The 45,252-nt window shown below is 41.5% G+C and carries 45 protein-coding genes and 1 pseudogene (1 of these 46 running past the window's edge); 27 read left to right on the top strand and 19 right to left on the bottom strand.

The window, feature by feature from the left end; translation table 11 throughout:
* The first annotated feature begins 192 nt into the window (after positions 1–192).
* The 3 genes from BK139_RS02935 to BK139_RS02925 all read left to right on the top strand — a co-directional run bounded on the left by BK139_RS02935 (position 193) and on the right by BK139_RS02925 (position 1,229).
* Positions 193–639: a VOC family protein gene (locus BK139_RS02935; RefSeq protein ID WP_076256612.1), complete on the top strand. Its 447-nt coding sequence runs from the start codon at positions 193–195 to the stop codon at positions 637–639.
* Between the two features lie 88 nt (positions 640–727).
* The gene (locus BK139_RS02930) at positions 728–970 is read left to right on the top strand and encodes a hypothetical protein (RefSeq protein ID WP_076256610.1); all 243 of its coding nucleotides are present in this window, start codon (positions 728–730) and stop codon (positions 968–970) included.
* 55 nt (positions 971–1,025) lie between these two features.
* Positions 1,026–1,229 (top strand): DUF6501 family protein, encoded by a 204-nt coding sequence (locus tag BK139_RS02925; protein ID WP_035330842.1) that lies wholly within the window; start codon positions 1,026–1,028, stop codon positions 1,227–1,229.
* Between the two features lie 40 nt (positions 1,230–1,269).
* Here the strand turns inward: BK139_RS02925 and BK139_RS02920 are convergent, their stop codons facing one another.
* Both BK139_RS02920 and yidC read right to left on the bottom strand, forming a co-directional pair.
* Positions 1,270–1,824 (bottom strand): YhcN/YlaJ family sporulation lipoprotein, encoded by a 555-nt coding sequence (locus BK139_RS02920; protein WP_076256607.1) that lies wholly within the window; start codon positions 1,822–1,824, stop codon positions 1,270–1,272.
* A 109-nt stretch (positions 1,825–1,933) separates the two neighbouring features.
* Complete coding sequence (gene yidC / locus BK139_RS02915) at positions 1,934–2,722, bottom strand: membrane protein insertase YidC (protein ID WP_076256605.1); 789 nt, start codon at positions 2,720–2,722, stop codon at positions 1,934–1,936.
* A 537-nt stretch (positions 2,723–3,259) separates the two neighbouring features.
* Between yidC and BK139_RS02910 the strand changes: the two genes are divergently transcribed.
* Positions 3,260–4,189 (top strand): putative bifunctional lysylphosphatidylglycerol flippase/synthetase, encoded by a 930-nt coding sequence (locus BK139_RS02910; RefSeq protein ID WP_286147786.1) that lies wholly within the window; start codon positions 3,260–3,262, stop codon positions 4,187–4,189.
* Positions 4,190–4,443: 254 nt separating this feature from the next.
* Here the strand turns inward: BK139_RS02910 and BK139_RS02905 are convergent, their stop codons facing one another.
* Complete coding sequence (locus BK139_RS02905) at positions 4,444–5,502, bottom strand: glycoside hydrolase domain-containing protein (RefSeq protein WP_076256600.1); 1,059 nt, start codon at positions 5,500–5,502, stop codon at positions 4,444–4,446.
* A 388-nt stretch (positions 5,503–5,890) separates the two neighbouring features.
* Here BK139_RS02905 and BK139_RS02900 point away from each other — a divergent pair, with 388 nt between their 5' ends.
* Positions 5,891–7,348 (top strand): nicotinate phosphoribosyltransferase, encoded by a 1,458-nt coding sequence (locus BK139_RS02900; RefSeq protein ID WP_076256597.1) that lies wholly within the window; start codon positions 5,891–5,893, stop codon positions 7,346–7,348.
* A 27-nt stretch (positions 7,349–7,375) separates the two neighbouring features.
* Positions 7,376–8,197 carry an ammonia-dependent NAD(+) synthetase gene (gene nadE, locus BK139_RS02895; protein WP_076256595.1) on the top strand — a complete coding sequence of 274 codons (822 nt, stop codon included), beginning with the start codon at positions 7,376–7,378 and terminating at the stop codon, positions 8,195–8,197.
* A 37-nt stretch (positions 8,198–8,234) separates the two neighbouring features.
* Here the strand turns inward: nadE and BK139_RS02890 are convergent, their stop codons facing one another.
* The 3 genes from BK139_RS02890 to pflB all read right to left on the bottom strand — a co-directional run bounded on the left by BK139_RS02890 (position 8,235) and on the right by pflB (position 12,770).
* Complete coding sequence (locus tag BK139_RS02890; protein ID WP_076256592.1) at positions 8,235–9,296, bottom strand: hypothetical protein; 1,062 nt, start codon at positions 9,294–9,296, stop codon at positions 8,235–8,237.
* 419 nt (positions 9,297–9,715) lie between these two features.
* Entirely contained in the window at positions 9,716–10,444 is a 729-nt protein-coding gene (pflA, locus tag BK139_RS02885; protein ID WP_076256590.1) for a pyruvate formate-lyase-activating protein, read from the bottom strand.
* Positions 10,445–10,544: 100 nt separating this feature from the next.
* Positions 10,545–12,770 (bottom strand): formate C-acetyltransferase, encoded by a 2,226-nt coding sequence (gene pflB, locus BK139_RS02880; RefSeq protein WP_076256588.1) that lies wholly within the window; start codon positions 12,768–12,770, stop codon positions 10,545–10,547.
* 294 nt (positions 12,771–13,064) lie between these two features.
* Here pflB and safA point away from each other — a divergent pair, with 294 nt between their 5' ends.
* Complete coding sequence (gene safA / locus BK139_RS02875) at positions 13,065–13,691, top strand: SafA/ExsA family spore coat assembly protein (RefSeq protein WP_076256586.1); 627 nt, start codon at positions 13,065–13,067, stop codon at positions 13,689–13,691.
* Between the two features lie 109 nt (positions 13,692–13,800).
* Here safA and BK139_RS02870 read toward each other — a convergent pair whose 3' ends face one another.
* The gene (locus BK139_RS02870) at positions 13,801–14,253 is read right to left on the bottom strand and encodes a cupredoxin domain-containing protein (RefSeq protein ID WP_076256583.1); all 453 of its coding nucleotides are present in this window, start codon (positions 14,251–14,253) and stop codon (positions 13,801–13,803) included.
* Between the two features lie 148 nt (positions 14,254–14,401).
* Between BK139_RS02870 and BK139_RS02865 the strand changes: the two genes are divergently transcribed.
* The 7 genes from BK139_RS02865 to BK139_RS02835 all read left to right on the top strand — a co-directional run bounded on the left by BK139_RS02865 (position 14,402) and on the right by BK139_RS02835 (position 23,902).
* A complete protein-coding gene (locus tag BK139_RS02865) occupies positions 14,402–15,886 on the top strand; it encodes a response regulator transcription factor (RefSeq protein WP_076256581.1) in 1,485 nt (494 codons plus the stop codon).
* Between the two features lie 173 nt (positions 15,887–16,059).
* The gene (gene hutU / locus BK139_RS02860) at positions 16,060–17,721 is read left to right on the top strand and encodes a urocanate hydratase (protein WP_076256578.1); all 1,662 of its coding nucleotides are present in this window, start codon (positions 16,060–16,062) and stop codon (positions 17,719–17,721) included.
* A 195-nt stretch (positions 17,722–17,916) separates the two neighbouring features.
* Positions 17,917–19,203 (top strand): imidazolonepropionase, encoded by a 1,287-nt coding sequence (hutI, locus tag BK139_RS02855; RefSeq protein ID WP_076256575.1) that lies wholly within the window; start codon positions 17,917–17,919, stop codon positions 19,201–19,203.
* Positions 19,188–20,168, top strand: coding sequence for an agmatinase family protein (locus BK139_RS02850; RefSeq protein ID WP_076256573.1), 981 nt, complete (start codon positions 19,188–19,190; stop codon positions 20,166–20,168). The genes hutI and BK139_RS02850 overlap by 16 nt, the downstream gene beginning before the upstream one ends.
* A gap of 46 nt (positions 20,169–20,214) precedes the next feature.
* Positions 20,215–21,555 (top strand): YjiH family protein, encoded by a 1,341-nt coding sequence (locus tag BK139_RS02845; protein WP_076256571.1) that lies wholly within the window; start codon positions 20,215–20,217, stop codon positions 21,553–21,555.
* A 101-nt stretch (positions 21,556–21,656) separates the two neighbouring features.
* Positions 21,657–22,847, top strand: a complete 1,191-nt coding sequence (locus BK139_RS02840; RefSeq protein WP_076256569.1) for a DHH family phosphoesterase — start codon at positions 21,657–21,659, stop codon at positions 22,845–22,847.
* Between the two features lie 101 nt (positions 22,848–22,948).
* Entirely contained in the window at positions 22,949–23,902 is a 954-nt protein-coding gene (locus BK139_RS02835; protein ID WP_076256567.1) for a glycine-rich domain-containing protein, read from the top strand.
* Between the two features lie 189 nt (positions 23,903–24,091).
* On the opposite strand, the gene BK139_RS02830 is transcribed toward BK139_RS02835, so the two are convergent.
* A complete protein-coding gene (locus BK139_RS02830) occupies positions 24,092–24,337 on the bottom strand; it encodes a YkuS family protein (protein ID WP_048011629.1) in 246 nt (81 codons plus the stop codon).
* Between the two features lie 104 nt (positions 24,338–24,441).
* Between BK139_RS02830 and BK139_RS02825 the strand changes: the two genes are divergently transcribed.
* A complete protein-coding gene (locus BK139_RS02825; protein ID WP_076256565.1) occupies positions 24,442–24,579 on the top strand; it encodes a YuzL family protein in 138 nt (45 codons plus the stop codon).
* A gap of 41 nt (positions 24,580–24,620) precedes the next feature.
* Here BK139_RS02825 and BK139_RS02820 read toward each other — a convergent pair whose 3' ends face one another.
* Positions 24,621–26,240, bottom strand: a complete 1,620-nt coding sequence (locus BK139_RS02820) for an ABC-F family ATP-binding cassette domain-containing protein (protein ID WP_076256563.1) — start codon at positions 26,238–26,240, stop codon at positions 24,621–24,623.
* Between the two features lie 178 nt (positions 26,241–26,418).
* Here BK139_RS02820 and BK139_RS02815 point away from each other — a divergent pair, with 178 nt between their 5' ends.
* The 4 genes from BK139_RS02815 (at position 26,419) to BK139_RS24265 (ending at position 29,865) form a co-directional block, all read left to right on the top strand.
* Positions 26,419–26,868: an FAS1-like dehydratase domain-containing protein gene (locus tag BK139_RS02815; RefSeq protein WP_076256641.1), complete on the top strand. Its 450-nt coding sequence runs from the start codon at positions 26,419–26,421 to the stop codon at positions 26,866–26,868.
* Positions 26,865–27,248, top strand: coding sequence for a MaoC/PaaZ C-terminal domain-containing protein (locus BK139_RS02810; RefSeq protein WP_076256560.1), 384 nt, complete (start codon positions 26,865–26,867; stop codon positions 27,246–27,248). Before BK139_RS02815 ends, BK139_RS02810 begins: the two co-directional genes overlap by 4 nt.
* A gap of 20 nt (positions 27,249–27,268) precedes the next feature.
* Positions 27,269–29,638 (top strand): penicillin acylase family protein, encoded by a 2,370-nt coding sequence (locus BK139_RS02805; RefSeq protein WP_076256558.1) that lies wholly within the window; start codon positions 27,269–27,271, stop codon positions 29,636–29,638.
* Between the two features lie 92 nt (positions 29,639–29,730).
* Positions 29,731–29,865, top strand: a complete 135-nt coding sequence (locus BK139_RS24265; RefSeq protein WP_258750305.1) for a hypothetical protein — start codon at positions 29,731–29,733, stop codon at positions 29,863–29,865.
* Between the two features lie 41 nt (positions 29,866–29,906).
* Here the strand turns inward: BK139_RS24265 and BK139_RS02800 are convergent, their stop codons facing one another.
* The 3 genes from BK139_RS02800 to BK139_RS02790 all read right to left on the bottom strand — a co-directional run bounded on the left by BK139_RS02800 (position 29,907) and on the right by BK139_RS02790 (position 33,550).
* Positions 29,907–30,506 carry an SCO family protein gene (locus BK139_RS02800; protein WP_076256555.1) on the bottom strand — a complete coding sequence of 200 codons (600 nt, stop codon included), beginning with the start codon at positions 30,504–30,506 and terminating at the stop codon, positions 29,907–29,909.
* A gap of 133 nt (positions 30,507–30,639) precedes the next feature.
* Positions 30,640–32,124, bottom strand: a complete 1,485-nt coding sequence (locus tag BK139_RS02795; RefSeq protein ID WP_076256553.1) for an aldehyde dehydrogenase family protein — start codon at positions 32,122–32,124, stop codon at positions 30,640–30,642.
* Positions 32,125–32,332: 208 nt separating this feature from the next.
* On the bottom strand, positions 32,333–33,550 hold the full coding sequence (locus BK139_RS02790; RefSeq protein ID WP_076256551.1) for a NupC/NupG family nucleoside CNT transporter: 1,218 nt from the start codon (positions 33,548–33,550) through the stop codon (positions 32,333–32,335).
* A 309-nt stretch (positions 33,551–33,859) separates the two neighbouring features.
* Here BK139_RS02790 and BK139_RS02785 point away from each other — a divergent pair, with 309 nt between their 5' ends.
* The 3 genes from BK139_RS02785 to BK139_RS02775 all read left to right on the top strand — a co-directional run bounded on the left by BK139_RS02785 (position 33,860) and on the right by BK139_RS02775 (position 35,234).
* On the top strand, positions 33,860–33,955 hold the full coding sequence (locus BK139_RS02785) for a YjcZ family sporulation protein (protein ID WP_076256549.1): 96 nt from the start codon (positions 33,860–33,862) through the stop codon (positions 33,953–33,955).
* 155 nt (positions 33,956–34,110) lie between these two features.
* Positions 34,111–34,326, top strand: coding sequence for a YozQ family protein (locus BK139_RS02780; protein ID WP_076256547.1), 216 nt, complete (start codon positions 34,111–34,113; stop codon positions 34,324–34,326).
* Positions 34,327–34,487: 161 nt separating this feature from the next.
* Positions 34,488–35,234 carry a YqjF family protein gene (locus BK139_RS02775; RefSeq protein ID WP_076256545.1) on the top strand — a complete coding sequence of 249 codons (747 nt, stop codon included), beginning with the start codon at positions 34,488–34,490 and terminating at the stop codon, positions 35,232–35,234.
* Positions 35,235–35,279: 45 nt separating this feature from the next.
* On the opposite strand, the gene BK139_RS23820 is transcribed toward BK139_RS02775, so the two are convergent.
* A complete protein-coding gene (locus BK139_RS23820) occupies positions 35,280–35,417 on the bottom strand; it encodes a hypothetical protein (protein WP_175609048.1) in 138 nt (45 codons plus the stop codon).
* A gap of 90 nt (positions 35,418–35,507) precedes the next feature.
* Between BK139_RS23820 and BK139_RS02770 the strand changes: the two genes are divergently transcribed.
* The gene (locus BK139_RS02770; protein ID WP_076256543.1) at positions 35,508–35,690 is read left to right on the top strand and encodes a cold-inducible protein YdjO-related protein; all 183 of its coding nucleotides are present in this window, start codon (positions 35,508–35,510) and stop codon (positions 35,688–35,690) included.
* Positions 35,691–35,746: 56 nt separating this feature from the next.
* On the opposite strand, the gene BK139_RS02765 is transcribed toward BK139_RS02770, so the two are convergent.
* Together BK139_RS02765 and BK139_RS02760 are read right to left on the bottom strand one after the other, a co-directional pair.
* Complete coding sequence (locus BK139_RS02765) at positions 35,747–35,989, bottom strand: transcriptional regulator SplA domain-containing protein (protein WP_076256541.1); 243 nt, start codon at positions 35,987–35,989, stop codon at positions 35,747–35,749.
* A 21-nt stretch (positions 35,990–36,010) separates the two neighbouring features.
* Complete coding sequence (locus tag BK139_RS02760) at positions 36,011–36,199, bottom strand: hypothetical protein (RefSeq protein ID WP_076256539.1); 189 nt, start codon at positions 36,197–36,199, stop codon at positions 36,011–36,013.
* Between the two features lie 135 nt (positions 36,200–36,334).
* Between BK139_RS02760 and BK139_RS02755 the strand changes: the two genes are divergently transcribed.
* A complete protein-coding gene (locus BK139_RS02755) occupies positions 36,335–37,603 on the top strand; it encodes an erythromycin esterase family protein (protein WP_076256537.1) in 1,269 nt (422 codons plus the stop codon).
* A gap of 52 nt (positions 37,604–37,655) precedes the next feature.
* Here BK139_RS02755 and pepF read toward each other — a convergent pair whose 3' ends face one another.
* Positions 37,656–39,470, bottom strand: coding sequence for an oligoendopeptidase F (pepF, locus tag BK139_RS02750; RefSeq protein ID WP_076256535.1), 1,815 nt, complete (start codon positions 39,468–39,470; stop codon positions 37,656–37,658).
* A 152-nt stretch (positions 39,471–39,622) separates the two neighbouring features.
* Positions 39,623–39,757 (bottom strand): protein YhfH, encoded by a 135-nt coding sequence (gene yhfH, locus BK139_RS02745; RefSeq protein ID WP_009334590.1) that lies wholly within the window; start codon positions 39,755–39,757, stop codon positions 39,623–39,625.
* A 303-nt stretch (positions 39,758–40,060) separates the two neighbouring features.
* Here yhfH and BK139_RS02740 point away from each other — a divergent pair.
* Both BK139_RS02740 and BK139_RS02735 read left to right on the top strand, forming a co-directional pair.
* Positions 40,061–41,569: pseudogene (locus BK139_RS02740) on the top strand (PAS domain S-box protein); the annotation flags it as partial.
* Between the two features lie 284 nt (positions 41,570–41,853).
* Complete coding sequence (locus BK139_RS02735) at positions 41,854–42,801, top strand: 3D domain-containing protein (RefSeq protein ID WP_076256530.1); 948 nt, start codon at positions 41,854–41,856, stop codon at positions 42,799–42,801.
* A 42-nt stretch (positions 42,802–42,843) separates the two neighbouring features.
* On the opposite strand, the gene BK139_RS02730 is transcribed toward BK139_RS02735, so the two are convergent.
* On the bottom strand, positions 42,844–43,743 hold the full coding sequence (locus BK139_RS02730) for a hypothetical protein (RefSeq protein ID WP_076256529.1): 900 nt from the start codon (positions 43,741–43,743) through the stop codon (positions 42,844–42,846).
* A gap of 277 nt (positions 43,744–44,020) precedes the next feature.
* On the opposite strand from BK139_RS02730, the gene BK139_RS02725 reads away from it, so the two are divergent.
* On the top strand, positions 44,021–44,509 hold the full coding sequence (locus BK139_RS02725) for a hypothetical protein (protein ID WP_076256527.1): 489 nt from the start codon (positions 44,021–44,023) through the stop codon (positions 44,507–44,509).
* Between the two features lie 46 nt (positions 44,510–44,555).
* Here the strand turns inward: BK139_RS02725 and BK139_RS02720 are convergent, their stop codons facing one another.
* Positions 44,556–45,252: the 3' portion of an aldo/keto reductase gene (locus tag BK139_RS02720; protein WP_076256525.1), read on the bottom strand. Its footprint extends 206 nt past the window's final position; 697 of the gene's 903 nt are visible here — the last part of the coding sequence; the start codon falls outside the window, past its right edge; the stop codon is at positions 44,556–44,558.

Raw genomic sequence — 45,252 nt, 5'->3', positions numbered from 1 at the left:
CTACGAACCCGATTGGTTCAACTAAGCCTCTGCCTGCGCGTCGGCAAGTTTCACTGTATCTCACCAATCGGGCCTTTACGGGCAGTGTGACCCCCGCTAATCCTCCTTTGATCCCTCTGAGTCTTGAAGTGGGGGTCTTACTGCCCGTTAGACTGCGATAAAAACAGAAAAAAATGAATTGGAGGACTTACCATGCAGGGAGCAAAATTATATGAAGCACATCTAAACTCAAGCAATTTGGAAAGAAGCATCAAATTTTATGAAAACCTCGGCTTTAAAGCAGCTTACACAACAGAAGACAGAAAAGCAGCATTTTTCTTTCTCGGTGAAAATAAAGAGAACATGCTGGGCATCTGGGAAACAAAAGACACCCCAATTAAGAGAAATCATATAGCCTTTTCTGTTTCACCTGAGAAGCTGAGGGGGATTATTCCATTTTTAACCGAAAAAGAGATCGAGGTGAGGGAAAGCTTTGGCCTATCACCGGCAGAACCGATTGTCCATACATGGATGCCGGCTGCTTCAGTCTATTTTTTTGATCCGGACGGCCACTCATTAGAATATATCGCTGTCTTAGAGGGGCAGGCAAAACCTCACCTAAATCCAATGCACCTAAGTGACTGGGAAAAACTAAGCTAAATCCTGCAAAATTTCATTTGGTGGTTTGAAACAGGCTAAGCGGGTGGTATATAACCTTTGCCATCATCTTAGAAAGAGGGTCATCAAAATGAAAATTTTAGCAGATAATGGCTTTTATGAAGTGGAATATGAGAATGAACATTATGATCATTTAGAATTTGTACGAATAGACCAGATCTGTGAAATTAACTATGTAACAATGAAAAACTCGTTAACTGGAGAAGTTTTTACATTTGAGGCAGATAAAATCAAGCGACTTCGAAAAATAATGAAGCTAATGCCAGCCGTTAAAGAGAATCTGGTTGCAGACAACCGTTCCTTTTCATTATAATATAAACTAAACAACTAAACATATAAGTAATGCAGACTTTGAAGGAGTGGCAATAGTGATTCATTTAAACTGGCATGAACGCGAAACATTGAAAAAAGTAAAATGTGTGCACACAGACGCAGCAAAATACATTGTAGACCGGGCTTTAACAGCAGGGAATATCTATGATGTGAAAAATGAAACAGAAGAATTTTATTTCATTGTAGACAATTCCGGAAAAGTAAGCGGATTTTATAAAGACTACTTCCAGGATGCTTAAACCTCAAAAAGAAAACGGCCTGTTATGGGCCGTTTTCTTTTTATCTTTGTGTCGGGAAAATTCTGCGCACAGTTTGTGTAAATTCATCAAAAAATCCTTCTACTGGATGACCAGCCCGAATGTCCTCTGAATATCCTGTCATTCGGCCATAAAAGTCGGGGTTAACAGAAACATACACATTATCGATGTCTTGATCGACAGCTTTCACCTGATCTGAAATCTTCCCCTCAACATCCTTAGTCAATTCTCCATTTCCATCATTTAAGCGTGCGGCCACATAGGCATTATTGTCTGTTACGATGACATTTGCAGATTCAACCTCTGGAATAGAGGTGATTTTATCGGCAGCTTTATCAGCAACCTTCATTCTAGGGGAATCATTTTGATTGTCATTGTCCGTTCCCGTGCGGGTAAGATCAATCCCCGGCTCAGTAGTGCGTCCATTTTCGCCATAGTTGCTGTCGTTCACTTTAGTCGGCTCTGTCAGGTCTCTGTTTCTCTGAGCTGTTTCATTCATATCAGTATCATTCATGGCACAGCCTGCAAGCAATGCAGCTGACAGTGCTCCTGTCATCATTAATTTACGCTTCATCATACACTTTCCTCCTTTTGAATTTCCCCCTTATCTTTCCAAGAATAGACACTGTTATTCAAATTTCTTTAAACAAAAAAGGAGCATGGCATTAAGCCTGCTCCCTGTTACATTACGATTCTGACATAAACTGCACATGATCAGTTTTATCTTTTGTATATAATCTTCTTCCAAGCCATGATTGAAAAACTAAAAACAATCCGCCCGCAGTCCAGTATAGCGGCAAAGCTGCAGGAGCATTTAAAGAAACCAGCATAATCATTACAGGAGACATTAAACCCATGAATTTCATTTGCTTTGGCGTTTGCGCAGTCATATTGCTAAGTGTGAACCGGTACTGAAGATAGTACACTATTCCTGCAATGATCGTGATCCAAATGTCAGAATGACCCAGATTAAACCAGAGAAATGAATGTGCCGCAATTTCCTGATTTCCTCTAATGGCATAATAGAACCCCATTAAAATGGGCATTTGAATTAAGATTGGAAGGCATCCCGCCGCATTCAAAGGATTCACTCCATGTGATTGATACAAACCGAACATTTCCTGCTGCAGCTTTTGCTGCTCCTCCGGTTTTTTCGCTGTTTTCAGCTTTTGCTGGATTTTATCAAGTTCAGGTTTTAACTTATCCATTTTTTCTTTCATTAAGCTTTGATTTTTATATTGTTTAAGCATTAAAGGCATTAATATCAGTCTAATCACGATCGTAATGAAGATTATGGCCAGTCCGAAATTCCCATGAAAGAAAACAGCCGTTCCATGTATGGCCAATGCAAACGGATTGACAAAATAATGATGGAAAAAGCTTGTTTCTTGTCCTCCTTGTGCCTGACAGGCAGATAAGAATATTGGCAATATGATGATCATTGTAATGGCCAGCAACCGTTTTATTTTTCTCATTCAGGTCAAACCTCCCGCTATATTTTTTTATAAAATAGGGGAGAGGCCTTCCGGCTCATCGCTTTGGTCGCCTTTTTTCAGGATCAGTTTTGCCATCCACGACTGAATCAAATCGCAAATAAAGGTCCGATCCATGCAAAATTCTGGAAGGTTTTCATATTCCTTTTGTTCATTCCCGAGATTTCCGGGACTATAAAAAGCAGGCTTGAATTTCCAAATGATTAACAGCTTAGCAGCTAAACCAATGATATATGTTAAATAAAGAGTATATTCTGATGAAATAAAAGACGATTCAATTATTAGTTCAAAGATGTCAGTTCACCTCTATTCACATATTTAAGTATAATTGAATGCAGTATTGATAACAATTGCAGATATTGAACCATTTGCAAAAACTTATTTCTTGTCCATTCTATTGTCACTAAATAGGAATATAATAGGAAAAAGTATATATATATTAAGCTTTTGTATGATACACTCTATCAGGGAGATTAAATTATCTCTAGTTCTCTAAATGAATGGTGGGGTATTTTGTCCTTGTTCAAACAAAAAACAATTATCACGCTTGCCAAACTCCTTGTACCCTTATTCATTTTGCTGTTTGTCATGCTTGAAGCAAAAGGGATATTCACTGATTTTAATTGGGCTCTCCTTGAGCTTTATGTTGACCGGCTAACCGTCCGCCGAATATTTTTTATCCTTTTATTGGGACTGGCTGCCCTTTTTCCAATGTACTTTTATGATGAAATTTTGCAAAGGCTTTTCAGAATTAGGGTTCCTAAAAAAAAGCTTTTATTTTATTCTTTATCTGCTAACGCTTTCTCTAACTTTATCGGACTGGGAGGTGTGGCAGGAGCTACACTCAGGTCCTATTTTTATAAAGATTACCTGACTGGCAGTACACCGTATATCAAAATAATTGCTAAGCTGTCACTTTTTTACCTTACAGGCTTGTCTATATTATCATGGGTTGTCCTATTTACCGATTTACATTTGTATGATGATGTAAAGCTTATAAAGCTCGCAGTCTGGGCTGTCGCTGCCTACACACCGCTGCTGCTGGGCGTTTACTTTTTTAAGTCGTCATTTTGGAATACAAAGCACATCAAGAAGGGGTTTGCAGGGGAACTGCTGACGGTTTCATTACTGGAGTGGCTGTTTATTATCATATGTATCTGGGGAATTGCCAGGGCACTGGAAGTTTCGATTCCATTTTTTGTTTTGTTTCCGATTGTCATTATCTCTGCTTGTGCCGGTATTGCGAGTATGATACCAGGCGGAATAGGATCCTTTGACTTTGTATTTTTAATTGGACTGGAATCACAGGGAGTCCCATCAGAACTGGGGCTATTGATTCTCATGTTCTACCGTCTCAGCTATTATATTGTTCCTGTGTTTATCGGCACTCCGTTTATCATGAATCAGTTTTGGAATAACGGATTGCCAAAAAACAGCTTTAAAATGTAAAAGAGCTTTTAGGGGCTCTTTATTTTTGGCTCTTTTCGTATAAAATGTTGTTTTAGCCAACAATGTTGTCCGTTGAATTCCGCTCCAGGCTGCTCAGCGAACAGCGGGGCAGGACTTTGAATATGCTTCCTTGAGTAAACACCGCACGAAGAAAATGCGAATGCATTTTTGAGGATCTCGCACCTTCCGCTCCAATCAACTCTGTAAATAATATATTAAAAGTAAACCTCGCCAATACAATTCTATATTTTTATTCACCAAAGAACATCCAAAATGTCTTTGTTAAATAAGTTTGTATCAATATTGCATGCCTCAGCATCAATTCCATACTGCCAGCCCGCAATCAGTGAGTTTTCCGGAGCTTCAGGTTTATATTCAGGTGCCTGTTTCTTGGCAGTGATCCCTATATTCGGCGCGGCAGTCCATATAAACGTGTTTTCAAGAAGGGGAGAGTTTTCGGCTGCAGCCTGTTCAAAAGCTTTCCTCAGGGCCTTATCCTCATCAAAAATTCCATAAATGCCAGATTCATAAGGTGATTCAGACATGGCCTGATACCAGCCTTCTATAAAAGAAGAGTCGACAGGATAACTAGGCTCGATATCCGCAAAAACCGCGACACCCTCGGGTATTCCCAGCTCTTTTGCCAATTGAACAGCTGCTCTTGCTTCACTCTGTCCATTTTCAAGGCCTGTTGCATCATTAAATCGATTCCATATCACGAGTAATTTAATATCATTGCCTTGCAGCAGTTGAGCCTCTTCGGGTGTAATGCCTGCTGATACACCTTCTTTTTCACCTAAATACCGTCCCCATACTTTAGGAGATCCAAAGTTTTCACGAACACAAGAAAGCAAGTCGCTTGTAGTGAGACTTGCCGAGTCTACACCCCAAACGACTTCATCATCCCCAGACTGGCCGTCCTGGTCATTTTCCTTACCCTTATTGCCGCTGCTGTTTTCATTATCTTTTTGACCGGAGTCCTGATTTTTATCAGCCTTATTTTTTATCGTATTTGTTACATTTACATCCACATTTACTTCTACATCGTTCGTAACATTATTATCGATTTGGCTGTCTTCACTATTATTTAAATCGTTGTCGATTGAGTTATTCACATTGGCTTTATTGCCTTTGATATTATTTTTTACCTCATTTGAGATATCACTATCATGGCTCTTGCTTTGGCCATCTGGAACGGTCACTGTTTTTGGCGGCTCGGCATCCTTTGTATCCATAAGCGAAAAAGTAAAGAGCGAAATCATTACGGCAAAAAATGCGGTCACAACGAAAGGCAAAAGGCCTCGTCTATCCATATCTCACAGCCCTCCTTGTCAGTTCATGACATCTTATGCGGAGGGCGGAAGGTTGGTGATTGCATCAAAAGGGGAGTGAAGAATAGTTTCTTATCTTAAAATAATATTACAGTAGCCGACGCTCGGGAAATATTTTCGAAGTGTTATAACGGGATAATATCATTTGTTCTTAATAATGAACACATGCTTGAGAATGTGTAAAAAAGTCTTAAATGGGTAAATATCCGTATATATTCAGGCTGAAAAATTTGCTTAAGGCTTTGAACTTCACTACTATTAAATTAATAGGCAAATTTTTCATCCATTTAAGTTGAGAAAGATGTGAATGGGGGATACTAGCCAATAAAAGAAATACATAAGTAAGATTTGTCACAGGAGGTTTGAGATTATGCACAGGGAATTTGCGGATGACAGTATAGCTTTGCATACTGATTTGTATCAGATCAATATGGCGCAGACTTATTGGGAAGACAAAATACATAATCGAAAAGCGGTCTTTGAAGTATATTTTAGGAAACTCCCTTTTGGGAATGGATATGGTGTTTTTGCCGGGCTCGAAAGGGTTATCGAGTATATTGAGAATTTCAGATTCACCGAAAGCGACCTGCAGTACTTAAAAAACGAATTGAATTATGCTGACGATTTCCTCGATTATCTGAAAAACATGACTTTTTCAGGAACCATTAAATCAATGGAAGAAGGAGAGCTTGTGTTTGGCAATGAGCCGATTATGCGTGTAGAAGCTCCACTGGCAGAAGCCCAGATCGTGGAAACAGCACTATTAAATATTATAAATTACCAAACTTTGATTGCGACAAAAGCTACACGAATCAAAGAAGTCATTGGCGATGGGACAGCTATGGAATTTGGTTCCAGAAGGGCACAGGAAATGGACGCTGCCATCTGGGGAACGAGAGCAGCATATATAGGAGGGTTTGATGCCACTTCAAACGTAAGAGCCGGCAAAAAATTTGGCATTCCAGCTGCAGGAACCCATGCCCATTCTTTTGTACAGGCATATCAGGATGAGTATACCGCTTTTAAGAAATATGCCCAGACCCATAAGGACTGTGTTTTTCTCGTAGATACGTATGACACGCTTAAATCCGGAGTCCCGAACGCCATTAAAGTAGCCAGGGAAATGGAAGGTCAAATCAACTTTAAAGGAATTAGACTGGATAGCGGGGACTTGGCGTATCTGTCCAAAGAAGCGAGAAAAATGCTGGATGATGCCGGTTTTCATGATACTAAGATTATTGCATCAAATGATCTGGATGAATACACCATCATTAACCTCAAAGCTCAAGGAGCGAAAATCGATATTTGGGGCATAGGCACAAAATTGATTACGGCTTATGAGCAGCCGGCATTAGGAGCTGTTTATAAACTCGTTTCAATAGAGAATGAAGATGGTAAGATGACTGACACAATAAAAATCAGCGGCAATCCTGAAAAAGTGACCACTCCCGGTCTAAAGAGAGTATATCGGATTATTAACAAAGACAACCATAAATCAGAGGGAGACTATATTGCACTGGATCATGAGAATCCTCAAGCAGAATCCAAGCTTAAGATGTTCCATCCAGTTCACACGTTCGTAAGCAAATTCGTTACCAATTTTGAAGCGAGAGAATTGCATAAAGTGATTTTTCAGGAAGGGAAGCTCACCTATAAAGTTCCATCCTTAAAAGAGATGCAGAGCTTTGCAAAGGAAAATCTCAACGTATTATGGGATGAATACCGCCGTTCTCTAAATCCGGAGGAATACCCGGTCGACCTAAGCCAGGAGTGCTGGGATAATAAAATGAACATGATCAGCCAGGTAAAACAAAATATAAAGAGCTGAAGCTTTATGAAGAGGGAGGAACCTGCAATGAATAAGCAAAAAGAAATTATGGAAAATTTAAACGTGAATCCAGCAATGGATCCAAAAGAAGAGTTAAAAAACAGAATCCAGTTTTTAAAGGATTACCTTGTTAAAACGAATGCCAAAGGGTATGTACTTGGCATAAGCGGCGGCCAGGATTCCACTCTCGCCGGAAGACTTGCACAGCTCGCCGTTGAAGAATTGCGAAAAGAAGGCAAGGAGGCAACATTCATGGCAGTCCGTCTGCCATATGGTGTACAGCAGGATGAAGAGGATGCACAGCTTGCGCTTTCTTTCATCCAGGCTGACCGTGAAGTTGTATTTAATATTAAAAATGCAGTTGATGAAGTAAAAACCGAATATGATCGCATATTGCCTGAGGAACCGTTAAAGGATTATCATAAAGGCAATGTGAAAGCACGCATGAGAATGATCGCCCAATATGCAATTGGCGGCCAATACGGCCTGCTGGTTATTGGAACAGATCATGCAGCAGAAGCAGTCACAGGATTCTATACAAAATATGGCGATGGCGGAGCAGACGTCCTGCCACTATCCGGACTGACTAAAAGACAGGGAAAGGCACTTCTTAAAGAGCTTGGGGCAGAAGAAAGACTTTACTTAAAAGTGCCGACTGCGGATCTTCTGGACCAGAAGCCCGGACAGGCTGATGAAACCGAATTAGGTATTTCATATGATGAATTGGATGATTACCTCGAAGGAAAATCAGTAAGTCCGGAAGCGGCAGAAAAGATTGAAAAACGTTACTTCGTTACCGAACATAAGCGCCAGATGCCGGCATCCATGCACGATAACTGGTGGAAATAAAGCCACTCAAAAAGGAAAATCCCTGTGGATTTTCCTTTTACTTTTGAGCTAATTTGTTTGAAACATCATGGTAAAATCTCTCCGGTTCATCCACATTCAGAACGATGCGGCTTGCTTTTCTTTTTATGCCGTACATCAGCTCATAAACTGCCGGCTCCTTCAGTATAATTTCGAACATCGGCTTTTCCTGGATAAGATCAGACACTCTGGCATCAAATACATCATTCATTTCTTGTCTGCTGAACTTTTCAGGACCATCATAATAGTTGACTTCTTTAACATTTTCCAATGGAAGGTACATGCTTTTTGAGAATCCTGACTGCAGCAGCAAATGAGTATCAGTAAGCACGAAAGGGGTTAAGCGGGTGGCGTTAATTTCTGCCAGAAAGTATAAAATGCCATATATATTTGCTATTAAGATGATATAGGCCACAATTGCATTCCATGAATGAAGCCAATAATGAAGTCCGATCGATTCAATGGCTATCGCATGGATCAGCATAATATAAACAGCATTTACACTTGTTTTTTGATGGTAGGTGAATGAATCTCCATGCTTTATGGAAAGCTTCTTTTTCCATGAGAACAGGGCGTAATTAAACATAGCGAATTCAGTCGCGAATATAGTACCCAATCTATTATTCGGTAAATGGGTTTCAGCCGCACTCTTTACATTAAAAAGAAAAAGCGAATTAACACCGTCCAGCCTGCGGTATTCTTTTAAAAGTACAGGCAGTTTAGTAAGAATCTTATAGGCAATAAACAGCTCCAGCCCAATAAACAGCGCTTCGGAAAAAACAATTACATACGGCAAAAAGGCAAACTGCGAAAATTGGCTGGCAGGGATAATAAAATAAGCAGCTGCGTACCCTGCTAAAATAACTGCCCCTAAATACTTCAGCGAATACCTTTTGCGCAGGATAAGGAAATACGCCAACAGCGGTACAACAACCAGCAAATCAAACAGGGAGCCAACCGCCGCACCGTCCGGAACCGGACCAAAGAATGGGGTTCTGTATAGGATGTAGTTGGAAAACAGAATCATAGATAAAAGTACACCAAACACCAGCCACTTAGGCCTTTTCAATGAAATTGTCATAATTATCCACCTCGGTTTAATTATAGCTTATTTGAGGGGGAAATCATATTGGAATTTTGGTGAATTCAAACTCAGCGAGCACCGGTTTGCGGGTTTGTGTCCGAACCTTAGCCATCTTCTGACTCAGCGAGCACCAGTTTGCGAGTTTGTGTCAGAACCCTAGCTATCTTCTGACTCAGCGAGCACCAGTTCGCGGGTTTGTGTCTGAACCCAGGCCATCTTCTGACTCAGCGAGCACCAGTTATCACTTTTGTGTCAGAACCCCAGCCATCTTCTGACTCAGCGAGCACCCAGTTCGCCGTTTTGAGTCCGAACCCAACACCCATAACAAATACAAGCTAAAAACAAAGCCCCAATCACAAAATTGGGGCATACCACGTAAAACGTTTCATCTAAGATCCTAAATCAAACCAAACTATCTATAACCCAGTCAAAATCCGATAAGCCCATTCCGCTTTCTCCTCACTCGGAGGCTCAATATCCTTCAGCGGATATTCCAAGCCAAGCGCTTCCCATTTATAAACACCAAGCTTGTGATAGGGGAGGACCTCAATTTTTTCCACATTATTCAATTCTTTTATAAAACAGCCCAATCGTTCGAGATCCCGTTCATCATCCGACCTTGTTGGCACCAGCACGTGGCGGATCCAGACAGGCACCTGATGATCAGACAGATACCGGGCAAATTGAAGGATGTGTCCATTTGTAAGTCCTGTCAGTTTTTTATGTTTTTCCCTATCAATGTGCTTCAAATCCAAGAGCACCAGGTCCGTATAGTTCATGAGCTCTTTCAGCTGTGCCTGGAAAAGCGGGGAGCTGGAATAGCAGCCTCCTGATGAATCAACGGCAGTGTGAATGCCAAGTTTCTTGCATTCTTTAAAAAGCTCTATAAGAAATGGAATCTGCAGTAAAGGTTCACCGCCGCTGACTGTGATGCCGCCTCCGGAAGCCTCGAAGAAAGGGAGATAGGATTGCAGGTCATTCATGATTTCTGAAACGGACATTTGCTTCCCTGTTCCAATTTCCCAAGTATCTGCATTATGGCAAAATTGACAGCGCAGGAGGCACCCCTGTGTAAAAATAACATACCGGATGCCAGGTCCGTCTACTGTACCGAATGTCTCTATTGAATGAATGTTGCCGTGCATGATCATCTTCCTTTCTATAAGCCCCGGGGCAGCCGCAGCTGCACCTTGCTAAAGCTTTTTGAAGAAGGGGGCCGAATAAAATGGCCCGCCATCCGATTGGTTACATGGATTCATGGAATGTTCGATTGATTACATCAAGCTGCTGCTCTTTAGTCAGCTTAATGAAGTTTACTGCATAGCCTGAAACCCTGATGGTCAGCTGCGGATATTCCTCCGGATGTTCCATGGCATCCAGAAGTGTTTCTTTATTAAATACATTGACATTTAAGTGATGCCCGGATTTTATGGCATATCCATCGAGTATGGATACCAGATTGCGAACACGGCTTTCATCATCCTTACCAAGTGCTTTAGGGACGATGGAGAAGGTGTTGCTGATGCCATCGAGCGCCTGTTTGTATGGCAATTTTGCAACAGAGGACAGGGAAGCAAGCGTTCCTTTCGTATCTCTTCCGTGCATGGGATTTGCACCTGGGGCAAATGGCTCTCCGGCACGCCTTCCATCAGGTGTATTGCCCGTTTTCTTGCCATATACCACATTTGAAGTAATGGTTAATATCGACATCGTATGCATAGAGTTTCTGTACGTCTGATGCTTTCGGAGCTTCTTCATAAACCGTTCCACCAGGTCTATAGCGATGCTGTCGACTCGATCATCATTATTGCCGTATTTCGGAAAATCTCCTTCTGTTATAAAATCAACCACTATCCCGTTCTCATCACGGATTGCCTTAACGGTTGCATATTTGATGGCACTTAGCGAATCGGCCGCAACACTCAGACCCGCAATGCCAGTGGCCATAGTTCTGAGAATTTCGGAGTCATGCAGAGCCATTTCAATTCGTTCGTAGCTATATTTATCATGCATGTAATGAATGATATTCAGCGTATTAATATAGAGGCCTGCCAGCCATTCCATCATAAAATCAAACTTCTCCATCACTTCCTCATATTGAAGGATGTCTGATGTTATTGGGGCATAAGCAGGGCCGACCTGAACGCCCAGTTTTTCATCTTTGCCGCCGTTAATGCTATATAAGAGTGCCTTTGCCAGGTTGGCTCTTGCTCCGAAAAACTGCATTTGTTTTCCGATTTCCATTGCAGAAACACAGCAGGCAATTCCATAATCATCGCCAAACTCAGGAAGCATGATATCGTCGTTTTCGTATTGAATTGAACTTGTTTCGATTGACATCCTGGCACAATATTTTTTGAAGTTCTCAGGTAGCTTGGCAGACCATAATACCGTTAAGTTCGGTTCAGGAGCCGGACCGAGATTTCTAAGGGTATGAAGGAAGCGGAAAGAATTCTTTGTGACAAGCGGGCGGCCATCAAGCGCCATCCCGCCAATGGACTCTGTCACCCATGTAGGGTCACCGCTGAATAATTCATTATAATCAGGCGTTCTGGCGAATTTAACTAGACGCAGCTTCATGACAAAGTGATCAACAAGCTCCTGCGCTTCTGTCTCGGTAAGTATCCCGTTCTTTATGTCTCTTTCTATGAAAATATCAAGAAAAGTGGAAACACGGCCAAGACTCATTGCTGCACCATTTTGTTCCTTGATGGCAGCAAGATAGGCGAAGTACAGCCACTGGAAAGCTTCAAGAGCATTTCCTGCAGGCTTTGATATATCAAAACCATAGCTGTTTGCCAGCTGCTTCAGTTCCTTCAGAGCCCTGATCTGTTCTGAAATCTCTTCCCTTAATCGGATATTTTCTTCCGTCATTACATTTGAGGTCGATTTCAAATCAGATTTTTTTGCTTCAATCAAGCGGTCAGCCCCATAAAGGGCAACCCTGCGGTAATCACCGATAATCCTGCCCCGGCCATATGCATCAGGCAGACCGGTTATAATGCCGGCCTTACGGGCGAGTTTCATTTCATCGGTATAGGCATCAAACACACCCTGGTTATGTGTTTTGCGGTAATCCGTAAATATCTTTTCCATATCTTTGCTGGCTTCATAGCCATATGCTTCACAGGCAGCCACAGCCATGCGGATTCCGCCAAATGGCTGAAGAGAGCGCTTAAATGGCTGGTCAGTCTGGACACCTACAATTTTTTCTTTATCCTGATACAGATAACCAGGTCCATGTGAGGTAATAGTGGAGACGATTTCTGTGTCCATATCGAGCACGCCGCCTTGTTCCCGCTCTTGTTTGGTGAGAGCCATTACTTTTTCCCATAATACCGATGTAGCTTGTGTCGGGCCTTCCAAAAAAGATTCATCTCCTGAAAAAGGTGTAAAGTTCTTTAATATAAAATCTCTAACATCAATTTCACGTGTCCAAATGCCTTCACTAAAGCCGTTCCATCTTTCCATGCCAGTTCACCTCAAAGAGATTATTTATATAACAGTTATTACAAATTTACTATACACTCAATATAACAGATTTTATGTGAAATAAATCACAAAGATTTTGAACGTATTGTGAAATGTAATAAGTTAAGTATCTTCAAGCAAAACGTGTAGTACAAAACCACCCGGATTTTTAGAACTGTTATATACAGATGGAACACTGCATAAAAAAACAGATAGCAATCACTTTGAAATTCTTACATTCTGCGCCAACAATTACCTGTTTATAAGAATAGAAGATTTTGATTAAATATAAATATGAAAACACTATCAAAACTTTCATTCATTTTAATGTTGTCTGTCGCACTTGTCTTTGGATTCAATTTTGATGCAAAAGCATCAACAGTACATACCGTTCAGCCAGGGGATACGATGTGGAAGATCGCGATGAAGTATCAGGTGGGAGTTCCTGAAATCATCAATTCCAATCAGCAAATCTCCAATCCGAACTTCATTTATCCCGGACAAAAGGTGAATATCCCTACTCTTTCAAAAGCCACAACAGGGGTGGAAGAGCAGGTAGTCCAGCTTGTTAACCAGGAAAGAGCAAAGTACGGGTTAAAGCCGCTGAAATCAAATTGGGAGCTTGCGAGAGTAGCAAGGTACAAATCTCAGGATATGATCAATAAGAAGTATTTCGATCACAACTCTCCTACATACGGAAGCCCGTTTGATATGATGAAGAGCTTCGGAATCACCTACCGAACTGCTGGGGAGAACATTGCTGCCGGGCAAAAAACGCCTCAGGAAGTAGTAACTGCATGGATGAACAGTGAAGGTCACCGCAAAAATATCCTATCTGCGAACTTCACAGAAATCGGAGTAGGCTACGCACAGGGCGGAACTTACGGACACTATTGGACACAAATGTTTATTGGGAAATAAGAAGAAAAGCTCCAGCGCCTTGCCCACCCCCGACTCCTCGAGGGGGTAGGGGCTGGAGCTGGACAGTAAAGAAAAGCACCGGAAGATTCCGGTGCTTTTGCTTTGCCCATTAATCTACTACAATATAAGCAATCATCGGTCCGCTATTATCTTTATCCGGATGTGTAAGACAAACAAGACGGTATATGCCTTCTTTTTCAAATTGAAGAGGGACCACTGTTTCTTCCGCTTTCTTTACAACTCCCTTAATATCGGTTCCTTCGATAATAAAAGGGTGCTCCATTCCGTTGACTCCCCAAATCTTCAAATTTACCTTTTCATCTTTTTCGAGAAAAATGGTTCCCGGATCCCAGCGATACGCTTCGATTTCCTTGCCATCAGGCAGCTTAGCTTTAAATTCTCCCGTAACCATATGGATTTCCCGGACTTTTTCACCTTCGGTCTGGTTGAAGACCGTCAAACTATCAGACTTTGAAAAAAACCATACAGATGCAGAAACAATGACTGAAAAAATGATGACAAAGGCAATGATGCTGCGTTTCTTTAATACAAGAAAAGGCATGGTCATACTCCTTCCAAAATTAGTTGTCCATATATAGATATGCTGTAAGGGCATCATAACTTGTCTACTATTTGCGGGATTTTTCCGATTTTTCTTTACAGCTGCTGAAAAATTATTTCATAATAGATTTAAAAAAGGATGTGGCAGCATGTACAAGGTACTTGTGGCCAATCGGGATGAGTACGATACAAAGGGTATAGAGTGGCTGTTGAGATCTTCAATGAATGCATGGGATGTGGAGTCTGCCGTAGATGAGGCAGGGCTTATTAAAAAGCTTGAGACTTTTCAGCCCGATCTGCTGATTTTTGAACTTGATTTGATAAAGGAAGATAGATACAGCTCTTTCTTAAAAACCATTCAAATTATAGGGCCGGATCTTATTGCACTTACAATGGAAGCCACCTTTTCACAGGCAAAACGAGCCATTGACATGGGTGTAGTCGATTTAATACTTAAGCCCATTTCAGCTGATATTTTACTGAAATCTGCAAGAAACATTCATAGGCGCCAGAAGCTGAAAACTCCAGCGGCTGTAAAAAGCTCAGGAATGGTTACTGATAAAGCCTTTCATTATCAGGATATATTTTTAGAAGCTCCAGAACCGGCAGAACGTTTTCTTTCCATTGGCATAAAAACTGAGAATGTCCTTGAGCTTCCAAAGTTATATGAATTTCTGGAAAGCTATGGGTTCCAGAAAAAAGCCGATTATTTTATTTTAAGTGACATGGTACTGATAGTTTCTGAAAAATCGGGCGTATCATGGAAAGAGGAGAGCGTCAGATTCATGAGGAATTGGCAGGAAAACTCAGCTGAACCAATTGCCATCAGCATTCATACGGGCCGAGATGATCAGAATACTCTTAAAAACCATTATGATGCGAACAGAAAATTAATGGAGTTAACTTTTTTCAGGGGATTTAATCAGGTAATTGAGGAAGCCTCATTGCCTAAATGGCTATCCATCGATCCCTTCTTAACCCCAGAGGAACAGAGCACCTGGATTGATTTCCTGAATCAGGCGGATTTAGAAGGGATCAAATCATGGTTTTCCAAAGAGTTTCTTATATTGGAAGATCCATATCCTGAACCCGGGCTTATCAGAATCAGGCTGACCAGTATTCTTGCTCAAATCCGCAGGCATATGAAAACATTCCGTCTGGCCGACGGAGATATGGAGAAGGAATACCTTCGTTTATTCCAGACGATCCTTTATTCGCCCTTGATTTACCGGATCATTAATGAAATGATCAGCTTCATTTCCTATGTGTTTGAGACCATTCGATCTGATAAGAAACTGAAGCTTGATCTTACAGACAGAGTCCAATTCTTTATAGAAACAAATTACTGGGACTCTTCGATCACCCTTGAAAGGGCAGCTGAATATGCAGATCGAAACCCGAACTATATCAGCTCCATGCTGGCAAAAAGATGCGGCAAATCTTTTCGGGAGCTCCTTAATGAAACCCGAATCAGGCAATCTGCCAAGCTGCTGCTGGAATCAGAAATGAGCATAAAAGAAATCTCATCCGTCTGCGGTTTTCGCAATCAGCAATACTTCAATAAAGTGTTCAGTAAAATTAAAGGTATGCCGCCTAATCAATTTAGAAAAAGTCTGCACAAAACCTCCTTTTAAATGGGAGGTTTTATTTTTGTTGATTTTTATAAAAACACCAATATTAATATAAAAATAGACTAAATTTAAGAATATAATCTTATATTTTTACAAAAAAACAAATCTAATTATTCTACTTTTCAGATAGTTCTCATTATAAAATCTAAATATGAGATAACATTGGAGGGATAACAATGAAAGCGGAAACAAAAAGAGAAATTAAAAATTATCAAGGCAGTGAGCTGCATGCAAAGGGCTGGATTCAGGAAGCGGCACTCCGCATGCTTATGAATAACTTAGACAAAGAGGTTGCAGAGATTCCGGAAGAGCTGGTTGTTTACGGCGGCATAGGGAAGGCTGCCCGAAATTGGGATTGCTATGATGCGATTGTAAAAACCCTGCATGAATTAGAAGACGATGAAACACTACTTGTTCAATCCGGAAAGCCGGTTGCGGTATTTAAATCACATAAAGATGCACCAAAGGTATTGATCGCCAACTCGAATCTGGTGCCGGCCTGGGCAAACTGGGATACGTTCCATGAGCTTGATAAGAAAGGCCTGATGATGTATGGCCAAATGACAGCCGGAAGCTGGATTTACATCGGAAGCCAGGGGATCGTGCAAGGAACGTATGAAACATTTGCTGAGCTTGGCCGACAGCACTTCTCCGGCTCACTGAAACAAACGATTACGTTAACAGCAGGCCTTGGGGGAATGGGCGGTGCCCAGCCGCTCGCCGTAACCATGAATGATGGTGTCTGCATTGCCATTGATGTGGATGAACACCGCATTGACCGCAGACTTGAAACGAAATATCTGGATACTAAGGTTTATTCCATTGAAGAAGCTATTAAGTTGGCAACAGAGGCAAAACAGGAAGGACGTCCCCTTTCTATCGGACTATTAGGCAATGCAGCTGAAATTCTGCCAAAAATGCTTGAAATGAATTTCACCCCGGATGTCCTGACTGACCAGACTTCTGCACATGATCCTTTAAATGGCTATGTTCCAATCGGCTATTCATTAGAAGAAGCAGCTGTTCTGCGGAAGCAAGATACTGCTGAATATGTTCAGAAATCAAAAGCAAGCATGGCTGTCCATGTTCAGGCTATGCTGGACATGCAAAAGAAGGGCGCAGTTACATTTGATTACGGAAACAATATCCGTCAGGTTGCAAAAGATGAGGGTGTCGAGAATGCATTTGATTTCCCTGGATTCGTGCCTGCCTACATCCGTCCGTTATTCTGTGAAGGGAAAGGCCCTTTCCGCTGGGTAGCATTATCAGGAGACCCTGAAGATATCTATAAAACAGATGAAGTGATCCTGCGCGAATTTGCAGATAACGAACATCTTTGCAAATGGATCAAGATGGCACAGGAGAAAATTCAATTCCAGGGACTTCCTTCAAGAATTTGCTGGCTTGGTTATGGGGAGCGCGCAAGATTTGGAGAAATCATCAATGATATGGTTGCCCGCGGGGAACTTAAAGCACCGATTGTTATCGGGCGTGATCATCTGGATTCCGGTTCAGTTGCCTCTCCAAACCGCGAGACAGAAGCCATGAAGGACGGCAGTGATGCAGTGGCAGACTGGCCAATTCTGAATGCTCTGATTAATGCAGTCGGCGGAGCAAGCTGGGTTTCCGTCCACCATGGAGGCGGCGTAGGAATGGGCTACTCTCTTCATGCAGGAATGGTCATCGTTGCGGATGGCACGAAGGAAGCGGAACAGCGCCTTGAACGTGTCCTCACATCTGATCCTGGAATGGGAATCGTACGCCATGTAGATGCAGGCTATGATCTTGCTATCAAAACAGCAAAAGAAAAAGGCGTAAACATTCCAATGATGAAATAAAGATTCCCTTTTATGAACTTAGCAAATAGCAGCGAAAAATCAGCAAATAAACCATGCTAATCTGCAAATAAGAGAGTCAATTCTGCAAATAAAACTCTGAAACTTGCAAATAAACATTAATATTTTCAATGAGGAAGCCCTCCAATCCGTGATACTTGCGGATTGGAACTTCCATTTTTTAAGGAGGAGCACAAAATGCACTCAAAACCTATTTTTATCAAACATGCAAATCAGATGATTACCTTAAAGGGCAGCTCCAAACAGCCCCTGGCAAAAGAAAAAATGAGCGAGCTTCACATCATTGAAGACGGGGCAGTATGGATTGAAGAGGACAGAATTAAAGCAGCAGGGACAACAGCGGAACTCCAAGCTGAATATCAAAGCCGGCTTCAGGAAGCTGAAATCATTGATGCGAGAGGAAAAATCCTTCTTCCAGGACTGGTTGATCCGCATACACACCTTGTTTATGCAGGCAGCAGGGAAGAGGAATTCAATATGCGCCTGAACGGGGCAACGTATATGGAAATTATGAACAATGGCGGGGGCATTCACGCTACCACTTCTATGACCAGAAAAGCATCTGAAGAGGAATTGGTAGATGCGAGTCTTGTCCGTCTTGATCGCTTCCTTAAACACGGAGTAACCACGATAGAGGCAAAAAGCGGATATGGACTGGATTGGGAAACAGAGCGAAAGCAGCTGACGGCAGCCCGCAAAGCGGATGAACTGCATCCGGTGGATGTTGTCCGCACCTTTATGGGGGCACATGCAGTTCCTGCGGAATACAAAGAGAATCCAGATGCTTTTATAAATTTAGTTATTGAAGAAATGCTCCCGAAAGTCGCGGAAGAAAAGCTTGCTGAATTCAATGATATTTTCTGCGAAAGAGGCGTATTCACACCGGAACAGTCCAGAAAACTTCTTGAAGCAGGGAAGAAGCATGGTCTTATTCCTAAGATCCATGCCGACGAAATCGAACCCTATGAGGGGGCCGAGCTTGCTGCAGAAGTTGGTGCCATCTCTGCAGATCACCTGCTTAGAGCATCTGATAAGGGCATGGAAATGATGGCTGAAAAGGGAGTAATCGGCGTGCTTCTTCCAGGCACAGCATTCTTCCTGATGGCTGAAGCAGCCAGAGGCCGCCGCATGATTGATAAGGGTGTTCCAGTTGCTTTATCAACCGATTGCAACCCCGGCTCTTCCCCAACCTGCTCCATGCCATTTATGATGAATCTTGCATGCATGCACATGGGGCTTACACCTGCAGAAGCGATTGCCGCCGCTACCATTAATGCAGCACATGCCATCAATCGGGCAGAAGAAGTGGGAAGCATAGAGCCCGGCAAAAAGGCTGATTTGCTTCTGCTCAATGTGCCGAACTATATGCAAATGCAGTATCACTACGGCATGAACCATACAGACACAGTGATTAAAAATGGGGAAGTGGTCGTTAAAGGAGGAAGCTTATGCTACCAACAATAAATCCTCCCGGGTTTTTTTGGCCGCAAACCGAACTGGGAACTGACGTAAAGGTGAGTGAATGGATTTGCCAAATCCAGAGGGAAGAGGAATTAAAGAAAGAAAATTGGGATGTCGTGCTTTTCGGTGTCCCTCTTTCCCGCTCCTCGATAAGTGCATCAGGAGCATCTGAATTCCCTGAATCCTTCAGGAGGTCCTGGAAAGGATTTTCAACGTACAATCTGGATTTTGAAAGGGATCTTCAAAAGCTGAAGGTTTCTGATCTTGGTGACGTGAAAATGCATTTCACGGATATTCCGCAATGTCATTCCAATATAAAGCAAACGATGAAGGACGTTCGGACGCAATTTCCTGATTCATTCCCAATAGCGATCGGAGGAGATCACTCCATTACAGCCATGCTGGTCAGCGGCCTGAAGGAACTGGAGCCTGAAAAGGAAATCGGCATTCTCCAGCTGGATACGCACCTTGATCTCAGAAGCCTTGAAGACCATGGACCGACAAATGGGACGCCCATCCGCAATCTGATTCAGAACAACAAGATTAAAGGGGAAAATGTCTACAATATTGGCCTTCATGGCTTTTTCAACAGCCAGTCGCTCGTCCATTATGCTAAAGAGCATAAGCTCAATTATATTACCTTAAAGGAAGCCAGAAGACGGGGAATTGAAGAAACGGTTAAAGAATCAATCCGGCAGCTGGAATCAAAAGTGGACAAAATTTATGTCACGATTGACATGGATGTGCTGGATATTGGTTTTGCACCGGGCGTTCCTGCATCCACACCAGGCGGCATGAGCACTGAAGAACTATTTACGGCCGTATATGCAGCTGGTCTTTCCTCCAAAACGGCAGCCATGGATATTGTCTGCCTTGATCCAACAAGAGATCACCAGGCACAGCCGACCGTGAAGGCAGGCACCTACACATTTCTGACCTTTTTGACAGCTTTAATGAACAGAAGGTAAGGGGCGCACTTTGCTCCTTGCCCCTAAATAACGAGGGGGAATGAGAATGGAAAAAGAAACAGTATTAAGTCAATCTCACCAGCCTGAACTGAATCCCAATGCAACTATTAAAAATAAAGCTAAGTTTTTTCTCTTCAGCGCCATTGGCATATTTATGTTTTTTATACCAGTCACTGTTAATGAGAAATCCTCCATAATGCTGGACCATATCGTCACTGCGATTCAGACATACCTGCCTGCAGCTGTAACATACTATGCGCTGCTTGTCATACTGCTCGGCGCCATTTATCCATTCTATACAAAAACCTGGAACAAAAATAAAGTAAATACTGTTTTCTCTTTTTTTAAGGTAATCGGATTTTTCACAGCCATTATGATTGTCTTCGGTTTCGGCCCTGCCTGGCTATTTGACCCGAGCATGGGACCTTTCTTGTTTGAGAAACTGGTGGTGTCTGTTGGACTTCTTGTTCCAATCGGCTCCGTATTTCTTGCCCTGCTGGTTGGATATGGATTGCTTGAATTTTTCGGTGTCATCATGCAGCCGATTATGAAGCCAATCTGGAAAACACCGGGAAAATCAGCTATTGATGCAGTTGCTTCTTTTGTAGGCAGCTATTCAATCGGACTGCTCATAACCAACAGGGTATTTAAAGAAGGAAAATATAGCATTAAGGAAGCAGCCATTATTGCTACCGGGTTCTCAACGGTCTCCGCAACGTTTATGATTGTTGTGGCTAAAACACTTGGATTGATGGACATCTGGAACACATATTTTTGGACGACGTTTGCTGTCACTTTCATCGTAACGGCTATAACCGTAAGAATCTGGCCACTTAAGTCAATGAGCGAAGATTATTACAATGGCCAGGAGCCTCCGGTTGAAACCTTTACAGGGGGTCGTATGCAGGCTGCCTGGAAAGAAGCGATGGATACAGCAGCTGAGTCACCCGCATTATGGAAAAATATAAAGGATAATTTAAAAGATGGGTTTGTCATGACAATGTCCATTTTGCCCTCCATTATGTCAGTAGGTTTATTGGGACTGATTCTCGCCGAATTCACTCCTGTATTTGATTGGCTGGGTTATATCTTTTATCCATTTACGGCTCTCGTACAGCTTCCTGAGCCATTATTGGCAGCAAAGGCAAGTGCTGTGGGGATTGCTGAAATGTTCCTTCCAGCCCTGCTTGCAGCGGAGGCTGCACTAGTCACTAAATTTGTAATCGGAGTTGTTTCCGTATCAGCTATCATTTTCTTTTCTGCACTTGTCCCGTGTATTTTATCAACAGAAATTCCTATTACTATTCCACAGCTGCTTGTCATCTGGGCAGAAAGAACCATTCTGACCATACTCATTACTGCTCCGCTGGCTTATTTGCTGCTTTAACTGGAAATCCCCGCTCACTTCAGCGGGGATTTTTCGCATAGAATTTTCCTCCGTAACCAAACTAACAGAGGAATGAGTCTAAGAATAGCAGGTGATGGATTTTGTACAGGCTGTATACACATAATGATCTTGATGGCGTCGGGTGCGGCATTGTTGCCAGGATTGCTTTTGGAAAAGATGTTGAGGTACGCTATAACTCTGTGATGGGACTTGATTATCAGATAGAAAAATTACTGGAAAATGAAAAAAATATAAAAGATGATTTTTTATTTATCACCGATTTATCAGTTAACGATGAAAATTTGATCAGGCTTGATGATCTGGCAAAAAGCGGTGGAAACGTCAGATTAATTGACCATCACAAAACAGCTCTTCATTTTAATGATTACAGTTGGGGCAAAGTGAGGGTCCAATATGAAGATGGCAGGCTTACGGCTGCAACCTCTTTGCTATATGAGTATCTCCAGGAGCATGGACTGATCCAGCCGTCTTCTGCCCTCGATGAATTTGTCGAGCTTGTCCGACAGTATGACACCTGGGAATGGGACCAAAATGAAAATATAAAGGCAAAAAATCTGAATGATTTATTTTTCATGATTTCCATTGAAGAATTCGAAGAAAAAATGACGGAAAGAATCATGAACTCAGATACTTTCGAATTTGATGAGTTTGAACAGAAATTGCTGGATATGGAAGAGGAGAAAATTGAACGTTACGTCAGGCGGAAGAAGCGGGAATTGGTACAAACGTTCATCGGGGAATATTGTACAGGCATAGTCCATGCAGAATCTTATCATTCGGAGCTTGGCAATGAGCTTGGTAAAGAGTATCCCCATATCGACTATATCGCTATCTTAAATCTCGGGGGCAAAAAAATCAGTTTCAGGACAATCCATGACCATGTTGATGTTTCTGCCGTGGCCGGAAAGTTTGGAGGGGGCGGACATGCCAAAGCATCAGGCTGTTCGATGGGAAAAGATGCTTATAAACTATTCGTTCAGGACATTTTTCCCCTGGACCCTTTGAGACAGGATGCATTTAAAAACAAATACAATAATAAAAGCGCGAAACAGGGGTCACTGTACGAAAATAAGAAAGGAGACAAATTCTTTATTTTTGCTGAAGCCGATGACAGGTGGATCCTTGAAATGAACGGTAAGCCAATACAGGAACCTTACCCGGATTTCCAGGCAGCAGAAAACTACATTAAAAGAAAAAACCAGGCATGGCTTGTTCATGATGATATTTATGTTGAATTTTTAAAGCGTTTTTATATTAAGGCAAAAAATTAGCACTGCCGCCATATGCGGCGGTTTTTTTTCAGCTTCCCTCCCTGTTAAATAATGTTAAAATTAATATATAATTTAAACATATATAGATTGGGGGAGGATTAATGGAAATATTTTTACTTATTTTCGGTGTTGTTTTCGCTGCCATATTCATTAAAGCTCTAGTGGGTGGTTCGAAAAGAGATTCCTTTTTAAAAGATGAGCCATGTCCTGAGCATCTGGGAATCCAGTCAGACGACTTTATGCCGATGATCCAGCAATTAGAAAAATCTTTACCTGAAGGGTACAGGGAGAATATAAAAAATCGTGTACTGAGAGAGCACCCGAAATGGAAAGACTACGCATATGATTGGACATTTTTTGAGCTGAAAAGATATTTTGTGATGAATGCAATCCTTAAAACGGTGCCTATGTTCAGCAGTAAAGCCGATGAAATATGGCATGAAATGCTCATGTTTACCCGTGATTATGATCAATTTTCCAAGAATTTCTTCGGTGGATATCTTCACCACTCACCAAATATGAACAGCACTCCCATCCCGGGTGAAAGGGCCTTTTTTGACTGGGTGTACTTAACTCTTTTTGAGGCAGGCTATAATAGCAGCAGAATATGGGGAGGATTTTTGCAAAATCCTATTAAAAAAGAAATACTTGATGATTTCAGGAGCATGAATGAGACTCAACTGCTAAATAAGTATTTCAGGTCGGGAAATGATTGGCTTGAACTGAAAAAGAAGATTATAGTAAAACTGAAGTATGAAATTTCTGAATCAGAATCAATAAAGCTTGAGAAAAAGCCGCTGGAATTTACGAAGCCCGCATCTATAAGCCAGTATTCCTATCTGCTGTTCCCAGCCGTGTATTTTTCGGTTTATGAACCAGACGGGTTCGAGGACAATATGAACGAATTGCTTCCCGAGGAGCTCGCAAAAGTCCATTCTGCTGGAATGGTTTACTGCTCCGGCTTCTCATGCAGCAGCAATGATCATGATTCTGGAGGAGGACATGATTCAGGCGGTTCTAGCTGTTCAAGCTGTGGAGGCGGATGCTCCAGCTAAAAAGCAGTCCAAATGAAGTGGTCAGGACAACTGGCGGTGAAAATGCAGCCATAACATTGCCAAAAGGAAACTACAAAGAAAACCATAAAATCTAAAAGCAAAAGCCAGAAGATGAAGACGGGTTTAATGCCCGTCTCTTTTTTTTTGAAAAAAGACTAAAGATTTTCTCTTTAGTCTTTGGACAAGCTTTTATTGCATTCTTTGCTCCACCTGGCGGCATACTTCATCCGCTGAAAGGCCGCTTGCTTCAATGACAGATGCTTTTGTAGAAACATCCTGCATTCCCATTACATTTGAATCAACACCGCTCACAACACAGCATGAGCAGTTCTCAGCATCATGCGCCGACTTCATGTCAACCACTTCATACCCTTTTTGGCGAAGCGCTTCAGAAACATTTGTTAAGGATTGTTCAACCGCTACTCTTTTCGTCAATGTTAACACCTCCTCCGTTTGTTAGATTGGCTTTTGTACTCCATTTTTATTCCATGGATAAAAATCGCCTTAACACGAAAAAGTAAGAAAGGAGGTGTTTAACTATGAGCAAACGCAAAAAAGACCCTTCTAAGGCTGGATTGAGCTCTCCAAACGTCGAAGGGCAAGGGACAACCAACATGGAAACAGGCAGCAGAACAGCTTCCTCTGCACGCCATAAAAAGAAAAAACAAGATTTATGACAAAGTTAAAAGCAGGAGGCTGATCCTCCTGCTTTTACTGTTTACTGATACATTTCAGCTACTTGCTTTTGAATAGCTGAGTCTTCTAAATACTCATCATACGTCATTTGCTTATCGACAATGCCAGCCGGTGTAATTTCAATAATGCGGTTGGCAATGGTTTGAATGAACTGATGGTCATGTGATGCAAAGATCATAGAGCCTTTGAAATTAATCAGTCCATTATTCAATGCCGTAATGGATTCCAAATCAAGGTGGTTGGTCGGCTCATCTAAAAGAAGCACGTTAGCACCGCTCAGCATCATTTTAGATAGCATGCAGCGGACTTTTTCCCCACCGGAAAGAACGCTTGCTTTCTTTAGAACTTCCTCACCAGAGAACAGCATTCTTCCAAGGAAACCTCTCAGGAAGCTTTCACTGTCATCTGCAGGCGAGAATTGGCGCAGCCAGTCTACAAGGCTCAAATCAGAGTTCTCGAAGAACTCAGAGTTGTCATTAGGGAAATAGGACTGAGAGGTCGTAACCCCCCACTTAAACGTTCCTTCATCCGGCTCCATTTCACCAGTCAGTATTTTAAACAGGGTAGTTTTCGCCAATTCGTTCGTGCCAACTAACGCAATTTTATCATCTTTGTTCATGATGAAGCTGACATTATTTAGAACTTTAACACCATCAATTGTTTTGCTGATGCCGTCAACCCGAAGCAAATCATTTCCGATTTCACGGTCAGGTGAAAATCCGACATACGGATATTTTCTTGAGGATGGTCTAATATCATCCAGAGAAATTTTATCAAGAAGCTTTTTACGTGAAGTTGCCTGCTTGGATTTTGATGCGTTTGCACTAAAGCGGGCAATAAAGCTTTGCAGTTCCTTGATTTTTTCTTCTTTTTTCTTATTGGCATCCTGAGCCATCCTTTGGGCAAGCTGGCTTGACTCATACCAGAAGTCATAGTTCCCAACGTAAATCTGGATCTTCCCAAAGTCAAGATCGGCAATATGCGTACATACTTTGTTTAAGAAATGACGGTCATGGGATACGACAATAACAGTATTCTCAAAGTTGATCAGGAATTCCTCAAGCCATTGAATTGCTTTGATATCCAAGTGGTTTGTCGGCTCATCCAGCAATAGAACATCCGGCTTGCCAAAAAGCGCCTGCGCAAGCAAAACTTTCACTTTTTCAGAACCGGAAAGGTCAGCCATTTTTTTGTCGTGGAGCTCTTCTCCGATTCCAAGTCCCTTCAGCAAAATAGCTGCTTCAGATTCTGCTTCCCATCCATTTAATTCAGCAAATTCACCTTCAAGTTCAGCAGCCTTCATCCCGTCTTCATCCGTGAAATCAGCCTTCATATAAATAGCATCTTTTTCCTGCATCACTTCATAAAGACGGGCATGGCCCATGATGACTACTTTTAATACTTCAAATTCTTCGTACTCAAAATGGTTCTGCTTCAGGACAGCCAGGCGTTCTCCGGGACCTAAATGAACACTTCCGGATTGTGCCTCAATTTCACCTGATAATATTTTAAGAAAAGTTGATTTACCTGCACCATTTGCTCCAATCAATCCATAGCAATTGCCAGGTGTGAATTTAATATTAACGTCTTCGAATAGTTTGCGGTCGCCGTATCGAAGACCTACATTACTGACAGTTATCATATTGTTTTTATTCCTCCAAATACATAATCCATAAAATTATACCACTTTCAGCGCGTAATCGCGAATTCTTAATATTATCATGTAATCTCTTCTGCAAAAGTTTAGAGAATTAACAGGAAGCAGGAGGAAAAAGTCGAATACATAAAGATTATAAAAGATGAGAGGAAGTGCGATATTAATGGAATCTCTTTTAAAAGCAGATGTGAAGTTAAAACCTTTCCGGTTTACAATAGAAAGGGGAAAAATCAAAGAATTCGCTATGGCAATTGGAGACAAAAACCCAATTTATTATGATGCCGGCACGGCGAGAAAAGGGGGGTACCGGGACATCCCAATTCCGCCAACATTTCCTACAGCCATGGAGATGTGGGGAGGCATGGATTTCGAAACCCTAATCGAGCTTTTTGGACTTGACCCGCTCAAGGTTCTTCACGGCGGCCAGGAATATCGCTATATGGGGGAAATATGTGCTGGCGATACAGTAACCGCGGTCCCTAAAGTAATTTCTTCTTTTGAAAAGAGGAACCTGCGATTTATTACAATAGGTATTCAGTACAAAAACAGTGATGGAAAAGATGTTCTCTATTCAGAATCCACCATTATTGAAAGAGGGGGGGGAGCAAAATGAGTGAACTGAAAATAATTCATAAACCAGAGATCACACATACACAGCTGGTCAAGTATGCAGGGGCATCCGGAGATTTTAATCCGATTCATACAGTTGTTCCGATCGGTGAGAAAGCCGGGTTGGACGGAGTGATTGCCCACGGGATGCTTATCATGGGAATGGCAGGGGAAGCATTGGCTGAGTGGTTTCCAAGAAAGGATCTGAGAAAGTTCAAGGTACGCTTCAGCAAAATGACACGGCCCGGCGAGAAGCTGACAATAGAAGGGAGAGTGACAGGAGAGAAATGGGAAGAGGACGAAAAAAGGCTGACGGGAGAAGTATCAGTAAAAAATGAAGCTGGTGAGCAAAAGCTTTCCGGCAGGTTCGAATTTAAAATTTAATAATAAAGGAAGGAATGTCTATGGAAGGCAATATTGGGGTCCAGCATCGGCCAAAATCAAAGTGGAAAAAGTACTCGCTTTGGAGCATTGGTATCATACTAGTGCTGTTGGCTGCAGCCTTTTTCTTTATGTATGGTTTTTTGTCCCGCTCTCTGCCTAAAACAGATGGGGAAATCAGAATAGGCTCCATCTCTCAGGAAGTAATGGTTAACCGGGATGACAACGGTGTCCCGCACCTGCTTGCTGCCAATGAACGAGACCTTTTTATTGCACAGGGCTATGTACAGGCTCAGGACCGCCTTTTTCAGATGGATTTAAGCAGGCGTCAGGCATCGGGAAGATTAAGTGAAGTAATCGGAGAGGCTACGGTTGAAAATGATAAATATTTTAGAACACTTGGTCTGAGAAGGGCTGCAGAGGCATCCTATGAAGCATACTCCCCTGAAGCAAAACAGATTTTAGGCTGGTTTGCGGAAGGAGTTAATCTTTATATTGAAGAAGTTAAAGAAAATGGAAAAATGCCTATTGAATTTTCCATACTCGGCTATGAACCTGAAGAATGGTCTCCAGTGGATTCGCTCACTATTGGCAAATACATGGCATATGATCTTGGCGGACACTGGGAAAGCCAGGCATTCCGCTATTATCTCCTTCAGCATTTTCCGGAAGATAAAGCATATGAATTATTCCCCTCCTATCCGGAAAAAGCCCCATACATAATAGGAAAACACAACTTAAATATTGAGGAAAGCTTTGCAACTGTCATCACGCCTCCTGAATTTAACGGAAGCAATAACTGGGTGGCAGCCGGCAGTAAAACGGCATCCGGAAAGCCTATTTTGGCAGATGATCCTCATCTGTCACTCAGCACACCTTCAATCTGGTATCAGATGCACCTGGAGTCACCTGAAATGAATGTCAGCGGTGTCATCTTTGCCGGTATCCCAGGCATCATCCTCGGTCACAATGAACATATTGCATGGGGAGTAACCAATACAGGACCAGATGTTCAGGATTTGTATATCGAAAAAAGGAATCCTGCCAATGAAAACGAGTTTCTATTCAATGAAAAGTGGGAAAAGGCAGAAGTAATAGAAGAACCAATTAAAGTAAAAGGCAAAGAGCCAATTAGCTATAAAGTAACGATTACACGGCACGGACCTGTGATTTCGGAATTTGCTGGAGACAGCGGCAAGGATTCCGTTCTTTCTTTGCAATGGACAGCGCTTCAGCCATCAAAAGAGCTGGAAGCCATTCTAAAAATGAATGAATCATCAGACTGGGATCAGTTTGAACAAGCATTGGAGTTATTTCACACGCCCGCCCAAAACTTTGTATTTGCTTCTTCGGATGGAACTGTTGCTTATAAAGCAAATGGTAAAATCCCAATTAGAAAGAAAGGAGACGGACTGCTGCCAGTGCCCGGCTGGTCGGATGAATATGGGTGGAAAGGCTACATTCCTTATGATCAGCTGCCTAAAACGGTCAATCCCGAAGAAGGGTATATCTCAACGGCAAACAATAAGGTTATAGATGACAGCTATCCTTACCATATCAGTCATGATTGGGCCCAGCCCTATAGACAAATGCGCATTCAGGAATTTCTCAAAAGCAAGGATGATCTTACAGCTGAAGATATGATGTCGCTGCAAATGGATCAGAAAAACCTGCAGGCAAAGGAATTTATACCGCTTTTCTTGTCCAGAATGAAAGAACCATCCACCGCTCTTGAAAAGGAAGCTTTATCGATCCTGAGTAAATGGGATTATATTGACAGCAAGGATGAGGCAGCCCCTCTTATTTTCAATCTTTGGATGAAAAGCATATCCAATGTTCTGTTTGAAGATCAGATATCTCCCGAAATGAGGAAGCTCTTCAAAGGACAAAAGCAGGCAGTGGATGAATTATTGAGAAATGCAGCAAATGGCCGGGAAAGCATCTGGATTGAAGAAAAGGGCGGATTGCAGGAAGTCCTTTCCCAATCATTGAGTACAGCGGTCCAGGAAGCCGAAGATCTTCAAGGAAGCAGCCCGACTAAATGGAAATGGGGAAACTATCATCAATTAGCTTTTTCCCACCCGCTTTCCAGTGTAAAACCTTTAAACTATTTGTTTAATAGAGAGGGCCGAATTCCTGTTGGCGGCAGCTCAGTCACTGTGCAGGCGGCAGCCAACAAAGACGATGGCACTGTGAATCATGGAGGCTCATGGAGATTTGTGTTTGATACACAAAACATGAATACTGCCTATCATCTGGTGGGACCAGGGCAATCCGGACATCCTTTAAGCCAGTGGTACCATGATCAGATGAAAGACTGGGCTGATGGGAACTATCATAAAACAGTTCTCACTGAAGTAAAAACCAGGCATACACTTTTATTAAAACCTTGAAAAAGTATAAATTGTTTCTTTTTGTTCATAGTTTTTTCATAAATTTCATGTAAAATATTAATCATACAGGCAGGGAAAAAGGAGTTTTTTAGATGGCTAAAAAACAGCTGGTTGATTTAGTAAACCGATTAAAGAAATCCGGTATTAAAGTAAGCTTCTCAAAGCCAAGGTCAAAAACTTTAATACTCATTGACCAAAACAAAAATTTATCTTCTTCTGCGAACTAGGTTAAAAAAAATGGCGGATCCTAAAATCCGCCATTTTTTTGTTATATTTGCTTCATTATTTTTTTGAAAACTTCATTCCTGTCAAAGTCTTCTCCCATAGGGAACTTCTTAATAAATTTATTATTCTCGTCAAGCAAATACACAAAGGTGCTGTGAACATAGAAGCCATCACCGGGATCACGGTATTGAAATTGGAAAGTGTTTGCGAGCTCCAGAATTTCTGCCTGATCCTTTTTCAATGTATCAGGATCGGCAGTTAGAAAGAGCCAGTTCTCATCATTTTCGATGTCAAAGGTGCTTCTATATTTTTTAAGAACATCTGCGGTGTCCCGATAAGGGTCGATTGTTACTGTAATGAATTGTACTTTGTCCCCAAAAACGCCCTCATTAGTAAGATCACTTTTCAAGAGATTCATCCTTTGGGTAGTCGTCGGACATATATCCGGACAGTGCGTATAAATAAATTCAACAAGCTTCAGTTTTTCATCAGATTCTGCAAAGTCGTATACCTTCTCATCATCGGTTAAAAGTGTAATATGTTCAGGTATCTTTGAAGTCATATCACGGATGATAAAAAAAGAAATGCCGGCAGCAATGCCTAATATGACAATAATAGCGGAAATCATATATACTTTTTTCATTATTTCCCCTCCCAATATAAGGATAAATAATATCCATCAAAAATCCTATGGATAATCTGTGAACTTATTCTTAATAGGGAGGGATTTCAATTAAAAAAGGAACCTCGAAAGGTTCCTTTTTTTGATTCGGCTATTATTTCATTGAGATCCAGACACTCTTAACTTCTGTATAGTTATCAAGAGCGTATGAGCCCATTTCACGGCCGATACCGGATTGCTTATAGCCGCCAAATGGAGAGGCAGCATCGAAAGCGTTATAGCAGTTCACCCAAACAGTACCAGCGCGGAGTTTATTGGCCACATAGTGTGCATTTGCAACATCACGAGTCCAAACTCCTGCAGCTAATCCATATTCGCTGTTATTGGCACGGTTAATTAATTCGTCAATATCATCATAAGGCATGGCCGAAATAACCGGTCCGAAGATTTCTTCCTTCGCAATTGTCATTTCATCATTAACATCTGCAAAGATAGTAGGGGAGACGAAGTAACCTTGCTCCTGCGGCTTATCTCCTCCTGCTACAAGCTGTGCACCTTCGCTCAGGCCTTTTTCAATATACCCAAGAACTCTGTTTTGCTGCTCAGCAGATACAAGCGGGCCGATTTCAGTGTCAGCATGAATTCCGGCACCTTGCTTGATTTTTTTAGCATGTGAAGCCATGTCAGCTACAACATTATCAAACTGCTTCTTTTGAATGAAAACACGGGAGCCGGCACAGCAAACCTGTCCCTGGTTGAACATAACACCGTTAAGAGCTCCAGGAATTGCCTTTGATAAATCAGCATCCGGCAGGATAATGTTCGGAGATTTGCCGCCAAGCTCAAGCGTAACCCGCTTTAAAGTCTTTGAAGCATTGGACATAATCCGTTTACCTACTTCTGTAGAACCAGTAAACGCAATTTTATCTACCAGCGGATGGTCAACAAGCGGCTGGCCAGCTGTTTCTCCAAAACCAGGAACAATATTGATAACCCCTGGAGGGAAGCCTGCCTGATCCATTAACTCAGCAAGATATAAAGCTGAAAGAGGTGTTTGCTCTGCTGGTTTAAGAACTACCGTACATCCTGTTGCCAGGGCAGCACCAAGCTTCCACATTGCCATTAGAAGAGGGAAGTTCCAAGGGATGATTTGCCCCACTACACCAACAGCTTCATGGCGGGTATAGTTGAAGAATGGCCCGTTGACAGGAATAGTCTGTCCGACAATCTTCGTAGACCAGCCTGCATAGTAGCGCATATGTTCAATTGCCAATGGAATATCGGCATTTGTTGTTTCACGGATTGGCTTTCCATTATCCAATGTCTCAAGCTGTGCTAATTCTTCACTGTTTTCTTCCATAAGATCAGCAAGCTTGTACATCAGGCGGCTGCGCTTAGAAGCGCTCATTTTAGACCATTTGCCTTCATCAAACGCCTTTCGGGCTGCTTTTACTGCCAGATCAATATCTTCTGCACCGGCTTCGAAAACAGTAGCCAGAACTTCTCCTGTCGCTGGATTATACGTATCAAACGTTTTTTGTGATTTGCTTTCAACAAATTCACCATTGATATATAATTTTTTCTTTCCGCTTAAGAACTTTTCTACCTTTTCTTTTAAACCTGCAGTTAACTGACTCATATAATTCCTCCTTAAAATAGTAGTCTATGTATTTCCATGCTGCAAAACTTTAGAAGAATACTATTGGTAACGCTTACATCAATACTTTAACATTAATAAAAATATAAAATCAACTCTGAATTAAAATAATTTTCAGATAATGTTCGACAATTCTCGCCTTCATCATCAAAAAAATAGCATACCGGTTATCCAGTATGCTATCAGACTATTAAATTAACATTCCTGCAATTGCTGCACTTAGCAGAGAGGCAAGAGCTCCAGCTATTACTGCACGGATGCCAAGCTTGGCAATATCATTTCTGCGGTCAGGAGCCAGGTTGCCGAGGCCGCCAAGAAGGATGGCCATAGAAGAAATGTTTGCAAAGCCGCAAAGCGCGAAGCTTACTACTGCAACAGTCTTAGGAGACAGGCTGCTGATTTCAGGAGCAAAGGCTGAGTAAGCAACGAATTCATTCAGCACAAGCTTTTGGCCGATATAGCCGCCAGCCTGTACAGCTTCAGCCCAAGGGACTCCCACTGCAAAAGCAATTGGGGCAAAAATAAAGCCAAGAATCATTTCAAGTGTTAAGTTTTCAAGCCCGAAAAGTCCGCCTGCAAAACCGATGATTCCATTGATTAAAGCAACTAAAGCAATGAAAGCAAGAAGCATGGCACCGATGTTCAAGGCAAGCATTAAACCATCGCTCGCTCCCCGGGCCGCAGCATCTACAATATTGACAGATTGTGTATCTTTTTCAATGTTAATATCATCAGTTGTTTCTGATTTTTCAGTTTCAGGCATCATCATTTTAGCCATAATAAGACCTGCAGGTGCTGCCATAAAGCTTGCTGCAAGCAGGTATTCCAGTGGAACACCAAGCAGTGAATAACCAATCAGAACTGAACCTGCCACGGAAGCCAAACCGCCGGTCATGACAGCGAATAATTCCGACTTTGTCATTTTGCTGATGAATGGGCGCACGATAAGAGGTGCCTCTGTCTGTCCGACAAAAATATTGGCAGCAGCAGAAATCGATTCTGCCTTGCTGGTTCCAAGCAGCTTAGAAAGGCCTCCGCCAATCACTTTAATAATAAATTGCATGATCCCTGTATAATATAGAACAGAGATTAGGGAAGAGAAGAAGATAACAACTGTTAAGACCTGGAATGCAAATACAAATCCAACACCTGAACCTTCCTGAAATAATCCTCCAAAGAGGAAATTAACTCCTTCATTGGCGTAACTTACAATGTCATTTACTGCGAAAGTTAATTTTTCCAGTGCCTTTTTCCCAAGATCCCATTTAAGTACGGCAAAGGCAAAGGCAAACTGAATGGCTAGACCGCCAAGAATTGTGCGTAAATTGATCGCTTTACGATTGGATGAAAGAAGGAAAGCTATTCCCAATACGGTCACAATTCCAAATATACCCCAGATAAAACTCATGTTGACACCTCATTTGTTGAATTTAGAATGATGAAAACGTTTTTACGAAACGTCAAAAATATAGACCTCTGTTTAAAGAGGTTCGTGAGTAGACGTCAGACATCTAACTTGATTACATGTCCATTTTAACATGAATCCGTTTGCAGTAAAGAGTTTTTTTCTTACCAAATGAAAATGGATGATTAATCTCCTATTTTTGTTCACATTTTCGGCGATTTTTCGATATAAATTTTTTTCCTCTGTTACATCTGCCCATTCGGGACAAACATCTTGTTCATACACTGTCACTAGACGTCAGGAGGTGTTAGAATGGGTGCAGGCGCAGGATATGGCGGCGGATTTGCTTTAATCGTTGTCCTGTTTATACTTCTAATCATTGTTGGTGCTGCTTACGTTGGCTGGTAAACTTAGTGGATAACTGAACATTCAAAGCTGCTTAAAATCTGCCTTTATAAGGGCAGATTTTTTGTTTTCTCGCATAGAGTTTGATTTGAATCGTATGATAATCGGTTTAATGTCCAAAATAAGGATAGTTCTCATTTTAGAAGGAGGGATTCTATATGAATAAAAAAGACAATAATAATGGCACGAATATTGCTGGCAGATATTATGAGGCTGAGGATTATAATAGAAATGATCAGCTTTCCTCAGGTCTCGCAACAACTCATGAGCAGGTAAGTGATGCCTATATGGAAGGCCAGGCGGATGCGGTTATTGAGGATGTTGTTGGGGTGGATATTTCCATACCGCGTAAAGGGTATGATGAAAGCCGTTAAGGGAAAATAAACACAACACTATGATCGTCATTTCCGAGTGCATTTTGCCAGGACGTGGCGATCTTTTTGTGTATAAGACTGAAATGCTTTAAGTAAGGCAATGGTTTAGAACCGCAAATTCGAGGAATATTCTTACTAATATTAAAGAAGGGGGCAGGAGGATGGAGAATGCACTTGAGATAACAGGGCACAGACCTTTTCCGCTGCCTGATAGACCGTGGGTGATGGAGCAAATATGGAATGATGTACTGTTTGCTCATTGGCCGGTACCGGCAGAAATAATGGAGAAGCATATTCCTTCTCAGTTAACTCTGGATACATTTAAGGGCGAAGCCTGGATTGGAATAGTACCTTTCTGGATCAGCAGAATGAGAGTCCGCGGCTTGCCGCCAATACCAATGATGAAAACAATGAATGAACTGAATGTAAGAACTTATGTAGAGTTTGGGGGAAAGAAAGGTGTGTATTTTTTCAGCCTTGATGCCGACAATATTTTAGCGGTCACAGGAGCCAGAATGCTTTATTTCCTTCCCTATATGAATGCCAATATGAAAGTTGATAAGGCAGAAGGATTCATTAATTATGAAAGCAGGCGAAATAATGAAAATAAAAGGAGCGGACAATTCAAAGCCCAATATAAGGTAGCATCAAGCCCTTTTAACTCAAAGGCAGGGTCACTTGATGAATGGCTGACTGAGAGATATTGCCTATGGGTAACAAAAGGTGAAGAGGTTTTTCGCGGGGATATCCATCATACAAAATGGCAGCTGCATGAAGCTTTGTGTTTGATATATGAAAATACAATGGCATCATTTTTACCTGACAAGTACTTTACGAACGAGCCAATTTTACACTATACTCCGCAAAAGCATGCCTATTTTTGGCCTTTAACAAGGGTTACATCATGATAAACAAGCGGACAGCCTTTTTCATGATCTAACCTAATGAAAACTTCATTTCTTTAAATAATTTTCTGCCAGCATTCTTTTTACTTCGTTATAGGATAATCCGGATTGGCTATTCAGCCTTTTTACCTCATCAATATCTGTTCCTGCTATTGTAATGTTTTTCTTCTTCTGTTGGCGGGCCATTAAATTTCCTCCTCTTCAAATATTGTTTTTAACATATTCAATAATTTTCCCGTTTCTTGGCCATACTAAGAAAAAAAGGGGGCGTTTCCAATTTTTTTCAATAAAAAAGGCCAAGATGATAAGCCAGAGGTTGTAATGCTCGACACAGAGGTGTATTCCTGTAACAGCTGCAATGGCTGGATGAGAAAAGATTTTGCCTCTTCAGATTTAAAATGTCCATTATGCGGTGATGAAACAACTGCCGAAATGAGGGAATTGCCGGAAATACTATAATCAGCATATAGAGAAAGACTGTTGTTTCTAACATAACAGTCTTTCTTTATTTGACTTCAGTAATCTCCATATAACTCCTGAAAAGCCTCTTCAGCATCCTTTTCAGAAGAGAACAGGGCATCGTCTTCTTCTATTAAATGGAAGGACTCATTAAGAAAGAGGGCAACTGCATTAGGATCTTTTGGATGCGGAACAATTTCGGCTGGCCTTACGTTTGCTACACTGGGAGTATGAGGATTATGGTAAATGACATATACCTCATCTCCTGTTTTTACTGTTTTAGGATCTATTGTTTCCATGTTATTCCCACCCCCAATTCATTAAAGATTTTCATTTTGCTGGCCGATTTCTTTTGCGCCTAGAATAGCATTTGCCGTTTCCAGTTGTTCATGTTCATCAACAGAATCCCCGACCGCATTTTTTAGATTCGGAAATTTGCCGTCATTTTCAATAGTAACCATCTTTTCTTTCGGTGCGGATGTCAGGTATTTTTCAGCCATTTCTTTCATGATTCACTATCCCCTTCTGATATATATTCGAGCTGCTTTCTTTAAAGTTTTCTCTCCGCAGTGATCTAATATTCAGCCATATAATCCTAATTCAAATGGGCAAGTTAGCTATAAGGCTAAATTGAGGTGATAAAAATGAATGCAACTAAAAGACTGATTTCATCTATTCAATCGGAAGCAGGCTCTCTCAGCGATCCATCTTGGCTTGACCGCATTATTGTAGCTGCCGGGAAAGCGAAATTCGTTTTATTGGGAGAAGCTTCACATGGAACATCAGAATTTTATTCAATAAGAGCGGAAATATCCAAAGAGCTGATTGAACAGAAAGGGTTCAGTTGTATCGCTGTGGAAGGGGACTGGCCTTCCTGCTTTACAGTTAACAGGTATGTTAAAGGGTATGCGCCTATGAACCCCCTTGAAGCACTGAAGGATTTTAACCGGTGGCCGACATGGATGTGGGCGAATGAGGAAATAAAACAGCTGATTACCTGGATTCATCATTATAATCAGCACATTGAAGAGCAAAGCCAAATGGCGGGTTTCTATGGCATCGACATATATAGCTTATGGGAGTCTATGGATGAAATAATAAAACTTCTGGAATCAAAGGGAGCAGTCGAGCTGGAAGCTGCTAAAAAAGCTTTTTCCTGCTTTGAGCCATATCACCGGAAGCCGGAAAATTATGCAGTGGCTGCTGAATTTCATGGAGACGCCTGCGAAAAGGAGGTTGCCGACCTTTTGCTGAAAATAAAAAACAAGTGGGAGGAAACCAGTAACTTTGAAGAGGAATCACTGAACCTTTTGATAAACAGCCTTGTTGCCCTGAATGCAGAAAACTATTATCGGGCGATGGTAAAAGGCGGTCCTGATGATTGGAATATCAGGGACCATCACATGGTAAGTGCACTGGAGGAAGTATCGGAATTTTACGGGAAAGATGCAAAGGTTATCGTTTGGGAACACAACACACATATTGGGGATGCAAGAGCAACCGATATGAAAGAAGAGGGACTTGTGAATGTTGGGCAAATCCTCCGTGAAAAATATGGAGAAGATCAAGTTTTAGCATTAGGTTTTGGCACATACTCAGGTACCGTTATAGCCGCCGAACAATGGGGGAGTGAAATGCAGGTTATGGAGGTGCCTCCCGCACAGGCGGGAAGCTGGGAGGATGCCCTTCAAATGGCTGGACCCGGAGATAAAGTATTGCTGTTCACCGATGAAAACAGAGATCTATTCACAGATACTATTGGACACCGGGCCATCGGAGTTGTATATAATCCTGAATATGAACAGTATGGTAATTATGTTCCCACTAAAATCTCTCTAAGGTATGACAGCTTTGTTTTTATAGAGAAAACGATTAGCTTAAAACCGCTTAATAGGACTGTCGGAACACTTTAAACAATCAGAGGAAACACAAGAATCCCCCTCCCTAAATCGGAGGGGGTTCTTGTTACACATAGCTGTTTTCCAATTCGTCCACCAATGTTCCAACATATCTTACTGCTTTGCGGATCGGATCCGGCTTAGACATATCAATGCCGGCACTCTTAAGCAGTTCAAGCGGTTTTTTTGTTCCCCCGGCTTTAAGGACATCAAGCCAGCGGTCGACAGCAGGCTGGCCTTCCTCCTGGATGCTTTGTGCCATAGCAGTGGAAGCAGTTAAACCGGCTGAATAGGTATATGGGTAAAGTCCCATGTAATAGTGAGGCTGTCTCATCCAGGTTAAAGCGGCCTTATCATCCAGTTCAACCGAATCTCCCCAGAATTCAGCAAGTGTGTCTAATTTTTGAGCTGAGAGGGTTTTCGCCGTTAACGGAACACCCTGTTCAGCCAGACGGTATACTCTGCGCTGGTACTCTCCTTCGAGAAGATGTGTGACAAAGTTATGATAATACGTTCCAAGCATCTGAAGAATAACCCAGCGCTTCATTCTTTTATCTTCAGTACCTGCCAATAAATGCTGGCCAAGCAGCATTTCGTTTAGTGTAGAGGGTGCTTCGACAAAATAAGTTGAAGGGCGGGTATTCATGATACGCTGATATTTATTGGCCAAATAAAAATGACCCGCATGTCCAAGCTCATGAGCGAGAACAAAAGCACCGCGCATCGTGTCTGTCCATGTAATCAGGATAAATGGATGGGAACCGTACGGACTTGCACAAAAAGCGCCTGTGGATTTACCAACATTATCAGCTAAATCAACCCACCGGTCTGACAGGCCTTTCTTCATAATATCCGTATATTCCGGGCCCATCACCTTGAGAGCTTCCAGTATGACTTCGGATGCTTTTTCATATGTTGTTTCCGGATTAAACTCCGGATCTAATGGAGCCTTTAGGTCACAAAAAAGCATTTTATCCAATCCAAGGACTTTTTTCTTCAGCTGAGCATATCTGCGCATATGGGGAGCAAGCTCTTTTTGGATTATGTCCAGCTGATTGGTATACATTTCCTCTGTTACATGCTGGGAATCAAGCAGCATTTGTGTGACTGAGCTGTATTTTCTCAGCCTTGAAAGAGTTACCTGCTTTTTCACCTCAGCAGAATATGCAGAAGCAAATGTATTCTTGTAGTTTTCCAATGAATCTGTAAACGATGAATAGGCATTCCTTCTGATTGTGGTATCAGGCGAAAATTCATAGCGATCCTCGTAAAGAGCAAAAGAATTTGGCAATTCGTTTCCTTTACTATCATTAAATGAGGCAAATGGCATGTCTGCAAGTTTTGCAGCCTGATAGATATTATAGGGAGCACCAAATACTTCTCCCATTGCAGCCAGCGCTTCTTCCGTTTCCGGAGAAAGCCTGTGCCTCTTTGTTACCAGCAGTTCGGTCAGCCCTTTTCTGAACGGTTCCAAGCCGCTTTCTTCATTTATGTATTTTTCAATTGAACCATCTGGCAGAGATAATAATTCAGAATCAATAAACGATAGAGTGGAGGCGGCTTTTGCTCTTAAAGAGGCTATTCGTGATGAATTTGCCTGATTGTCAGGATTTGTGCCATCTTCAGACTGGCGCAAGCTGGCATAAGTGCCGGCCTGGACAAGACGGATAGAAAGCTTTTCCTGAGCGGATAGGCAGCCAAGCAAAGTTTGCGGATCTTCATGGAGTTTTCCTTTGTATTGCTCAAATACGGCAAGATCCTCTTCAATACTCCTTATCTCTTTATGCCAATCTTCCTCCAATGCAAATAAATCCTCCACTTTCCATGTGCGCTCTTTCGGTACCTCATGACGCTTCAACCTGGTTATTGCTGTTTGAACCATATATCGTTCCCTCCTATTTCGATTCTCTAAATAAAGAGATTATGGAACAATTATACAGGAAGAGTCCATATATTTATAGACTTTTCAAATAATTTCATATTGTACTGCAATAGTAAAAAGCGGAAGGACCAGGAAGCCTTCCGCTGATTGTGCTATTCCATTTTCTTTGACAGACAGCGATCACATTCCATTAAGTATGATTCAGCCTGTTCCTTTACTGTTTGGCCACACTCGGGACATACCTTTTTGGGAAGCGTTCTGAAGAATTCAACCGGACTTTTAATCATTACTATTTCCTCCTTTTTATAATACAGTTTATTTTGTTTCATTCTGTTGTAGTACAGTATATACTAAACTTATTTTAATGTGAAGTGTTTTGATTAATTTTTTTAAAAATTTAATTTATTATTTTGTCAGGCATAAAAAGGGCTTAAATCTGCTCTTAAGCTTGCCAATTTAATCAGCTTCAGACTTTATTTTCCGCCAGCCTCTTCCATGGTACTAATGATTCCATTACAATCATATTGAATAAGTAAAAATGAGGGGGCTAAAAGCCTGCAATGACTCAGATAATCGAATCTTTTAATCCTATATTAATCTTTGTGGGAATTGTAATTCTAATCGGCCTCATCACGTCCAGTATCCTTATCAGAAAGCGGCTGGAAGCAAGCGACTCACATTTACACGATGTTCAGGCTGCACTTGATGAATCATCTATTGTGGCTATTACTGATCCTAAGGGGATTATCACGTATGTGAATGACAAATTTGTTGAGATTTCCAAATATGAAGAATATGAACTGCTGGGCAAAAATCATCATATTTTAAATTCAGGATATCATCCGCCCGAGTTTTTCCGCCAACTATGGAAGACGATTGGGTCAGGGGAAATATGGAAGGGGGAGATCCGCAATAAAGCAAAGGACGGAAGCTTCTATTGGGTTGAGACAACAATTGTACCCTTCCTTAACAAAAAGAATAAACCGTATCAATATGTTTCTATCCGGACAGATATATCTGCCTTAAAAACAGCTGAAGCCAATCTCAAAAATTCCCTGAAAGAGGTTAACGATATTAAATTTGCTCTTGATCAGTCTTCCATTATTGCGTTCACTGATGAAAAAGGGATCATAACCAATGTAAATGAGAGGTTTTGTGAAATTTCCCAGTACAGCAGGGAAGAACTGATAGGGCAAAATCATTCGTTATTAAATTCAAATCTGCATTCAAAAGAATTTTTTAAGAACTTATGGAAAACAATTGGCTCTGGCGAAGTATGGAAAGGGGAAATAAGAAATAAAGCTAAGGATGGGTCTTATTACTGGGTCCATACAACAATCGTGCCGTTCATGAATGCGAACGGAAAACCTTATCAATACTTAGCCATAAGAAACGATATCACCGAGAGGAAAAAAACAGAAGAAGTGCTGCATCGGCAGGATAAACTGGCAGCAGTGGGCCAGCTTGCTGCAGGGGTTGCCCATGAAATCCGCAATCCGCTGACAACAATGAAAGGATATACAGAGTTCCTGCAGCTGGATGAAACGAATGAAGAGAGACAGGAATTCTTAAGCATCATTTTAGATGAAATTGACCGGGTAAATAATATAGTAGAAGATTTTATGGTTCTTGCTAAGCCGAAAGCCGCAGAACTGGAAGAAAGAGATATCATACCTATTATCAAGAATGTCATCTCTTTTTTGGAATTCGAAGCCAGGAAACGGGACGTGAAAATTCGTTTCGAATATGAAGGGGATATCATCCAGATTGAATGTGACGAAAACCGCCTTAAACAAGTTTTCCTCAATTTTATCAAAAATGGAATTGAAGCAATGCCTGATGGAGGATATATTACAGTCAGAGCAGCTATCATAAATAACCAGGTGCAGATAGCGATACAGGATACCGGAGTAGGAATACCTCAGGAAAAACTGAAAAATATCGGAGAACCATTTTTTACAACCAAGAAAAACGGGAATGGCTTAGGCTTGATGGTCAGCTTTAAAATTATTGAAAGCCATAATGGAAAAGTATTTATCGAGAGTGAATTAAATAAAGGTACGACATTCAATATTGTTTTGCCTGCGAGATCTGCCTAGTCAATCCTATACGGATTGGCTTTTTCAATAGAAATTAATTCCTGCCCTGTTTAAAAATAGCTATTCCAATAAATGGATAAATTATAATAACATTGGATAGAATCCCATGATAACAGGGAAAGTCACACTTTCGGTTTAAATACTCTTCTGACTTTGAAATATGTTTGTTATGAGGCTGTTATATCCGTAACTGGATTATTATCTGTTTGTTCTTTTTTAGTAAAGAATTCATGTTATTATTATCCCCGTTAGCTAAAAACGAGCTATACGGGAGGTTTTAACATATGAAAAAGTCAATTTTAACTTTTGTAGCAGCTGCCGCAATTACCGGAACAGCAGGTGCGAATGTACAAGCAGAAGAAGTAACCGTAAAAAAAGGCGATACTTTATGGGATTTTTCCCAGTCATATAATACACCAGTTGACATGATTAAAGAATGGAACGGGCTGTCTTCTCATGTCATCCATCCAGATGATGTACTTAATGTATACCCTGAAAAGAAATACATAGTATCAAAAGGCGATACTTTATGGGATATAGCAAGAGAGCATAATGTCACATCTGAGGCAATCAAAGAATGGAACAGCTTGAGCTCTGATTTAATTCGTCCGGACGATGAATTAATTCTATATCCTGATGCCAAAGCTGTTAATGCTGTATCTGCTCCAGTACAGGCTGCTCCGGCAAAGTCCGAACAGCCTGCAGAAACTGCACCTTCAGAGCAAAAGTCTGAACAGCCGGCAGTAAAACAAACGCAGCCAGCTGAAAAATCCCAGCCGGCTCCAGAAGCAAAGCCAGAGGCAGAGTCTAATCCGGAACCAGCACAGCCTGCTGCTGAATCGAAGCCTGCATCTGAGCCTGCCAAGCCTGCTGCGGAATCCAAACCAGCTGCCGAGCCTGCTGCAGAAAAACCGGCGGAAACTGCAAATGATGAAGCACCTCAAAAAGTGCTGAATATGGAAGCGACAGCCTACACGGCTAATTGTGAAGGATGCTCTGGAATTACTGCAACAGGAATCAATCTAAAAGAAAATCCTGATCAAAAAGTAATCTCAGTAGATCCTAATGTGATTCCGCTGGGCACTAAAGTCCATGTTGAAGGATATGGAGATGCTATCGCCGGAGACACTGGCGGAGCCATTCAAGGCAATAAGATTGATATTTTTATGCCATCTCAGGAAGATGCCATCAATTATGGCAGAAAAACAGTTAAAGTTACGATTCTGGATTAATACTAGAAAAGAAGGCTCCTATTTTCAGGTGCCTTCTTTCTTTTACTCTTTATTCCTGCTTTCCTTTGCTTTTTCCTCCTGACTGACAAAAAAACTGTGGACTGGTTTTGCCAGCTGTTTTATGCTTTTTTCGAAGCGTTCAGTAAGGTGGGAGGCACGCTCATAAACGATTGACTTTAAATGATCCAATTGCCTGCTGATCTTTTCAGTGATCGCCTCCTGGCGATGTAAACGTTCCATTATCGACTTGCTGGCCAGTTCCTGTTCACGAAGCTTATTGCTTAATTCTTCTTTCAATTGCTCCTGCGTCTTAAACTTTTTCTCAGCTTCCTCCGAAAATGACGAGAACTGCTGATCTAAACGCTCCATTACTGTATTATGGAATACTTCCTGGACATCAAGCTTTTTGCTTATTTCTGCTTTCATTTCTTCCTGTGCTTTAAAATTTGTTACGGCCTCTTCAGAAAATGCCTCGAATTTATCAAATTTACGGGAAAGCGCCTGTGTTGCCGCTTCCTGACAGGATACTTGTTCAAGTATTTTCTGGTTTACCGGTTCTTCATTTTCAAGAGTCTCCAGAATCTCCTTATTCATTCCCTCCAGGACAGCCAGCCTTTTATTCAATAAATTATTCTCTTTTTCACGCTCAAGCATCATTTCCAGAAAACCCGCCAAAAAAGCATCCTGCTTTTCAATCTTAGCTGTCAAATGCCCAATATGATTACTTTGTTTGCCGGCAGCACTTTTAACAAGCTTCGTCATATCAATAAACGAATCCTCAAGTTGTATCTTCATATCTTCATAAGTCTCAGACAAGCGGGTATTAACAGTCTGCTGCTCTTTTATTACTTCCTGGAGAAAGTTGAGACGGTAAGTACCCTGATTGGAAACAGTGTCTGATTGGCTTATATAGAGCTTAGGGTTAACATCCTTTTGTGCCATAGGAACACTCCTCAGTTTTTACCTTTTTTATAGCCTATGCCAGATCTTTTTGTGAGGGATGGGCACTGTCCTATAAAAGCCTAAACATTTTTATGTTAAGCATACTTACTAAATCTATTTATAAAAAATTTCGAAAATCGCAATAAAAATGTTGCAAAAAATTCAAAAAATAGGTAAATTATTAATTGTCAGTTAATTGGCAGGAATGTCATCAATCTGACTACATAGGGAGTCAGCCAACACTACCTCTGAACAAAAAGAAGGAGAGGACAAAAGGATGAAGAAATTATCTTTCTTGCTTTCAGCAGCTGCACTGACACTAATGCTGGGAGCATGCTCAAACGAAGAAGCTTCTAAAGGGGAAGAAAAGGAAGAGGCGGCAGCTGAAACGGCAGAGTCTGCTGATGAATCCAAAGAAATACGCTCAGCTCTGCTGAACTATCAGGGAGAAGTGACAAAAGTAATCCGCAACACAGATGCCAGCTTAACTGCTGAAGGTCAGGATCCGGCTGAAGCTGCTGCAGCATTCGATAAGGATGCGAAAGCCGTGTCTGTACCAGAGGAATTAAAAGATTATACCAAGGATATTGAAGCTGCAGTTGATAGCCTGTCTCAATACTATGCTAAGAAAGCCGAGCTTGTAAAAGCAGGATCTGAAGATATGGCTGAGGCAGAGCCATTCAAAGAGGAATATATCAATTCCATGACGAAAGTTTTTGAAGAGATGGAACTATCTCCTCCTGCTTTCAAAAGCGTTTTCCAATAATATGTAAAAGAAAACAGCCCATTTAATAACTTGGGCTGTTTTTATATTAAGGAACATCATGTCCCAGTGAAGTTTGATAAATCTCAAACCACTGATCCCGGTTAAGTTTATAAGATAATGCACGGACAGCACGTTCAATTCTTTCGATCTTGCCGGAACCGGCGATTGGCATGATTCTGGCAGGATGATTTAAAAGCCATGCAAATAAAACCTCATCAATATCATCTGCCCCGATTTCTTCTGCGACTTTAAGTAATGCAGTTCTAAGGCGCCCCGATTTTTCATCTGTACCGCTGAAGATTTTCCCGCGGGCCAAGGGGGACCAGGCCATCGGAGCAATTCTTTTTTCCATGCACAGATCTAATGTGCCATCCTCAAAATTCTCCAGGTGATAGGCAGACAGCTCAATTTGATTGGTAATCAGGTCCATATCAAGGTATGACTGAAGCATCGTGAACTGATGGCTTTTAAAATTCGAAACCCCAAAATGCCTAACCTTGCCGGCGGATTTTAATGCTGAAAATGCATCAGCAACTTCTTCAGGATCCATAAATGGATCAGGACGATGAATGAGAAGGGTATCTATGTAATCTGTGTTCAGATTTTGCAATGATTTCTCAACAGAAGCAATAATATGTTTTTTTCCAGTATTGTAATGATGTGTTTTATGCTCAGGCCGGTTTGGTGACTCGAGGACAATCCCGCATTTCGTAACAATTTCCATTCTTTCACGAAGCCCCGGC

This window comes from Paenibacillus sp. FSL R5-0490, assembly GCF_001956215.1.
GTDB lineage: Bacteria > Bacillota > Bacilli > Bacillales > Cytobacillaceae > Cytobacillus.
This window is presented reverse-complemented; position numbering and strand designations above follow the sequence as displayed.

Coding starts and splice junctions, on each gene's coding strand:
- BK139_RS02935 (WP_076256612.1), top strand. CDS start 193: ATGCAGGGAGCAAAATTATATGAAGCACATCTAAACTCAAGCAATTTG.
- BK139_RS02930 (WP_076256610.1), top strand. CDS start 728: ATGAAAATTTTAGCAGATAATGGCTTTTATGAAGTGGAATATGAGAAT.
- BK139_RS02920 (WP_076256607.1), bottom strand. CDS start 1,824: ATGATGAAGCGTAAATTAATGATGACAGGAGCACTGTCAGCTGCATTG.
- yidC (WP_076256605.1), bottom strand. CDS start 2,722: ATGAGAAAAATAAAACGGTTGCTGGCCATTACAATGATCATCATATTG.
- BK139_RS02905 (WP_076256600.1), bottom strand. CDS start 5,502: ATGGATAGACGAGGCCTTTTGCCTTTCGTTGTGACCGCATTTTTTGCC.
- BK139_RS02900 (WP_076256597.1), top strand. CDS start 5,891: ATGCACAGGGAATTTGCGGATGACAGTATAGCTTTGCATACTGATTTG.
- nadE (WP_076256595.1), top strand. CDS start 7,376: ATGAATAAGCAAAAAGAAATTATGGAAAATTTAAACGTGAATCCAGCA.
- BK139_RS02890 (WP_076256592.1), bottom strand. CDS start 9,296: ATGACAATTTCATTGAAAAGGCCTAAGTGGCTGGTGTTTGGTGTACTT.
- pflA (WP_076256590.1), bottom strand. CDS start 10,444: ATGCACGGCAACATTCATTCAATAGAGACATTCGGTACAGTAGACGGA.
- pflB (WP_076256588.1), bottom strand. CDS start 12,770: ATGGAAAGATGGAACGGCTTTAGTGAAGGCATTTGGACACGTGAAATT.
- safA (WP_076256586.1), top strand. CDS start 13,065: ATGAAAACACTATCAAAACTTTCATTCATTTTAATGTTGTCTGTCGCA.
- BK139_RS02870 (WP_076256583.1), bottom strand. CDS start 14,253: ATGCCTTTTCTTGTATTAAAGAAACGCAGCATCATTGCCTTTGTCATC.
- BK139_RS02865 (WP_076256581.1), top strand. CDS start 14,402: ATGTACAAGGTACTTGTGGCCAATCGGGATGAGTACGATACAAAGGGT.
- hutU (WP_076256578.1), top strand. CDS start 16,060: ATGAAAGCGGAAACAAAAAGAGAAATTAAAAATTATCAAGGCAGTGAG.
- hutI (WP_076256575.1), top strand. CDS start 17,917: ATGCACTCAAAACCTATTTTTATCAAACATGCAAATCAGATGATTACC.
- BK139_RS02850 (WP_076256573.1), top strand. CDS start 19,188: ATGCTACCAACAATAAATCCTCCCGGGTTTTTTTGGCCGCAAACCGAA.
- BK139_RS02845 (WP_076256571.1), top strand. CDS start 20,215: ATGGAAAAAGAAACAGTATTAAGTCAATCTCACCAGCCTGAACTGAAT.
- BK139_RS02835 (WP_076256567.1), top strand. CDS start 22,949: ATGGAAATATTTTTACTTATTTTCGGTGTTGTTTTCGCTGCCATATTC.
- BK139_RS02825 (WP_076256565.1), top strand. CDS start 24,442: ATGAGCAAACGCAAAAAAGACCCTTCTAAGGCTGGATTGAGCTCTCCA.
- BK139_RS02820 (WP_076256563.1), bottom strand. CDS start 26,240: ATGATAACTGTCAGTAATGTAGGTCTTCGATACGGCGACCGCAAACTA.
- BK139_RS02815 (WP_076256641.1), top strand. CDS start 26,419: ATGGAATCTCTTTTAAAAGCAGATGTGAAGTTAAAACCTTTCCGGTTT.
- BK139_RS02810 (WP_076256560.1), top strand. CDS start 26,865: ATGAGTGAACTGAAAATAATTCATAAACCAGAGATCACACATACACAG.
- BK139_RS02805 (WP_076256558.1), top strand. CDS start 27,269: ATGGAAGGCAATATTGGGGTCCAGCATCGGCCAAAATCAAAGTGGAAA.
- BK139_RS24265 (WP_258750305.1), top strand. CDS start 29,731: ATGGCTAAAAAACAGCTGGTTGATTTAGTAAACCGATTAAAGAAATCC.
- BK139_RS02800 (WP_076256555.1), bottom strand. CDS start 30,506: ATGAAAAAAGTATATATGATTTCCGCTATTATTGTCATATTAGGCATT.
- BK139_RS02795 (WP_076256553.1), bottom strand. CDS start 32,124: ATGAGTCAGTTAACTGCAGGTTTAAAAGAAAAGGTAGAAAAGTTCTTA.
- BK139_RS02790 (WP_076256551.1), bottom strand. CDS start 33,550: ATGAGTTTTATCTGGGGTATATTTGGAATTGTGACCGTATTGGGAATA.
- BK139_RS02785 (WP_076256549.1), top strand. CDS start 33,860: ATGGGTGCAGGCGCAGGATATGGCGGCGGATTTGCTTTAATCGTTGTC.
- BK139_RS02780 (WP_076256547.1), top strand. CDS start 34,111: ATGAATAAAAAAGACAATAATAATGGCACGAATATTGCTGGCAGATAT.
- BK139_RS02775 (WP_076256545.1), top strand. CDS start 34,488: ATGGAGAATGCACTTGAGATAACAGGGCACAGACCTTTTCCGCTGCCT.
- BK139_RS23820 (WP_175609048.1), bottom strand. CDS start 35,417: ATGGCCCGCCAACAGAAGAAGAAAAACATTACAATAGCAGGAACAGAT.
- BK139_RS02765 (WP_076256541.1), bottom strand. CDS start 35,989: ATGGAAACAATAGATCCTAAAACAGTAAAAACAGGAGATGAGGTATAT.
- BK139_RS02760 (WP_076256539.1), bottom strand. CDS start 36,199: ATGAAAGAAATGGCTGAAAAATACCTGACATCCGCACCGAAAGAAAAG.
- BK139_RS02755 (WP_076256537.1), top strand. CDS start 36,335: ATGAATGCAACTAAAAGACTGATTTCATCTATTCAATCGGAAGCAGGC.
- pepF (WP_076256535.1), bottom strand. CDS start 39,470: ATGGTTCAAACAGCAATAACCAGGTTGAAGCGTCATGAGGTACCGAAA.
- yhfH (WP_009334590.1), bottom strand. CDS start 39,757: ATGATTAAAAGTCCGGTTGAATTCTTCAGAACGCTTCCCAAAAAGGTA.
- BK139_RS02735 (WP_076256530.1), top strand. CDS start 41,854: ATGAAAAAGTCAATTTTAACTTTTGTAGCAGCTGCCGCAATTACCGGA.
- BK139_RS02730 (WP_076256529.1), bottom strand. CDS start 43,743: ATGGCACAAAAGGATGTTAACCCTAAGCTCTATATAAGCCAATCAGAC.
- BK139_RS02725 (WP_076256527.1), top strand. CDS start 44,021: ATGAAGAAATTATCTTTCTTGCTTTCAGCAGCTGCACTGACACTAATG.